The 54078-nt window shown below is 59.7% G+C and carries 64 protein-coding genes (2 of these 64 running past the window's edge); 39 read left to right on the top strand and 25 right to left on the bottom strand.

Annotated features, from left to right (window positions below; translation table 11 throughout):
- The 4 genes from ACR0AZ_RS17750 to smpB form a co-directional block, all read left to right on the top strand.
- A protein-coding gene (locus ACR0AZ_RS17750) for a P1 family peptidase (RefSeq protein ID WP_480667986.1) crosses the window boundary here: on the top strand, positions 1-346 show its 3' end. It extends 668 nt beyond the left edge of the window; only the last 346 of its 1014 coding nucleotides appear in the window; its start codon lies off the left edge, out of view; the stop codon is at positions 344-346.
- A gap of 113 nt (positions 347-459) precedes the next feature.
- Complete coding sequence (locus tag ACR0AZ_RS17745) at positions 460-873, top strand: c-type cytochrome (RefSeq protein ID WP_480471534.1); 414 nt, start codon at positions 460-462, stop codon at positions 871-873.
- 145 nt (positions 874-1018) lie between these two features.
- A complete protein-coding gene (idi, locus tag ACR0AZ_RS17740; protein WP_480471535.1) occupies positions 1019-1561 on the top strand; it encodes an isopentenyl-diphosphate Delta-isomerase in 543 nt (180 codons plus the stop codon).
- 44 nt (positions 1562-1605) lie between these two features.
- Positions 1606-2082, top strand: a complete 477-nt coding sequence (smpB, locus tag ACR0AZ_RS17735) for an SsrA-binding protein SmpB (RefSeq protein WP_480471536.1) — start codon at positions 1606-1608, stop codon at positions 2080-2082.
- On the opposite strand, the gene glpK is transcribed toward smpB, so the two are convergent.
- The 3 genes from glpK to panB form a co-directional block, all read right to left on the bottom strand.
- Complete coding sequence (glpK, locus tag ACR0AZ_RS17730; protein ID WP_480471537.1) at positions 2079-3557, bottom strand: glycerol kinase GlpK; 1479 nt, start codon at positions 3555-3557, stop codon at positions 2079-2081. The genes smpB and glpK overlap by 4 nt on opposite strands.
- 69 nt (positions 3558-3626) lie before the next feature.
- Positions 3627-4478 (bottom strand): pantoate--beta-alanine ligase, encoded by an 852-nt coding sequence (gene panC / locus ACR0AZ_RS17725; RefSeq protein ID WP_480471538.1) that lies wholly within the window; start codon positions 4476-4478, stop codon positions 3627-3629.
- A complete protein-coding gene (panB, locus tag ACR0AZ_RS17720) occupies positions 4475-5314 on the bottom strand; it encodes a 3-methyl-2-oxobutanoate hydroxymethyltransferase (RefSeq protein WP_480471539.1) in 840 nt (279 codons plus the stop codon). Before panB ends, panC begins: the two co-directional genes overlap by 4 nt.
- 176 nt (positions 5315-5490) lie before the next feature.
- Here panB and ACR0AZ_RS17715 point away from each other — a divergent pair, with 176 nt between their 5' ends.
- The 6 genes from ACR0AZ_RS17715 to ACR0AZ_RS17690 are packed head-to-tail and all read left to right on the top strand — an operon-like array spanning position 5491 to position 12897.
- Positions 5491-6972: an ABC transporter substrate-binding protein gene (locus ACR0AZ_RS17715; RefSeq protein WP_480660001.1), complete on the top strand. Its 1482-nt coding sequence runs from the start codon at positions 5491-5493 to the stop codon at positions 6970-6972.
- A 26-nt stretch (positions 6973-6998) separates the two neighbouring features.
- Positions 6999-8018, top strand: coding sequence for a hypothetical protein (locus tag ACR0AZ_RS17710; RefSeq protein WP_480667985.1), 1020 nt, complete (start codon positions 6999-7001; stop codon positions 8016-8018).
- A 40-nt stretch (positions 8019-8058) separates the two neighbouring features.
- Positions 8059-9006 (top strand): ABC transporter permease, encoded by a 948-nt coding sequence (locus ACR0AZ_RS17705; protein ID WP_480667984.1) that lies wholly within the window; start codon positions 8059-8061, stop codon positions 9004-9006.
- Positions 9003-9818, top strand: a complete 816-nt coding sequence (locus ACR0AZ_RS17700; protein ID WP_480471542.1) for an ABC transporter permease — start codon at positions 9003-9005, stop codon at positions 9816-9818. The genes ACR0AZ_RS17705 and ACR0AZ_RS17700 overlap by 4 nt, the downstream gene beginning before the upstream one ends.
- Entirely contained in the window at positions 9815-11413 is a 1599-nt protein-coding gene (locus ACR0AZ_RS17695; protein ID WP_480471543.1) for an ABC transporter ATP-binding protein, read from the top strand. The genes ACR0AZ_RS17700 and ACR0AZ_RS17695 overlap by 4 nt, the downstream gene beginning before the upstream one ends.
- Before the next feature lie 32 nt (positions 11414-11445).
- Positions 11446-12897 (top strand): aldehyde dehydrogenase family protein, encoded by a 1452-nt coding sequence (locus tag ACR0AZ_RS17690; RefSeq protein WP_480667983.1) that lies wholly within the window; start codon positions 11446-11448, stop codon positions 12895-12897.
- On the opposite strand, the gene pncB is transcribed toward ACR0AZ_RS17690, so the two are convergent.
- Positions 12894-14186, bottom strand: coding sequence for a nicotinate phosphoribosyltransferase (pncB, locus tag ACR0AZ_RS17685; RefSeq protein ID WP_480471545.1), 1293 nt, complete (start codon positions 14184-14186; stop codon positions 12894-12896). The two genes, ACR0AZ_RS17690 and pncB, sit on opposite strands and share 4 nt — an antisense overlap.
- Positions 14187-14351: 165 nt before the next feature.
- On the opposite strand from pncB, the gene ACR0AZ_RS17680 reads away from it, so the two are divergent.
- On the top strand, positions 14352-14882 hold the full coding sequence (locus ACR0AZ_RS17680) for a hypothetical protein (RefSeq protein ID WP_480471546.1): 531 nt from the start codon (positions 14352-14354) through the stop codon (positions 14880-14882).
- On the opposite strand, the gene pncA is transcribed toward ACR0AZ_RS17680, so the two are convergent.
- Complete coding sequence (gene pncA, locus ACR0AZ_RS17675; RefSeq protein ID WP_480667982.1) at positions 14879-15472, bottom strand: bifunctional nicotinamidase/pyrazinamidase; 594 nt, start codon at positions 15470-15472, stop codon at positions 14879-14881. The two genes, ACR0AZ_RS17680 and pncA, sit on opposite strands and share 4 nt — an antisense overlap.
- Positions 15473-15568: 96 nt before the next feature.
- On the opposite strand from pncA, the gene trhO reads away from it, so the two are divergent.
- Both trhO and ACR0AZ_RS17665 read left to right on the top strand, forming a co-directional pair.
- The gene (trhO, locus tag ACR0AZ_RS17670; RefSeq protein ID WP_480667981.1) at positions 15569-16474 is read left to right on the top strand and encodes an oxygen-dependent tRNA uridine(34) hydroxylase TrhO; all 906 of its coding nucleotides are present in this window, start codon (positions 15569-15571) and stop codon (positions 16472-16474) included.
- A 64-nt stretch (positions 16475-16538) separates the two neighbouring features.
- On the top strand, positions 16539-17039 hold the full coding sequence (locus ACR0AZ_RS17665; RefSeq protein ID WP_480471549.1) for a potassium channel family protein: 501 nt from the start codon (positions 16539-16541) through the stop codon (positions 17037-17039).
- Between the two features lie 7 nt (positions 17040-17046).
- On the opposite strand, the gene ACR0AZ_RS17660 is transcribed toward ACR0AZ_RS17665, so the two are convergent.
- The gene (locus ACR0AZ_RS17660; RefSeq protein ID WP_480471550.1) at positions 17047-17376 is read right to left on the bottom strand and encodes a hypothetical protein; all 330 of its coding nucleotides are present in this window, start codon (positions 17374-17376) and stop codon (positions 17047-17049) included.
- 381 nt (positions 17377-17757) lie between these two features.
- Between ACR0AZ_RS17660 and ACR0AZ_RS17655 the strand changes: the two genes are divergently transcribed.
- Complete coding sequence (locus ACR0AZ_RS17655; RefSeq protein WP_480471551.1) at positions 17758-17925, top strand: hypothetical protein; 168 nt, start codon at positions 17758-17760, stop codon at positions 17923-17925.
- A 66-nt stretch (positions 17926-17991) separates the two neighbouring features.
- Here the strand turns inward: ACR0AZ_RS17655 and ACR0AZ_RS17650 are convergent, their stop codons facing one another.
- The 5 genes from ACR0AZ_RS17650 to ACR0AZ_RS17630 are packed head-to-tail and all read right to left on the bottom strand — an operon-like array spanning position 17992 to position 22652.
- Positions 17992-20127, bottom strand: a complete 2136-nt coding sequence (locus tag ACR0AZ_RS17650) for a hypothetical protein (RefSeq protein ID WP_480471552.1) — start codon at positions 20125-20127, stop codon at positions 17992-17994.
- Positions 20127-20996, bottom strand: a complete 870-nt coding sequence (gene motA, locus ACR0AZ_RS17645) for a flagellar motor stator protein MotA (RefSeq protein ID WP_480659953.1) — start codon at positions 20994-20996, stop codon at positions 20127-20129. The genes ACR0AZ_RS17650 and motA overlap by 1 nt, the downstream gene beginning before the upstream one ends.
- 40 nt (positions 20997-21036) lie before the next feature.
- Positions 21037-21630, bottom strand: coding sequence for a MotE family protein (locus tag ACR0AZ_RS17640; protein ID WP_480659952.1), 594 nt, complete (start codon positions 21628-21630; stop codon positions 21037-21039).
- Positions 21627-22112, bottom strand: a complete 486-nt coding sequence (locus ACR0AZ_RS17635; RefSeq protein WP_480471555.1) for a hypothetical protein — start codon at positions 22110-22112, stop codon at positions 21627-21629. Before ACR0AZ_RS17635 ends, ACR0AZ_RS17640 begins: the two co-directional genes overlap by 4 nt.
- A 9-nt stretch (positions 22113-22121) precedes the next feature.
- Positions 22122-22652 (bottom strand): flagellar basal body-associated FliL family protein, encoded by a 531-nt coding sequence (locus tag ACR0AZ_RS17630; RefSeq protein WP_480667980.1) that lies wholly within the window; start codon positions 22650-22652, stop codon positions 22122-22124.
- A gap of 86 nt (positions 22653-22738) precedes the next feature.
- On the opposite strand from ACR0AZ_RS17630, the gene fliF reads away from it, so the two are divergent.
- From fliF to fliP, 4 genes are read left to right on the top strand one after another with little or no spacing between them, the layout of a single operon-like run.
- Positions 22739-24331 (top strand): flagellar basal-body MS-ring/collar protein FliF, encoded by a 1593-nt coding sequence (fliF, locus tag ACR0AZ_RS17625; RefSeq protein WP_480471556.1) that lies wholly within the window; start codon positions 22739-22741, stop codon positions 24329-24331.
- Complete coding sequence (locus ACR0AZ_RS17620) at positions 24331-24927, top strand: FliH/SctL family protein (RefSeq protein ID WP_480471557.1); 597 nt, start codon at positions 24331-24333, stop codon at positions 24925-24927. Before fliF ends, ACR0AZ_RS17620 begins: the two co-directional genes overlap by 1 nt.
- A complete protein-coding gene (locus ACR0AZ_RS17615) occupies positions 24920-25207 on the top strand; it encodes a FliM/FliN family flagellar motor switch protein (RefSeq protein ID WP_480471558.1) in 288 nt (95 codons plus the stop codon). Before ACR0AZ_RS17620 ends, ACR0AZ_RS17615 begins: the two co-directional genes overlap by 8 nt.
- Complete coding sequence (gene fliP / locus ACR0AZ_RS17610; RefSeq protein WP_480659950.1) at positions 25207-25929, top strand: flagellar type III secretion system pore protein FliP; 723 nt, start codon at positions 25207-25209, stop codon at positions 25927-25929. The genes ACR0AZ_RS17615 and fliP overlap by 1 nt, the downstream gene beginning before the upstream one ends.
- 2 nt (positions 25930-25931) lie before the next feature.
- Here the strand turns inward: fliP and ACR0AZ_RS17605 are convergent, their stop codons facing one another.
- Positions 25932-27374 (bottom strand): sensor histidine kinase, encoded by a 1443-nt coding sequence (locus tag ACR0AZ_RS17605; RefSeq protein WP_480667979.1) that lies wholly within the window; start codon positions 27372-27374, stop codon positions 25932-25934.
- Positions 27371-28108, bottom strand: a complete 738-nt coding sequence (locus ACR0AZ_RS17600) for a response regulator transcription factor (RefSeq protein ID WP_480659948.1) — start codon at positions 28106-28108, stop codon at positions 27371-27373. The genes ACR0AZ_RS17605 and ACR0AZ_RS17600 overlap by 4 nt, the downstream gene beginning before the upstream one ends.
- 220 nt (positions 28109-28328) lie before the next feature.
- On the opposite strand from ACR0AZ_RS17600, the gene ACR0AZ_RS17595 reads away from it, so the two are divergent.
- From ACR0AZ_RS17595 to ACR0AZ_RS17575, 5 genes are all read left to right on the top strand, one after another.
- Positions 28329-29573, top strand: coding sequence for an ABC transporter substrate-binding protein (locus tag ACR0AZ_RS17595; protein WP_480471562.1), 1245 nt, complete (start codon positions 28329-28331; stop codon positions 29571-29573).
- 57 nt (positions 29574-29630) lie between these two features.
- Complete coding sequence (locus tag ACR0AZ_RS17590) at positions 29631-30503, top strand: carbohydrate ABC transporter permease (RefSeq protein ID WP_170684314.1); 873 nt, start codon at positions 29631-29633, stop codon at positions 30501-30503.
- Entirely contained in the window at positions 30496-31395 is a 900-nt protein-coding gene (locus ACR0AZ_RS17585) for a carbohydrate ABC transporter permease (protein WP_480667978.1), read from the top strand. Before ACR0AZ_RS17590 ends, ACR0AZ_RS17585 begins: the two co-directional genes overlap by 8 nt.
- Positions 31396-31400: 5 nt before the next feature.
- A complete protein-coding gene (locus ACR0AZ_RS17580) occupies positions 31401-32498 on the top strand; it encodes an ABC transporter ATP-binding protein (protein WP_480471565.1) in 1098 nt (365 codons plus the stop codon).
- A gap of 108 nt (positions 32499-32606) precedes the next feature.
- Positions 32607-33416, top strand: coding sequence for a methyltransferase domain-containing protein (locus ACR0AZ_RS17575; protein WP_480471566.1), 810 nt, complete (start codon positions 32607-32609; stop codon positions 33414-33416).
- A 59-nt stretch (positions 33417-33475) separates the two neighbouring features.
- On the opposite strand, the gene ACR0AZ_RS17570 is transcribed toward ACR0AZ_RS17575, so the two are convergent.
- Together ACR0AZ_RS17570 and ACR0AZ_RS17565 are read right to left on the bottom strand one after the other, a co-directional pair.
- Positions 33476-34084 carry an MlaC/ttg2D family ABC transporter substrate-binding protein gene (locus tag ACR0AZ_RS17570; protein ID WP_480471567.1) on the bottom strand — a complete coding sequence of 203 codons (609 nt, stop codon included), beginning with the start codon at positions 34082-34084 and terminating at the stop codon, positions 33476-33478.
- A complete protein-coding gene (locus tag ACR0AZ_RS17565; protein WP_480471568.1) occupies positions 34074-34889 on the bottom strand; it encodes an MlaA family lipoprotein in 816 nt (271 codons plus the stop codon). Before ACR0AZ_RS17565 ends, ACR0AZ_RS17570 begins: the two co-directional genes overlap by 11 nt.
- A 296-nt stretch (positions 34890-35185) precedes the next feature.
- On the opposite strand from ACR0AZ_RS17565, the gene ACR0AZ_RS17560 reads away from it, so the two are divergent.
- Genes ACR0AZ_RS17560 through ACR0AZ_RS17545 form a run of 4 tightly spaced genes read left to right on the top strand, consistent with a single transcriptional unit; the run spans position 35186 to position 37932 of the window.
- Positions 35186-35641, top strand: a complete 456-nt coding sequence (locus ACR0AZ_RS17560) for a RidA family protein (protein ID WP_480659943.1) — start codon at positions 35186-35188, stop codon at positions 35639-35641.
- On the top strand, positions 35638-36408 hold the full coding sequence (locus tag ACR0AZ_RS17555; RefSeq protein WP_480659942.1) for a glycerophosphodiester phosphodiesterase family protein: 771 nt from the start codon (positions 35638-35640) through the stop codon (positions 36406-36408). Before ACR0AZ_RS17560 ends, ACR0AZ_RS17555 begins: the two co-directional genes overlap by 4 nt.
- A 46-nt stretch (positions 36409-36454) precedes the next feature.
- Positions 36455-37642: a GNAT family N-acetyltransferase gene (locus ACR0AZ_RS17550; protein WP_480659941.1), complete on the top strand. Its 1188-nt coding sequence runs from the start codon at positions 36455-36457 to the stop codon at positions 37640-37642.
- A complete protein-coding gene (locus ACR0AZ_RS17545) occupies positions 37639-37932 on the top strand; it encodes a 4a-hydroxytetrahydrobiopterin dehydratase (protein WP_480471572.1) in 294 nt (97 codons plus the stop codon). Before ACR0AZ_RS17550 ends, ACR0AZ_RS17545 begins: the two co-directional genes overlap by 4 nt.
- Positions 37933-37937: 5 nt before the next feature.
- Here ACR0AZ_RS17545 and ACR0AZ_RS17540 read toward each other — a convergent pair whose 3' ends face one another.
- The 4 genes from ACR0AZ_RS17540 to ACR0AZ_RS17525 all read right to left on the bottom strand — a co-directional run bounded on the left by ACR0AZ_RS17540 (position 37938) and on the right by ACR0AZ_RS17525 (position 39473).
- The gene (locus ACR0AZ_RS17540; RefSeq protein WP_480471573.1) at positions 37938-38249 is read right to left on the bottom strand and encodes a hypothetical protein; all 312 of its coding nucleotides are present in this window, start codon (positions 38247-38249) and stop codon (positions 37938-37940) included.
- 30 nt (positions 38250-38279) lie between these two features.
- A complete protein-coding gene (locus tag ACR0AZ_RS17535; RefSeq protein WP_480667977.1) occupies positions 38280-38627 on the bottom strand; it encodes an EF-hand domain-containing protein in 348 nt (115 codons plus the stop codon).
- Positions 38628-38638: 11 nt separating this feature from the next.
- Positions 38639-38884, bottom strand: coding sequence for a glycine zipper 2TM domain-containing protein (locus tag ACR0AZ_RS17530; RefSeq protein WP_480471575.1), 246 nt, complete (start codon positions 38882-38884; stop codon positions 38639-38641).
- Positions 38885-38987: 103 nt separating this feature from the next.
- The gene (locus ACR0AZ_RS17525) at positions 38988-39473 is read right to left on the bottom strand and encodes a redoxin family protein (protein ID WP_480471576.1); all 486 of its coding nucleotides are present in this window, start codon (positions 39471-39473) and stop codon (positions 38988-38990) included.
- A 99-nt stretch (positions 39474-39572) separates the two neighbouring features.
- Between ACR0AZ_RS17525 and ACR0AZ_RS17520 the strand changes: the two genes are divergently transcribed.
- Genes ACR0AZ_RS17520 through ACR0AZ_RS17505 form a run of 4 tightly spaced genes read left to right on the top strand, consistent with a single transcriptional unit; the run spans position 39573 to position 42180 of the window.
- Positions 39573-40784: an NAD(P)/FAD-dependent oxidoreductase gene (locus tag ACR0AZ_RS17520; protein WP_480667998.1), complete on the top strand. Its 1212-nt coding sequence runs from the start codon at positions 39573-39575 to the stop codon at positions 40782-40784.
- Positions 40781-41338, top strand: coding sequence for a 16S rRNA (guanine(966)-N(2))-methyltransferase RsmD (rsmD, locus tag ACR0AZ_RS17515; RefSeq protein ID WP_480659938.1), 558 nt, complete (start codon positions 40781-40783; stop codon positions 41336-41338). Before ACR0AZ_RS17520 ends, rsmD begins: the two co-directional genes overlap by 4 nt.
- 1 nt (position 41339) lies before the next feature.
- Entirely contained in the window at positions 41340-41975 is a 636-nt protein-coding gene (locus tag ACR0AZ_RS17510) for an HAD family hydrolase (RefSeq protein WP_480659937.1), read from the top strand.
- 25 nt (positions 41976-42000) lie between these two features.
- A complete protein-coding gene (locus tag ACR0AZ_RS17505) occupies positions 42001-42180 on the top strand; it encodes a hypothetical protein (RefSeq protein WP_480667976.1) in 180 nt (59 codons plus the stop codon).
- Here ACR0AZ_RS17505 and map read toward each other — a convergent pair.
- A complete protein-coding gene (gene map / locus ACR0AZ_RS17500) occupies positions 42168-42980 on the bottom strand; it encodes a type I methionyl aminopeptidase (RefSeq protein ID WP_480667975.1) in 813 nt (270 codons plus the stop codon). The genes ACR0AZ_RS17505 and map overlap by 13 nt on opposite strands.
- A gap of 180 nt (positions 42981-43160) precedes the next feature.
- On the opposite strand from map, the gene ACR0AZ_RS17495 reads away from it, so the two are divergent.
- Positions 43161-44819 carry a tetratricopeptide repeat-containing sulfotransferase family protein gene (locus ACR0AZ_RS17495; protein ID WP_480667973.1) on the top strand — a complete coding sequence of 553 codons (1659 nt, stop codon included), beginning with the start codon at positions 43161-43163 and terminating at the stop codon, positions 44817-44819.
- A gap of 95 nt (positions 44820-44914) precedes the next feature.
- Here ACR0AZ_RS17495 and sfsA read toward each other — a convergent pair whose 3' ends face one another.
- A complete protein-coding gene (gene sfsA / locus ACR0AZ_RS17490; protein WP_480667972.1) occupies positions 44915-45619 on the bottom strand; it encodes a DNA/RNA nuclease SfsA in 705 nt (234 codons plus the stop codon).
- Positions 45620-45670: 51 nt separating this feature from the next.
- Here sfsA and ACR0AZ_RS17485 point away from each other — a divergent pair, with 51 nt between their 5' ends.
- The 4 genes from ACR0AZ_RS17485 to ACR0AZ_RS17470 are packed head-to-tail and all read left to right on the top strand — an operon-like array spanning position 45671 to position 48582.
- A complete protein-coding gene (locus ACR0AZ_RS17485; RefSeq protein ID WP_480659934.1) occupies positions 45671-46393 on the top strand; it encodes a competence/damage-inducible protein A in 723 nt (240 codons plus the stop codon).
- The gene (locus ACR0AZ_RS17480; RefSeq protein WP_480471584.1) at positions 46390-47100 is read left to right on the top strand and encodes a GNAT family N-acetyltransferase; all 711 of its coding nucleotides are present in this window, start codon (positions 46390-46392) and stop codon (positions 47098-47100) included. Before ACR0AZ_RS17485 ends, ACR0AZ_RS17480 begins: the two co-directional genes overlap by 4 nt.
- 10 nt (positions 47101-47110) lie before the next feature.
- Entirely contained in the window at positions 47111-47683 is a 573-nt protein-coding gene (locus tag ACR0AZ_RS17475; RefSeq protein ID WP_480471585.1) for a peroxidase-related enzyme, read from the top strand.
- On the top strand, positions 47680-48582 hold the full coding sequence (locus ACR0AZ_RS17470) for an OmpA family protein (RefSeq protein WP_480667971.1): 903 nt from the start codon (positions 47680-47682) through the stop codon (positions 48580-48582). Before ACR0AZ_RS17475 ends, ACR0AZ_RS17470 begins: the two co-directional genes overlap by 4 nt.
- Positions 48583-48646: 64 nt before the next feature.
- Here ACR0AZ_RS17470 and ACR0AZ_RS17465 read toward each other — a convergent pair whose 3' ends face one another.
- On the bottom strand, positions 48647-49552 hold the full coding sequence (locus tag ACR0AZ_RS17465; protein WP_480471587.1) for a LysR family transcriptional regulator: 906 nt from the start codon (positions 49550-49552) through the stop codon (positions 48647-48649).
- Positions 49553-49780: 228 nt separating this feature from the next.
- Between ACR0AZ_RS17465 and ACR0AZ_RS17460 the strand changes: the two genes are divergently transcribed.
- Positions 49781-50221: a DUF4399 domain-containing protein gene (locus ACR0AZ_RS17460; protein ID WP_480659930.1), complete on the top strand. Its 441-nt coding sequence runs from the start codon at positions 49781-49783 to the stop codon at positions 50219-50221.
- Between the two features lie 26 nt (positions 50222-50247).
- Here ACR0AZ_RS17460 and ACR0AZ_RS17455 read toward each other — a convergent pair whose 3' ends face one another.
- From ACR0AZ_RS17455 to ACR0AZ_RS17445, 3 genes are all read right to left on the bottom strand, one after another.
- Positions 50248-50640, bottom strand: a complete 393-nt coding sequence (locus ACR0AZ_RS17455; protein WP_480659929.1) for a hypothetical protein — start codon at positions 50638-50640, stop codon at positions 50248-50250.
- Positions 50637-50888: a hypothetical protein gene (locus tag ACR0AZ_RS17450; protein WP_480471590.1), complete on the bottom strand. Its 252-nt coding sequence runs from the start codon at positions 50886-50888 to the stop codon at positions 50637-50639. Before ACR0AZ_RS17450 ends, ACR0AZ_RS17455 begins: the two co-directional genes overlap by 4 nt.
- Before the next feature lie 107 nt (positions 50889-50995).
- Positions 50996-53023, bottom strand: a complete 2028-nt coding sequence (locus ACR0AZ_RS17445; protein WP_480667970.1) for an FAD-dependent oxidoreductase — start codon at positions 53021-53023, stop codon at positions 50996-50998.
- A gap of 138 nt (positions 53024-53161) precedes the next feature.
- Here ACR0AZ_RS17445 and ACR0AZ_RS17440 point away from each other — a divergent pair, with 138 nt between their 5' ends.
- Positions 53162-53647, top strand: coding sequence for an RNA pyrophosphohydrolase (locus ACR0AZ_RS17440; protein ID WP_480471592.1), 486 nt, complete (start codon positions 53162-53164; stop codon positions 53645-53647).
- 77 nt (positions 53648-53724) lie between these two features.
- Positions 53725-54078 carry the start of a radical SAM protein gene (locus ACR0AZ_RS17435; RefSeq protein ID WP_480667969.1) on the top strand. The gene runs 1032 nt beyond the window's last position, so only the first 354 of its 1386 coding nucleotides appear in the window; the start codon lies at positions 53725-53727; its stop codon lies off the right edge, out of view.

Here is a 54078-nt window from a genome sequence, read left to right as displayed (position 1 = left end):
CCGTAAGGCACAGGCGATGCATCCGGCCCCACCGGACGACGCAAATACCACGATAGCCATTGTCGCAACGGATGCGGCCCTGACCAAGCCGCAATGTCAACGGCTGGCGGTTGCGGCCCATGATGGCATCTCACGCGCGATTGTCCCCGCCCATACGCCAGGGGACGGAGATCTGGTATTTGGCCTCAGCACGGGCACTCACGCCGTCGCGCCCGAGGCCATGGCGTTGATTGGTCACGCGGCTTCGATATGCCTTGCGCGAGCGATTGCGCGTGCAATCTATCTGGCCACACCCCGCCCAGGCGATCTGTTGCCCTGTTGGTCACAATTACATGACTTCGGTTAAGGACGACCGGTAACGCCTTGTGACAGGGTGCCCTCGCGCGGCAATCTGCGCGTTGACTCTCTGCTGTGCCAGCGGTCCATTCGGTGCAGCCAATTTGTATCGGAGCAAAAGCTATGAATCGTATCCTTGCCACCGCAATTGCCGGCCTGCTGGCCCTTCCCGTTTATGCGGAAGGCGACGCCGAAGCTGGTAAGAAGACCTTTAACAAATGCAAGTCTTGCCATCAGATCGCTGACCCTGCAGGTGAAGTGATCGTCAAGGGCGGCAAGACCGGCCCGAACCTCTACGGGATCGCGGGCCGTACCGCGGGGACCGTCGAAGGGTTCAAATACGGTGACAGCATCGTTGCCGCTGGTGAAAACGGGCTGGTTTGGGATGAAGAGACTTTTGTCTCCTACGCCCAGGATCCTAAAGCGTTTCTGAAGGACTATCTGGGCGAAACCTCGGCCAAATCGAAGATGACCTTCAAGCTGAAGAAGGGCGCCGAAGATGTTTACGCCTATATCGTGAGCGTATCCGGCGAATAATCCGCCTTTCACAACCCATGAGACGTACAAAAGGCCGCAGCCCCTGCGGCCTTTCGTGCGATTGAACAAATGCCTGTTCAGCGCCACCTTGAACGGATGCCGGTGATGTGTTTCGCGCCGGTGTTGCGACAACAGGAGACGACAGATGGGTATCATGATCCCGGCCTGGGTTGAGGGTGAACTGACTCCCGTCGACAAGCTTGAAGCGCATGAAAAAGGCCTCAAGCACAAGGCTGTGTCAGTCTTTGCCGTCCGTGGAACCGAGATTTTGCTGCAGCGCCGGGCGCTGGAAAAATACCATACGCCGGGTCTGTGGGCGAACACGTGCTGCACCCATCCGGACTGGAACGAAACAGCTTCGGCGTGTGCCGTGCGTCGCCTGCAGGAAGAGCTGGGCATCACCGGGCTTTATCCCGAATACCGGCACCGGCTTGAATATCACGCGGATGTGGGCAACGGGCTGGTCGAGAACGAGGTGGTCGATGTCTTTCTGGCCCATGTGCGCGGACCGTTGAAGATCGAGCCTAATCCCAGCGAAGTAATGGATCTGCGCTGGATCGACTATCACGATCTTCTGGCCGAAGTGCAGCGCCACCCGACCCGCTTTACGCCATGGCTGAAGATTTACCTGCACAATCATGCAGACACGATCTTTGGACCCGATCTAATAATCTCGGCCACTTCGTAAGCCTGCCTTGCAAGGCGCGCGCAAGCGGCATACATCAACGCGTCATGGCCAAGCAGAAGACAGACCCGAATTACAAAGTCATCGCCGAGAACCGGCGTGCCCGCTTCGATTACGCGATCGAGGACGATATCGAGTGCGGTATTGTGCTGGAAGGGTCCGAGGTCAAATCCCTGCGCGCAGGCGGGTCGAACATCGCCGAGAGCTACGCCTCGGTCGATGATGGGGAACTCTGGCTGATCAACAGCTATATCGCACCCTATGAGCAGGCGAAGGTCTTCAAGCATGAAGAGCGTCGCCGCCGCAAGCTGCTGGTGTCACGCAAGGAACTGTCGAACCTGTGGAACGCGACTCAGCGCAAGGGCATGACACTGGTGCCGCTGGTTCTGTATTTCAATCACAAGGGCCGGGCGAAGCTGAAGATCGGTATCGCCAAGGGTAAGAAGCTGCACGACAAGCGCGAAACGCAGGCCAAGCGGGATTGGTCACGTCAGAAGCAGCGCCTGATGAAAGACCACAGCTAGAACGCCATGGTCGCCTGAACGGCCCGCTGCCAGCGTGCATAGGCCGCATCGCGATCCGCTTCGGACATTTTCGGTTCAAACCGGCGGTCCAGATCCCATGTGGTGGCAAACCCGGCCTGATCCGGGTAAACGCCAGCCTTCATCCCGGCCAGCCACGCGGCCCCCAAAGCGGTGGTTTCCTGCATCACCGGGCGATCCACCGGTGCGCCGAGGATGTTTGACAGGCCCTGCATGGTCCAGTCTGAGGCGCTCATGCCGCCGTCGACGCGCAGGATGACATCGGCCTCGCTGCCCCAGTCGCCCTGCATGGCGTGCCACAGGTCGCGGGTCTGGAAAGCGATGCTCTCCAGCGTCGCGCGGGCAAATTCCGCGCGACCCGAGTTGCGGGTCAGGCCAAACATGGCACCGCGGCAATCGGGCTTCCAATAAGGCGCGCCGAGCCCGGTGAAGGCCGGCACAAGCACCACGTGCTGGTTCGGGTCGGCCTGCGCGGCCAGATCGCCGCTTTGGGGTGCTGCCTCCAGAATCTGAAGCGCGTCGCGAAGCCATTGCACAGCAGCCCCTGCAATAAAGATCGAACCTTCGAGCGCATAGGTTTTCTGCCCGTCCAACTGATAGGCGATCGTTGTCAGCAGGCGGTTTTGGGACATCACTGGCTGCGTACCGGTATTGAGCAGCGCGAAACAGCCTGTGCCGTAGGTAGATTTCATCATTCCCGGCTCAAAACAGGCTTGCCCGATGGTGGCAGCCTGCTGGTCGCCTGCGACGCCCAAGATGGGAATGTCACCGCCAAACATCGTGGTCGAGCCGAAGTCCGACGCGCAATCCTGTACGTTGGGCAGCATAGTCGCAGGAACGCCCAGCATATCGCAGATTTCGCCGCTCCATTCGCCTTTGTGGATATCAAACAGCAGGGTGCGCGCGGCGTTTGTGGCGTCTGTGGCGTGGACGCTGCCCCCGGTCAAACGCCAGATCAGGAACGTGTCGATAGTGCCGAACAAAAGCTCTCCGGCCTCGGCCCGATCGCGCGCACCCGGGACGGTGTCCAGTATCCATTTGACCTTGGTGCCCGAGAAATACGGATCCAGCAGCAGGCCGGTTTGAGCGGTCACGTCATCCTCGCAGCCCGCTTGTTTGAAGCGTGCACATATCTCGGCGGTGCGGCGGTCCTGCCAGACGATCGCGTTGTGAATGGGTTTGCCGGTTGCACGGTCCCAGACCACAGTGGTTTCGCGCTGATTGGTGATGCCGATCCCGGCGATCTGATCGGCCGAGATGCCGGTGGTCTCCATCACCTCGCGGCAAACATTCAGGGCGCTGGTCCAGATATCTTCGGGGTCATGTTCCACCCAGCCTTCCTGCGGAAAGTGCTGTGGGAATTCCTGCTGCGCTGTGCCCACGCGCTGCATTTGCGCGTCGAACAGAATGGCTCGTGATGATGTCGTGCCCTGATCGATTGCCAGAATATAGGTCATGCCTGCGCCCCTCCCGCTTTGGTTTTGCGGGACTTTAGCGCAAACAACGGGAAAACTGCCAGAGTGGAATTACGCCTTTGAGACCGGCAGATTGTCGATCAGCCGCACCCCATCTGCCCAAGCCGCCGCGAACAGACGGGCGGGACGGTCGGCGTGCGTCAATGGTTCCAGCGTGTCAGCGCAGCGCAACTGCACATATTCCACATCCGTAAACCCCGCCGACAGCAGATCCGTTTGCGCCTGTGCGGCAAGCGTATCGAAAGGGACGCCCTTTCCCAAAGCCTCGGCCAGTGCGTGCATGATGCGATGTTTTTCGGCCGCAACCCGCAGCCCTTCAGCCGACAGTCTTTGATTGCGCGATGACATGGCCAGACCTGATGCCTCACGCACTGTCGGGCAGCCGACCACCTCGATGGGGATATCCAGATCGCGGGCCATGCGCCGTACGACCATCAGCTGTTGATAGTCTTTTTCACCGAAATAGGCTCGATCGGCCTGTGTCTGCAGGAACAGTTTGGCGACAACCGTGGCCACGCCGTCAAAGTGGCCGGGGCGGAATTCGCCTTCCATCACATCGGTCAGCCCCGCGACCGAAACGGTGGTGGCAAAGCCCTTCGGATAGATCTCATCCGGATCGGGAACGTAGATCGCATCAACCTGAAACGGGGACAGCTTTTCGGCGTCTTCATGTTCAGTGCGCGGATAGTTCGCCAGATCTTCGGGATTGTTGAACTGCTTGGGATTCACGAAGATCGTAACGATGACCCGATCCGTGCCCGCCTTTGCCGCCTCGACCAGCGACAGGTGACCCTGATGCAACGCACCCATCGTCGGGACAACACCGATGGTCTCTCCATCATTGCGCCACATCGTGGTCAGCGCGCGCAGATCCGCAAGCTTGCGAAGAATGGGCGCGGTCATGATTTATTGCCTTTTGCAGGGGCTTGGTCTGCAAAGACGTGTTCGTCTGCAGGGAAACTGCGTGCGCGGACCTCGGCGGCATATTCGGCGATGGCAGCTTCGGCCTGCGGGCCAAGATCGGCATAGCGTTTGACGAATTTCGGTTTGAAGGCAGTGAAAAAGCCGAGCATGTCGTCAACCACAAGAATCTGTCCGTCGCACCCGGCCGAGGCGCCGATACCGATGGTCGGGATCGGGATTTCGCGGGTGATCCGGTCTGCCAGACCTTGTGGAACCTTCTCTAACACGACCGAAAACGCACCTGCCTCGGCTACCGCTTGGGCATCGGCCAGCACCGCCTCAGCCTGTTCATCGCGGCCCTGCACCTTGTAGCCACCCAAGGTGTTGATCGATTGCGGCGTCAGGCCGATATGGGCCATCACCGGGACACCGCGCTTGACCAGAAAGCGGATGGTCTCGGCCATTTCCACGCCGCCTTCCAGCTTCACCGCCCCGGCACCGGTTTCCGACATCAGCCTGGCGGCGTTGCGAAACGCCTGTGCAGGCTCGTGCTCGTAACTGGCAAAGGGCATGTCGATGACCATCATCGCCCTGTCCAGCCCGCGTGCAACGGCCTGACCATGCAAGATCATCATCTCCATCGTCACGCCAAGGGTCGAAGTCAGCCCGTGCAACACCATGCCGACGCTGTCGCCCACCAGAACAAAATCGCAATGGGCATCCATCAGACGCGCCATAGGTGTCGTGTAGGCGGTCAGCGAAACCAGAGGATCGGTGCCTTTCCGGGCGCGGATATCCTCGGCATTCGGGGCTGTCTTGCGGGCGGTGGCGCTCATGCTCGCTCCTCGCAGGGTTTATGTTGCAGCGCGGCATAGCAGATCGGACCGGGACCATGAAACCCCGGTTGCGCGAACATTTCCTTGATTGACCTGAGGTTTAAAGGGAAATTGGTCTCAGAACGATCCGCAATCGGCGGACCAACCTGACACAGTGGGGAGTGAATTTCATGGGAATGCAATCGGTTCGGACCTTGGCCTCGGCCCTTGCGCTGGGCGCGTCTTTGCTGGCGTCGCAGGCGTTGGCGAAATCGGACATCACCATCGCGATGCAGCTGGAACCGCCGCATCTGGACCCGACCAGTGCTGCCGCGCAGGCGATTGATTCGGTGGTTTACACCAATATTTTTGAAGGCCTGACCCGGTTCATGGGTGACGGATCCGTCGTGCCGGGGCTGGCTGAAAGCTGGGAGATTTCCGAGGACGGTACCGTTTATACCTTCAAGCTGCATGACGGTGTAACCTTCCATGACGGCACCACGATGGATGCCGAAGACGTCAAGTTCAGTCTGGACCGAGCCCGCGCCGATGACAGTGCCAATGCGCAGAAGGCGCTGTTTGCAGGGATCGAGAATGTCGAGGTTGTCGATCCGTTGACCGTAAAGATCACTCTGTCCGAACCCAATGGCAATTTCCTATTCAACCTTGCCTGGGGTGATGCGGTGATCGTGGCCTCAGAAAGCATCGAAGACATCAAGACAAACCCGGTCGGGACAGGGGCCTTCACCTTTGGCGACTGGGTGCAGGGCGATAGTATCACACTGAATCGCAACCCCAACTATTGGGGCGATCAGCCCGCATTAGAGACGGCTACGTTCAAGTTCATCTCTGATCCGACCGCCGCCTTTGCCGCCATGATGGCCGAGGATGTGGACGTGTTCGACAATTTCCCGGCACCCGAAAACCTGCCTCAGTTCGAGGCTGATCCGCGCTTTCAGGTGCTTGTCGGCTCGACCGAAGGGGAAACGATCCTGTCCACCAACAACAAGCAGGCACCGTTTGACGATATCCTCGTCCGGCAGGCTCTGGCCCACGCGATCGACCGGCAGGCCATCATCGATGGCGCGATGTTCGGCTATGGTACGCCCATCGGCACCCATTTCGCACCGCATAACCCTGCTTATGTCGATCTGACCGGCAATTCAGCCTATGACCCGGAAAAGGCCAAGGCACTTCTGGCCGAGGCCGGATACCCAGATGGGTTCGAAACCACGCTGCACCTGCCGCCGCCCTCCTATGCCCGCCGTGGTGGTGAGATCATCGCCGCGCAACTGGCTGAAGTTGGCATCACCGCCGAAATCATCAATGTCGAATGGGCGCAATGGCTGGAATCCGTGTTTAAAGGCAAGGAATTCGGCCTCACCATCGTCAGCCATACAGAGCCGATGGATATCGGCATCTACGCCCGGCCTGACTATTACTTCCAGTATGAGAGCACCGATTTTCAGGCTCTGATGGATACGCTGAACGCGACCACTGACCCGGATGAGCGGACCCGTCTGCTGGGCGAAGCGCAGCGGTTGATCTCAAGCGATTATGTCAATGGCTACCTGTTCCAACTGGCTAAGCTGGGCATCGCCAAGGCGGGTGTGCAGGGCCTGTGGGAGAACGCCCCAACCGCTGCCATCGACCTGACCGCGATCAGTTGGGACGAATGACCGCCCCAGAGGTAGGAGGCCCATAGATGGTCAATTCTCTCTTCGCCACGCTTGCGATTGCGATGCTGGCGATCACTGTGCCCACAGCGCGCGCCGATACATCACTGGAGCGCGCCGTGGCGTTGTGGCTCGACGGTGACGATGCGCAGGCGTTGCCCATGCTGGCCGAACTGGCGGTGGACGGCGATGCTGATGCGCGTCTGCTGCTTGGTCGGATCGAGACTGCGGATCTTGGGCCTTCGCCTTTCCGGCAGTCGTTGGAGCCCGCGCAATCGCGCGCATTGTTCCGCCAGAAGGATTGGAACGCATTCGGCCGCTCTTGGCTGACGGCAGAGGCTGAGGGCGGCAATCCGCTGGCTCAGGCCCTGTTGGCGGCCAAGCGCCCAAACCCCGACCTGGACCTGATCGACCGGCTGAACGCGTTGGGAGAGCATCAGGCCACCGATTACCCCACGCGCATCGTTGCGCTTTATGGAGACCCCGAGATGCGAGCCGGACTGCTGGCGAATCCGCGTCTGATGCAGGATCTCAAGCCCTACCTGATCTATCTGTCGATAGAACCTGAGCCGCGCGGCGACGGTCTGGCCGCGTTACGTCATATTCAGCCCGAGCCGGTTGATGCGGGCTCCGATACGGCTCTGGGCATGGCGGGCCTGCTGGCGCTGGGGCTGGGATACGGCGATCTGTCGCCCGAGAATCCGTGGCGTCCGGCGGTTGAAAACTGGTTGATGACGTCCGAAGCGACACGCCCCATCGCGCAGCTCTGCTCTGAACGTTGTGGTGATGACGCTCCGGCCTGTGCCTTTGCCTTTCTGGCCCTGTTCGGAGGATATTTCGAAGTCATCCGCATCGACAGCCCGCTGGAATCCGTCATCCCGCAAGATCAGTTTCTGGACAGCCCGCGCGCGCGCCTGATGGCCTTGCGCCGCGTGGCACTTGCCCGGACTGAAACCAATCTCGAATGGTTGGCCGACAGTGCGCCTGCCAATCAGCTTTCAGCTTGCGCCATCGACTTGATCCGGATGGAGCGGCAGACCTACAACTAGCTGTTGCGCCCGCGCGGTTCAGACACTTAACCTGTTACCAATGCTTCGTTATGCCCTCAAACGCCTGCTTTCCCTGATCCTGAGTCTGGCCGTGGCCTCGGTCGTCATCTTCTCTGTGATCGAGATTGCGCCGGGTGATCCGGCGTCATTCATGCTGGGCGTCAATGCGCAAGAGGATACGCTGGCCGCGCTGCGGGCTGAACTGGGCCTCGACGTGTCAAAGGTCGAGCGGTATTTCAACTGGGTCGGCGGCATGCTGGTTGGGGATTTCGGCACCTCCTACACCTATCGCACGCCGGTGTCGCAGATGATCGGGGATCGTCTTTGGGTGTCGTTGCCGCTTGCGCTTTACGCACTGACGCTTTCGACCCTGATCGCCTTTCCGGCCGGGATCTATGCCGCCGCGCGGCGCGGCAAGCCGGGTGATGTGGCCGTGATGGGGGCGACCCAGTTGGGCATCGCCGTGCCAAATTTCTGGTTCGCAATGATGCTGGTGCTGGTCTTTGCCATCAATCTGCGCTGGTTCAATGCCGGAGGGTTCGCCGGATGGCAGGACGGGGTCTGGACCGGCCTGCATTCCCTGACCCTGCCTGCCATTGCCTTGGCCCTGCCGCAGGCGGCGATCCTTGCACGCGTCATGCGCTCGGCGCTTCTGGATATTCTGGGCGAGGATTTCATGCGCACCGCCCGCGCCAAGGGCCTGTCACGCCGCCAGACGCTGTGGCGGCACGGGGTGCGCAATGCTCTGATCCCGGTTCTGACCATCATCGGGCTGCAGTTTTCCTTCCTGCTGGCGGGCTCGATCATCATCGAGCAGGTGTTCTATCTGCCCGGTCTCGGGCGGCTGGTGTTTCAGGCGATCTCAGCCCGCGATCTGATTGTGGTGGAATCCGTGGTCATGCTGCTGGTCTTTGCTGTGATCACCGTGAATTTCCTTGTCGACCTCGCCTATGCCGCCGTGGATCCAAGGCTGAGGAGCAGGACATGAGCCGCAATCTGATCCTTGGCGCGGCGCTGTCGTCGCTGGTGGTATTGGCGGCGCTGATATCGTTTGTCTGGACGCCTTACGACTACGCGGCGTTGAATATCCCCGACAAGCTGCAAACGCCAAGCACCCGGCATTGGTTCGGCACGGATCATTTCGGGCGCGATATGTTCTCGATGATCATGGTCGGCGCGCGCACCTCGATCGCCGTGGCCTTGGTGGCGGTCGGAATCGGTATGGCGCTGGGAGTGCCTTTGGGTCTGACGGCTGCGGCACGCAAGGGCTCGTGGCTGGATGAGGTCATAATGCGCGGCAACGACTTGGTCTTTGCCTTCCCCTCACTGGTCATCGCCATTCTGATCACCGCCGTCTTCGGGGCCGGCGCGATCAATGCGATCATCGCCATCGGTATCTTCAACATACCCGTTTTTGCCCGCATCACCCGAGGCGCGGCGTTGTCACTGTGGGAACGGGAATTCATCCTCGCCGCCCGCGTGTCGGGCAAAGGGGCCGCGCGGATATCGGTTGAGCATATCCTGCCCAACGTGGCGAACTTGCTGATCGTGCAGGGCACGATCCAATTCAGCCTTGGCATTCTGGCCGAGGCCGGGTTGTCCTATGTCGGTCTGGGCGCGCAACCCCCCACGCCCAGCTGGGGGCGCATGCTGGCCGATGCTCAGACGATGGTCAGTTTTGCCCCGCATTTGGCTCTGATTCCGGGTCTTGCGATCATCGTAACTGTGCTGGGTCTGAACCTGCTGGGCGACGGGCTGCGCGACTGGCTGGACCCAAGAATCAGGGTGGCCCGGGCATGAGTTTGCTGCGTATCCATAACCTCTCGGTGTCGATCCACGGACTGCAGATTCTGAAAGATGTCAGCCTGTCCATAGATCCCGGCCAGATTGTGGCTGTCACGGGTGAGAGCGGCTCGGGCAAGTCCATGACCGCGATGGCGGTGATGCAATTGCTGCCGAACGGGGCCGAGGCTGAGGGTAAGCTGGAACTGGAGGGGCAGGATCTCTTGAACCGACCCGAGTCCGAGATGTGTGCCCTGCGCGGCGCTGCAATCGGCATGGTGTTTCAGGAGCCGATGACAGCACTCAATCCGGTGAAAACCATCGGGGATCAGGTGATGGAGACGATCTTGATTCACAAGGCCATGCCCCCGGCCCAGGCCCGAACCCGTGCAGAAAAGGTCCTGGCCCGCGTGGGCCTGCCCTCCGAGCGTTTCCCGCTTAGCCGCTATCCGCATGAGCTGTCAGGCGGGCAACGCCAGCGTGTGGTCATCGCGATGGCCATCGCGCTGCGCCCTAGGCTGCTGATCGCGGATGAACCGACCACCGCGCTGGACGTGACCACGCAGGCCCGGATCCTTGACCTGCTGAAAGGCTTGGTGCGCGAGTTTGATATGGGTCTGCTGATGATCACCCATGATCTGGCCGTGGTGGCCGACATGGCGGACCAGATTACCGTCATGCGCCACGGAGAAGTGGTGGAAAGCGGTACGACCCAACACCTGCTGCACAACATGCAGCACCCCTATACCCGCATGTTGTTCGAGGCGTCGGGCCATCAGGTCAATCTGCCTGAACCCGCAAGCCCTCAGCCGCTGCTTGAGGTGGCTCAGGTCGTTCGGGACTATCGGTTGCCACGCAAAGGTCTGTTCGAAACGCCCCGCCATCACCGCGCGGTGGATAGTGTCAGCTTTACTCTTAACCGAGGGGAGCGGTTAGGGCTTGTTGGGGAGTCCGGATGCGGAAAATCGACCCTAACACGGGCGATCTTAGGCCTTGAGGAGGTGCAGTCCGGTCATATCCACTTGGATGGGCAGCCTGTCTTCGCGGGCCACAAACCCAACCTTGCCGTGCGTCGAAAGATGCAGGTGGTGTTCCAGGACCCTTATGGCAGTTTCAATCCAAGGCACCGTGTCGCACGTCTGATCACCGAGCCGTTTCACCTGCTAGACACGCAACCTACTGGGACCGAACGTCAGGATCGCATTGCCGAAATGCTGACCGCCGTGGGACTCAGCCCCGATGACTCCAGTAAATACATTCACGAATTCTCAGGCGGTCAGCGACAACGCATCGCCATTGCACGGGCACTGATCATCCGGCCTGAGCTGATCCTGTTTGACGAGGCGGTCTCGGCCCTTGATGTCTCAGTACGCGCGCAGATCCTTGATTTGTTGGCCGAGCTCTGTGCCGCATATGATCTGACCTATCTGTTTATCAGCCATGACCTGAGCGTCGTGCGCACCATCACGGACCGCGTTCTGGTGATGCAATCCGGCAGGATTGTCGAGCAGGGCGAAACGGAACAGGTCTTCTCGGATCCTCAGCACGCCTACACCAAAACGCTGATCGCCGCCGCACCCCAATTGCCCGATATCGGATTGGGAGTCGCGTAAATGCCCTTGTTAGAGACTAAATGGAGGTCAAAATGAGTCAACAGCCATGGTTCGACCCCACGCTATGCTTGATCGGGGGGCAATGGGTCCCGGCGGTTTCGGGTGAAACCCTGCCCCTGATCAATCCCTCGGATTGCAGCGAGATTTGTCGGATCGCGCGCGGCGCGGCCCCTGACGTCGATGCTGCGGTCACCGCAGCCCAATCCGCGATGCAGGGCGATTGGGGTCGTATGACTGCGCTGGAGCGCGGTCGCATCCTGACGCGCCTCGGCCAATTGGTGCTGGATCGGGTCGAGGATCTGGCGGCGTTGGAGGCCATGGATGTCGGCAAACCTCTCACTCAGGCCCGCGCCGACGCGGTGGCACTTGCACGCTATTGCGAATTCTATGGTGGGGCGGCGGACAAGGTGATGGGGGAGACGATCCCCTATCTGGATGGCTACACCGTCTATACCCTGCGTGAACCGCATGGAGTCACAGGCCATATAGTGCCGTGGAATTACCCGATGCAGATCATTGGCCGCTCGGTCGGAGCGGCGCTTGCGATGGGCAATGCCTGCGTGCTGAAACCCGCGGAAGAAGCCTGCCTGACTGCACTCGCCTTCGCGCATCTGGCCGTTGAGGCCGGATTGACCGCAGGTGCTTTGAACGTCGTGCCGGGATTGGGGGCCGAGGCTGGTGCGGCATTGTCCGGGCATCCAGGGGTAAACCATATCTCCTTCACCGGGTCGGTCGCTACGGGCGCATTGGTGCAGCAGGCAGCCGGATGCAACGTGGTGCCGGTGACGCTGGAACTGGGTGGAAAATCCCCGCAACTGGTCTTTGATGACGCTGATCTGGATGCGGCCCTGCCGTTTCTGGTGAACGCGGGTATTCAGAATGCAGGCCAAACCTGTTCGGCCTCGTCCCGCATTCTGGTGCAGCGTGGTGTCTATGAGCAGGTCAAATCCCGCATGGCTGAGGCGTATGGGCAGCTGACTGTTGGCCCCGCGATGCAGGACTTACGTGTCGGACCCTTGATCTCGGATCGGCAGAAACAGATTGTCAGCGGCTTTCTTGATAAGGGGGTGGATCTGACCATCGCCGGTCAGGGACAGATCGTTGATGGCGCACCCGAGGCCGGAGCCTATGTCCAACCCACGCTCTTCGCCGATGTGCCTCCGGACCATGTGCTTGCTCGGGATGAGATCTTTGGCCCGGTGCAGGTTCTGATCCCGTTTGACACCGAAGAACAGGCTCTAACCATAGCCAATTCTACCGAATACGGTCTTGTCGCAAGTATCTGGACAAGGGACGGCGCGCGCCAGATGCGGCTGGCCAGGGGGCTGCAGTCGGGGCAGGTCTTCATCAACAACTACGGTGCCGGAGGCGGAGTTGAGCTTCCGTTCGGCGGCGTCGGCAAATCCGGGCATGGCCGCGAAAAAGGTTTCGAGGCGCTCTATGGTTTTTCACAACTGAAAACAGTCGCCGCCTATCACGGCTAAACGATGACTTCGATCGCCTCTTGGGCACCGACGCCAAACACACGTTTGTAACGTTCGATCTGATCCGCCGGCCCCATGGCCTTTTCCGGGTTGTCCGACAGTTTCACGGTCGGGCGCCCATTGGCCGATACCGCTTTGCACACCAGCGAGAATGGGGCCAACGCGTCATCCGCCACCAATCCACGGAAATCGTTGGTCAACAGTGTGCCCCAGCCGAAAGAAACATTGGTGCGATCGGCGAACTGCGCGTGTAGCTCACGGATTTTGTCCACGTCCAGGCCGTCCGAGAAGATGATCCGTTTCTTTGTTGGGTCCTCACCGCGTGATTTCCACCAGTTGATGGCGATATTGGCCGCCGTCGCGGGATCCCCGCTGTCGATGCGAATGCCGGTCCAGCCCGCCAGCCAGTCGGGTGCGCGATCCAGAAAGCCTTGCGTACCGTAGGTGTCGGGCAGGATGATGCGCAGATTGCCATCATGCTCTTCATGCCAATCGCTGAGAACATCATAGGGGGCCTGCGCCAGCTCATCATCAGTGTCGGCCAGCGCGGAATAGACCATGGGCAGCTCATGCGCATTGGTGCCTATGGCCTCGACCTCGCGCCGCATGGCGATCAGGCAGTTCGAGGTGCCGGTAAAGGCCGGACCCAACCCTTCGATCATCGCCTGCACGCACCAGTCCTGCCACAGGAACGAGTGCCGCCGACGCGTGCCGAAATCGGCGATGCCCAATCCATCGATTTGGCGCAGCTGCTGGATTTTCTCCCACACGCGTGTCATGGCGCGGGCATAAAGGACCTGCAGCTCGAACCGGCGCATGCCATTCAGAACCGCGCGCGAGCGCAGTTCCATGAGCACGGCGAGCGCCGGGATTTCCCACAGCATAACCTCATGCCACTTGCCCTCGAAGGTCAGCTCATACTGATCGCCTATGCGCTCCAGGTGATAGGGGGGCAGGCGCAGATTCTCGAACCATTCCATGAAATCCGGGCGAAACATCTGCCGTTTGCCATAAAATGTATTGCCCCGCAGCCAAGTGCTTTCCCCCCGGCTGAGCCGGAGCGAGCGGATGTGATCCAGCTGCTCGCGCAGCTCGCCTTCATCGATCAAACGGGCCAGAGGAACGTGATTCGATCGGTTGATCAGCGAAAAAACCACGTCTGTTTGGGGCTTATTGCGAAACACTGACTGACACATCAGCAGTTTGTAGAAGTCTGTATCGATCAATGACCGCACAATTGGGTCGATCTTCCATTTATGATTGTAGACCCGCGTCGCGATGTCGACCATGGGGACCTCCTGCGATTTCCGTTGTTAGATCAATCGGAGCGCCGAATGGCAAGAGTCGCCGGATTGGTAACAATGCCCATGACAAAACACATTGCGGGCATATTATGAGTATCCTTCACGCTTTAGTGAGGGGGTGGGGATGGAATAGAAGGTTGAGTTTAGTGAATGGGTCTCGAGTACGATTTTGACATAGTGGCGATTGGACCGGACGAAGTTGATCCGGAACACGGTCACACATCGGTAACAGGACGGCCTCCGGTACGAGCGCGGTTTCGGGATGTGAAGACTGCGGACGCCTTGCGGGCCGCATCGCCGAAGATACGTAGGATTTTTCTGGAATCCGGGTTCAGTCTGGACACGCGGGATGGGGAAACCGCGCGCGGGTATTATGCACCCGAGGATATTATGGATCGCCAGCGGATTCTGAAACGGCTCTTTGCGAATATTCGCAACATGGGGGTGCAGGGTGAATACAGTGGTGAGTTTGATTTCCACCAGTTTCTGCATCACGTCAGATCTGCGAAGCCGGGTACAGCACCACCCGAGGAGCAACCGCGGCCATTGCAGCCGCCACGCCCCGCGCCAGAGCCGCCCGCGCGCCGTACGGTTCCAGGGCGCATCGGATTTGCGCTGGGCTTGGCCGTGATCCTGTTTGTGATCCTGAAATACCTGGCTGAGCGTGGGGCAACACCCTAGACGAGTTTGACACCCGCAGCGCGCATGGCCTCTTCTGCGGCACCAAGCGACCCGTCCATGTCGATGGCGCGGCAAAGATTGGTACGGACCGTGACGTCAAAGCCAAGACGCGCGGCATCCACGGCCGAGAAGTGCACGCAGAAATCCGTGGCCAGCCCGACCAACGTCAGTTGGCTGATCCCGCGTGTTTCAAGGTAGCCCTTCAAACCGGTCGGAGTGGTTTGGTCATTTTCGAAGAAAGCCGAATAGCTGTCGATGGCACTACGAAAGCCCTTGCGGATGATCAGATCGCCATCGGTGCGCAAATCGGGATGAAATGCCGCGCCTTCGCTACCCTGAACACAATGATCGGGCCACAGAACCTGCGGACCATAAGGCATCTCGGTCATCTCAAAAGGCGCTTTGCCCGTATGTGCACTGGCGAATGAGGAATGGCCTGCCGGGTGCCAGTCCTGTGTTAGGATCACCGCGTCGAAATCGTCCATCAGCGCGTTGATCGGAGCGACGATCTGGTCCCCCTCGGGCACTGCCAACGCACCGCCTGGGCAGAAATCATTCTGGACGTCGATGACGAGCAGGGCGTGGGACATGGGGGCCTCCTTTAGCTGCCCTATCGGTATGGTTTGGGGCAGGGGTCGTCAATGCGCTCTCTTGCGTGTTTTTGTCGGGGGCATTAGATCGCGGCCATGTATACGATCGCTGCCCTCTATCACTTTACCCGTTTCTCTGACCCCGAAGCGTTGCGTCCCGCGCTGCTGGAACTCTGCCGTGCGCAATCCGTCAAAGGTACTCTGCTGCTGGCGCAGGAAGGGATCAATGGAACCATCGCAGGCCCCCGCGCCGGGATAGAAGCCGTGCTGGCGCATATCCGCGCTTTGCCGGGGTGCAGCGATCTGGACTGGAAAGAGGCAACTTCGGACCATCCGCCGTTTGGCAAGATGAAGGTGCGTCTGAAGAAAGAGATCGTAACGATGGGCCAGCCCGACGTCGATCCACGTGCCAGCGTCGGGAACTATGTTGAACCTGAGGACTGGAACGAGTTGATCCGTTCGGACGATGTCGTGGTGATTGACACGCGAAATGACTACGAGGTGGCGATTGGCACATTTGAGGGCGCAGTAGACCCTAATACTGCCAGTTTCCGCGATTTCCCGGCGTGGTGGGAAGAGAACAAAGATCGGTTCCACAACAAGCGCGTTGCGATGTTCTGTACCGGAGGCATCCGGTGTGAGAAATCCACCAATTATCTGCTGGGTCAGGGCGTCGAGGATGTCTACCACCTGAAAGGTGGCATCCTGCGTTATCTTGAAGAAATGCCGCCCGAGGACAGCGCCTGGCAGGGGGAGTGTTTCGTCTTTGACAACCGTGTGTCGGTTGGCCACGGGTTGGTCGAGGGGCCGCATAAGCTCTGCCATGGTTGCCGTCGTCCGATCCTGCCCGAGGACGTGAAGCGCCCGGAATACGAACATGGCGTCTCGTGTCATCAATGCATCAATGAGACCTCGGACGCCGACAAAATGCGGTTCCGAGAGCGCCAGAAACAGATTCAACTGGCCCGCGCGCGCGGTGCGGAGCATCTGGGCTCAGACTGAATAACGCTTGCAGGCCGCGCCGGAATTCGGATGATCACGCACAGGCCAGCCCGACGGAGCGCAAATGATCCACGAACCCCGAACTCTGGAAGAATGGAAATCCACCCTGCTGGCCGCGCTCGGGCTTGTTCTGGCCAGTTTTCTTGCCTGGTTCGGTTTGTCGCGTCTGAGTGAGGCAACCGCCGGCGACACGATCGGTACGGTGGCATCCGTCGGTTTGCTGATCTGGATCGCCTCGCAGTCGTGGTACTACATGACTCAGGTGAAATCTCCGCGTCGGCTTCTGTTCCTGATGGGGGTGTCCTTCATTCAGGTCGTCCCGTTCCTGTTCGCTGCCGTGTACGGCGCGTTTGGATATAACGACAATTGCGTCATCGGCGCGGAAGGACCGGCGGATATTCTGTATTTCTCCTACGTCACCTTCACCACGGTCGGCTACGGGGATATGTCCCCAACCGGCCTCTGCCGTGGGTTGGCTGTGGCCGAAGCGGTGACAGGATACATCCTGTTGGGGCTCTTCGTCGCCGCAGCAGTCGCGCTTTATGCGCGCAATCATGGCAAGTGATGCGACCCTATTTGTTCTGATCGATCCAGCGCGACATCATCTGTTTGTCGCGAAAGCACTCTGACGGGATCGGACGGCGCTTGCTGCGCGAGATCCGTTCGGCAAAGGCGACCTGTTTGCCGGTGGGATAGTTGGCAAAAGGTGATGGATCATGCGGCTTATGTGCCGAGATCCAGTTCGACAGCGATCGCCGATCCCGTTGCGCTTCAACCGGGATCTCCAGGGCGGATTGCTCAGCAATCGCACGGGCATAGCGCATTTGCCGGTCAGTGACAGGCAACATGTGATAATCGTTGCTGGGCGCGTCGTACCAGCTTTGACGGGCAGCGTTGGTCATAGCTCGAATACCTCCGTTCCGCGTCAGACATCTCTGCAGAACAAATATAGAACATTTTAGGAACTTTTTCAAGATTTCTGCTGATTCAAGCGATTTTCACCGCTTTCCAAACCAACCTGTCCCGTCGTGTTTCGACCAATTCGGCACGTTTTTCCGTGCTTCAACAGTAATCAAAGAATCAGCGCGTCTCATTTCAATACACAGATGCTCACGACATCGCGCGTATCGCGTGCAGAGGCGGCGATCCGCCGATTCAGCGCTTGATCTTGCCGCTCCAAGGGTTGTTACCGGCGCTTCTTATCGAGGCTGGAATGGCAAACGAGGGGTCGATTGTAGATGATGAACCAGTATCGGAACTGGTGATGGATAACTGGCCGCGGATTGAGAACACGCCTTGCATCTTTAGATGGCCAAGGCGCGGACATTCGTCCTGAAGAAATTTATACCATCCCAAAAATTGCGTGGCGCGATCCTTTGGCGCCTTTCGCCAAGGTGCGCCATGTCGTGTTCGAACCTGATATCGGCCAAGGCAGGATCAATGCCCTCTGACTGATCATGCGGCTTCAAGACCATTCAGCTAGGCAACCCCTTCAGATCCGGTCTAGGTGCCTGCACCTATTCGTCACCGGTTTGGCGCTGTACCTGAACACGTTCGAGCAGTTCTGCGATCCGCCCCCTCGCGGTTGCGCTGTCCTTCAGCAAACCCGCAGCATCGGCCAGCGGTTTGTCCGGCTGCCGGTCCACCGTTTGTGTCAATCGCGCGCTGATCTGTCGGATTTCTCCGAAGGCCGAGGGTGTTTCCGCACCAATATCTGGGTCCCCGGTCAACCAGGCGTACCGGTCCGCTGCGTCTCCGTCACCAATTGCGCGGAGCAACCGCGCAGCTTCTGCGTAATCGTCAGTTTGTGAGATTGCCCGCGCGCGCAACTGTTCCGCCTCATCTGACTCATCCCCGGCAATTTCCAGCAAAGCTTGACGCGGCTTGTTCTGCAGCAACGCGGCGCGCGCTCTGAGCTGCGCCCGATCAAATCGCCGCTTCCGATCCTGAGGTCGGGCGGCCAGTGCATAGGCGGGGGCGGCGAAGCGCAGATCGGCCAACCGCGTTGCAAGCGAAACAGCGGTGTCTACCGAGATTGCGCTTCGCGTCTGATCTGGCATTCCGACCGTGTGTCGTAGAAAGGTGATGTCGTCCGCTCGTTCCGCCAAAAGCTGCAGCACCTGATCTTGTGCGCGCTGCCACTCTGATGTGTCAGGCGCGGCTCTGATTTGATTCAGCGCGGCATCGAATTCCTGCGACAAAGCCAATGCCAGAACGTGAGCTCGGGCCATCATCGGACCCAGATCGGACCTCCGCAATTGCCGCGCATAACTTGCCGCAAGATCAAGATCGGCCGGAGAGACTGCGCCCCGATCCGCCCACCGCTTTTCAACCAGGCGCGCCAATGCCAGCGGCGCCTCGGCGGTTGCGGCGGCGGACGACACGACATCGGACAGCAGCTTTTCGGCGACGATATTCTCCCCTGCAGCAGCGGCTGTCTCAGCTTTGGCCAAGTCCACATCTGCCGAAGCTTCGTTCAGAACACGCGCGACCGATCGCAATACCCGACGCGAGGCTTCCAGCTCGCCTGCATTGACCAGTATTTCAGATAGTTTCGCCCCCAGATGTCGGCGCAGATGACGAGGCAGGCGGCCAAAATATTGCTCAATCGCATCCAGGTTGGCATCCGGATCAAGCGTACGCTCTGTCATCACGGCCCAAAACGCTGGCCCCCCAACGCATTGCTGCTGCCCCGCAAAAGGATTTGGCAATGGTACCGAAAGATCGTCCATCACAAAGGCAATTGCCGAAAGCTGTTCTTGCTGGGTCGAATTGTCGGGCAACAGATTCAGAGCCTGCAAAGCCTCGGCACCAAATCCATGATAGGTATAAAGACGCGCCAGTTTCAACGCATGTGTTTCGTCCACCCGGTCGAATTCCTGAAATAGCCCGACCCGAAGCCCGGCCACCTGCACGGCAAAGGGCGTTTCATTTGACCAATTGTCGAATCCCAGTTCGCTGTCGGTGATACATTCCGTACGGGGTTCAAGCTGTGGCACTTCCAATGCCTCCAGCCCCTCAATCTCATCCAGAACCGAACGTAGTTTCAGATTTGATGACAATGCGCGGTCCATGCGCAAAGGCCCGTAGGCGGTAGACGATCTGCGCCCGACATCCGCCAGATTGAGGTCCACAACCTCGCGGTCGGCCCCTTGAATGATGCGTGATATCAACTGGTCTTCAAAACGTCCCCGGTCCAATTGCAGGAGAGGCAGCGCAAGCTCGGTTGCGGGGATTTCGGCAGGCGGTGTGACCCGCTCTCTCGCTGACAATGGCAGGTCGGGTAGCGTTGCGGTTGCGTTTGACCCCGGAGAAATGTCGATCACCACCATGGAATCGCGGTGTAGAAACGCATTCGCAACGCATTCGCAGCCGAACTCCAGATCAAGGGGGCCACCTGCTTTGGCTTGGCTCAGCGATTGCAACCTGCTGGCAGACAGACGGTCAAAAACAGCACGGGTGTCGAAAGTCACGCCATCGATCCCGACAGTCAGCCGCGCCCCATTCGTGTGCTGAGTCAGGTTCCAGCCGGTTCCGGCAGGCACCTGAACGACGATGCGCGTATATCCATCATGTTCGCCTGAGCGTACACGCAAGGCCTGCGCTGTCGCGTCCGATCCCCAGACAAGCAACATCAGGAGCAAAACGCGCATCATGCGGCGGCCTGCTTAAGCTCTTTCAGCGCGTCCTCAAGCTCGGAAAAGCCGGGACGATTATGGGTCGGTGTGTTCTGGCGCCCAACCTCGATACACATCGCGGCATTGTGGTTGTGCAGATTGGCAACCAACACCTCCTTGATCAGCTGGTAGAAGTGATTGTCTTCCTCGACCACCGCCTTGAGTTTGCCAGCGAATGGCCCGACCAGACCGTAAGCGAGAAAGACCCCCAGAAATGTGCCAACAAGAGCACCGCCGATCAGTTTCCCCAACACTTCGGGTGGTTGATCAATCGACCCCATCGTCTTGATCACCCCCAGAACCGCCGCCACGATGCCCAGCGCAGGAAGGCCATCCGCAACCGTCTGCAGCGCATGGCTGGAATGCATGGCGTGGTGGAAATTGGCTTCCATCCGCTTTTCGAGCACCTCTTCAACCTGGTGCGGATCGTCATAGTTCATCGAGGCGGAACGCATGGTGTCGCAGATCAGGTCCACGGCTTCCTTGTCTGCCTGAATCTTGGGATAGGCCGAGAACAGAGACGAATTTTCAGGCTCTTCGATATGCTGCTCAACCTCGACCGGGTTGGCGCGCGCGATCCGGATCAGGGAAAACAGCAGACAAAGCAGGTCGCGATAGTCTTCGGGTTTCCACTTCGGGCCTTTGAAGACCTTGGCCATGTCCTTGGCCGTATGTTTGACACCGCCCATGTCATTGCTGATCAGAAATGCACCGATTGCGGCACCGCCGATCATCATCATCTCAAACGGAAGGGATTTCAGAATGATGGTCATTTTGCCACCTGCGGCCAGGTATCCGCCGAATACCATGACAAAGATGACGACAATTCCGATGAGTCCGATCATGTGTGGCCTCCGAAGTTAAGGGGTGTCGTGGGCATGAGGGCTACTCCTGCGGGGCGCGTGCATTGCGACCGGCAATGACCACGCTGATCGTATAGGCGGTTTCCGGGCTGAGTCCGGCCATCACATTCGCGGCGGCATCGGGTGGCATGCGCGACAAGAACCCCGCGGCAAAAACGGCGTCCATGGTTTCGAACAGAGCAGCCGCATCCTTGGGTTTCATGCTCTGATACACATCGGTCAGCTGGGTCAGGTCATTCTCGGCGGCTTTCTCGGCAAACGTCACCGTTTCACGAAGGGAGTCTTCAGCCTCCTCCAGAAGCGTCAGCCGGGTTTCGATGGCCTGATCCGCGATTTTCAGTGCGTATTCGCGATCTTTGATGGCAGCTTCGCGCCGGTTCAGTTCATCCTCGCGGCGCAGCAATTCTGTCAAAATTAGCTGTAAATCCGCGGCGTCCGGGTCGGTATTGGTGGTCTTTTCCTGTGGGTTTGGCGCAGGTTCGTTGCCGCGGGCCAGCGCAGGCCCGGCCTCCAGCCCAATACGGATGATGGCGGACCCAATCATCAGCAACGAGATCACGGTTAGAACACCGCTACGCCCCCGCCGATCAACCGGTTTTGCCGGGCGTCGCCTCATGATCCGGCCCCATCCTGCACACGGGCGTGCCGGAAGAACATCAACCCTTCCGGTTTCTTGATGGGCTCCTCTAACGCTTCGAGCTTCGGATCGCTGTCCTCTGAATGCGCCTCTGCGTGTTCTTCAGGCTGCTCAGGCGCATCATGGCTTTCGACCGAGGGCTCTGTCGCGGGGTTTTCAGCTTCCACGGGGCTTTCCGGCGCGACGTCATGCATCGAGGCCATCATCAATTCGAGTCGCTTTGCCACGGTTTCAGCCCGCTCGGTCAGATCCCGTAGCGCGACGCCCGATTCATCCGATGCTTCTCGGGCTGTATCCAGAGATTTCCGCAGCTCATCGGCCTGTGTCGACAGCACCGAAACGGCACCGCCCACGCCTTTTTCCAGATCGGTAAAACGCCTCAGCCGCCGCGAAAGGACAAAGCAGTACAGCCCGGCCCCAATCGCACCTGCGACCAACAGAATATCGGCAATCAGCTCCAACTTCGCCTCCTAGTTCAACACAAATTCCATCACCAGAACGTCCCGCACCCGGCCTTCGCCGGTGACGATCCCGATGCGCCGCAGCAGGTGGCCCCGGATGCGCATCAGAGCCAGAGAATCCTCGAGATCGGACAACTCCACCGCCCGCAGATAGCCGTTCAGCACATCCATGATTCGAGGCTGCATCTTTTCCACGTCAGCGGCGTAGTCTGCGTTCACCTCAAGCTGAGCGTGAAATTTCAGATGCCGCGAATCGCCTGCATTGACCGAAACGATCACCGGTGGAAGATCGACGAATGCAACGTCAGGCAATGCCTTCACCGATGCGTCAATGTCTTTCATTTCCACCTGTTTCGCCTTCTCGTCACCACCGATGGGCAGCAGGCCGGACGCGGTTGAGAAATACCCTCCGGCCCCGCCCGCGACGGTCAGAATCATCCCAAGCACCAAACCCTTTTTCCCTGACTTCTTAGGGGCTTCCGCCTCATCTACAGCTGCGTCGGTCATTCCGTCCTCATCCATCCGTTCGGTCAGTGTCATAACCCGTCAGGGACTAACCGATTGTTAAGGGCAATCGTCCAAACAGGGGCTGAGCCGAACAGAATGTCGGTGAGTCGGAGGTGAGCGTGCAGCAGATCGGAACTGTCTGGGCAAGTTTGGACAGGCGCAAACAAATCATCGTGGCCGGCGCCGTTGCGCTGGTGTTTCTGGGCGTGCTGGCGATGTCGCGGATCGTGACTGCTCCGTCGATGACCCTGCTTTATGCGGGGCTCGAAAGCGGGGCCGCGGGGGATATTATACGCACGCTGGATCAGCGTGGCGTTGCATATGAGATCCGTGGCGGTTCGATTTACGTACCAGGTTCGCAGCGGGATGAGCTGCGCATGACTCTGGCCAGTGAAGGCCTGCCTGCGAACGGCAATCGCGGCTATGAGCTGCTGGATTCCCTCAGCGGGTTCGGCACCACGTCGCAGATGTTCGACGCCGCCTATTGGCGTGCAAAAGAGGGTGAGCTGGCCCGCACCATCGTCGGCAGCCCGCATGTCAGTCAGGCGCGCGTACATATTGCCAACGGCTCGACCAATCCGTTTCAGCGCAGTGTCGAGCCGACCGCCTCGGTCTATCTGGTGCCGTCTGGTGCGCAGATCACCGGCGATCAGGCCAAGGCGATCCGGTTTCTGGTGGCCTCGGCAGTCAGCGGTCTGATGCCCGAGAACGTCACGGTGATCGATTCAAACGGGGCCGTGATCGGGGCGCAGGAAACGGCTGTTGCCGCTGATACCGCAGATGACAAGGCGCGTGAGCTGCGCGACCGGGTCATGCGGCTGGTTGAGGCCCGTGTGGGTGCGGGCAATGCGGTGGTCGAGGTCAGCGTGGATACGGTGACCGAAACCGAATCGATCCGGGAGCGTCGCTTTGATCCGAAAGGTCGCGTTGCGATCAGCACGGATATCGAAGAACGCTCGGACAGTGCGCGCAACCAATCCGCAGATGTGACCGTCGCGTCGAACCTGCCGGACGGCGATGGCGGCGGCGGTGACAAATCGAATTCGAACGCAACCCAGACCCGCGAGCGCGTGAATTACGAAGTGTCCGAGACCGAGCTTGAGGTGCATCGCGCACCGGGAGCGATAAAACGTCTGACCGTTGCCGTTCTGGTCAACGGCGCGCGCGAGGTCGGCACCGATGGCGCAGAGATATTTGTGCCGATGCCGCAGGCCGAACTGGACGCGCTGGAGGAACTGGTGGCCTCGGCCGTGGGTTTCGATCCCGAACGCGGCGATGTGATTACGTTGAAATCGCTCGATTTGCCGGTTGTTGAACCGCAAGGCACGCTGGTGTCGGCTTCAGTCTGGCAGAAGATCCATCTGGACGCGATGTCGCTGATCCAGATGGCGGTTCTGGCGTTGGTTTCGCTTGTCCTAGGTCTGTTCGTCATCCGGCCTATCCTGACGAAACCTGCAACTGCGGCGGCGCTATTGCCCGCGACTTCGACCTCCGAGGCTGACCCGGCATCTTACCTCACCGGAGAAATCGCCGACGGAAACACGCAGGAATTTGCACCTCTTGCCGATCCGGTGCAATCGCGTGTTCCCGCCATTGCCAACGGTCCGACTGAAGACCCGGTTGACCGGCTGCGCGCGATGATCGGCGACAAGCAGGAAGAAACGGTCGAGATCCTGCGCAGCTGGCTTGAGGAAAGCGAGGAGAAGGTGTGATGTCGATTGCCCATCTTCTTGAGGATTTCACCCTGCAAGCCGGTGGTGGTGCGGTGCATCTGCTGGATGAAGAAGCGCTCGAAGAACAGCGGCTTGCCGCATTCGAAAAAGGCTATGGCGCGGGATGGGAAGATGCTGTTCAGGCGCAGGAACGGGGTCGCGATCAGTTGAGTGCCGATCTGGCCTCCACCCTGTCTGATCTGTCCTTCACCTATCACGAGGCGCTGACACGCATGACGCTTTCACTGGAGCCGATGTTTCAAAGCCTTGTCGAAACCGTTTTGCCCGAGACGATCAAGCAGGGTTTCGCTCCGCGCCTTGCCGAACAACTGTCCGGAATGGCGCGGGAGCAGATCGGGCAGCCGATACTGCTGCGCGTGCCCGACGGAACCTTGGCCCAGATCGAAGCGGCATTGCCACAGGATCTGACCCCAGCACCGCAAGTTATCGAAGACCCCGCTCTGGAACCCGGCCAGGCCTATCTGCAAGTGGGCATCGCCCGGCAGCAGCTAGACTGCAGCGCCATGCTTGAGGCCATTGCCGAGGCGTTCGATGCATATCTGTTTGAAGCAAAAGAGGCTTTGTCAAATGAGTGATCCCCACCCCGCAAAAACCGAAAAAGCCAACCCGTTCGAGGCGGTGCCGATCGAAGTGACAGTCTCGGTCGGTCGCGCGCGTCCGTTGATCCGGGATTTGCTGAATATGGGTGAAAATGCAGTGCTGACGCTGGACAAACGGATCGAAGATCCGGTGGATCTCTATGTCGGGGACCAACTGGTCGCGCGCGGGCTACTGGAAGAGATGGAGGGCGAACAGGCCGGGCAATTGGCTGTGCGGTTGACCGAGATTTCGGATCTGCAGAACGGGATCGGGTAATGCGCCTGTCCATCTGGCTGGTGGTTCTGCTTTTGCCTACGGTGGCCGGTGCGCAGGAACTTTCCCTGTCACTGGGGGAGGGCGGGTCGATTTCTGCCCGAACCATCCAGTTGATCCTGTTGATCACGGTGCTGAGCCTCGCGCCGGGACTCGCGATCATGATCACCTGTTTTCCGTTTCTGATCACTGTGCTGGCGATCCTGCGGCAAGGGATCGGGTTGCAGCAATCGCCGCCCAATATGCTGATCGTCAGCCTCGCATTGTTTTTGACCTATTTCATCATGGAACCGGTTTTCACCGAAGCCTGGACCACCGGAATCCAGCCCATGGTGAACGAAACGCTGGATGTCGAACCGGCGCTTGAGCGTGCGTTGATCCCGTTTCGCAGTTTCATGGCAGCACGCCTTGATGCAGAGACGTTTCAGGCCATGGCCGCTTTGCGTCCCGAAGGTGCTACGATGCAATTGTCACCTGAAGCGCCGCTCTCGGTTCTGATGCCTTCATTCATGTTATCGGAGATCGCGAGGGCATTTCAAATCGGATTTCTGATTTTCCTGCCCTTCCTGATCATCGATCTGGTGGTTGCGGCGGTTCTGATGTCGATGGGGATGATGATGGTGCCACCCGCGACGGTTTCGCTCCCATTCAAACTGGCTTTTTTTGTGATTGCAGATGGCTGGGCCCTGATCGCCAGTGCTCTGGTGCGCAGTTATTTACCTTGATGTCAGTGTCGGGTGATCTGAAGTCGTGCGCGCAGCCCGTGATCCCCGGCTTCAAAGCCGAGCGTGCCTCCATGCTGCTCGGCCACGGTGCTGGCAATGGTCAGGCCCAGCCCGAACCCGTCCGATGACCCCGTGTTCGAGCCGCGTTGAAAGGGGGCCAACAGCGCCTCGATATCGGCGACGGACAAATCGGCTCCTTTGTCTTCGACGATGATCGTGGCGGTTTGTGCATCGGTTTCCAGCGTAACCTCGGCACGACGTCCGTATTTCAAGGCGTTGTCGATCAGATTGGTCAGTGCTCGTTTCAGCGAGATTGGTCGCCCCGTCACCAGAATCCGCCGTGTCTCAGGCAAGGAACCAAAGCCCCGGCGCGACATGAACACAGATGGCGCCCCTTCCAGCGCGACCGGATCAACGGTTTTGAGCGTGACCGGCAGGTTCATGTCCTGATAATCGGCCACCAAAGCCTCAACCAGCGAAGTCAGAGAGAGCTGGCGCGGTTCTTCAACGCTCAGCTCGGACCGCGTATAGGTCAGGACGCTTTCGATCATTCCCGTCATTTGATCCACGTCGGCTTCGAGCTTTTCGCGCAGTTCCACATCCGGGATCAGTGCCGCGCGCAGGCGCACGCGTGTGGCGGGTGTGCCCAGATCGTGACTGACACCCGACAGCACAATGGCGCGCTTTTCAAGCTGCGCGCGCTCGGCGTCGAGATGATCGTTTACAGCGGCAACGATATCACGCAGTTCATCCGGCCCATCCGCATCATAGCTCTGCGGCCCCCCACGGCGTTTCCGGTCGCGCAGGGCCTGGGCAAAACGCGTGAAACTGTCCGAGACGTTCCCGACCGAGGTCAGCAGCACCCCAAGCGCCACGATACCAAACAGAATGGCAGGCAGCCGCAGATCTGTGGGCGCTGCCCCGCAGCCCCAGATCTCGGTTCCGTCGACCTGCTGCCACGGCCCCCGTCCAAACTGGGCAATGAGTATGGGTTCGCTGCAGTAAGTGGCCAGCAGGCGGGTCAGGTTGCCCATCTTTTCGGGCCCTGTCTGATCGCTGCCCGAAACGATATCCGACACCGGATAGATCAGCCGATCCGACATCACCGCCAGCGTGAGTTCGCGCCCGCTCAGCGGGGCGGAGCTGTCGGTCAGGATGGACAGATTAGTGATAAAGCGGCGGCCAGCGGCAGCGGGCAGTTGCTGAAATTCGCCACGTTCGGCCAGTTCGGCCTCTTCAACGTCCAGCGGTGTGATCTTCAGCCCGGGGGGCGGGGCCACACCCGTACGAAGCTCTTCGTAAGCGGCGAACCCTGCCACAAAGGATTGGGTCAAGTAGCGGTTCCAGGCCTGGGCAGACGCAAACCACAGCCCTGCCGAGATCAGCCCGGCGGCAAAAGCCGACAAGGTCCAAATCCAACCGAGACTGCGCAGGCGCAGGGTCATGCGCTTTCATCCACCAAAACTTCGGCGGCAAAAACATACCCAACGCCCCGTTCGGTTCGCAGCATCTGCGGATCCTTCGGGTTCGCCTCGATCTTCGAGCGTAACCGTCCGACCAGCATATCGATGGCGCGGCCCTGCGCCTCGGGCTTGTCTGTTTCGCCAGTGACATCCAGCGCGGCAGCGATCTCATCCCGGGTCAGGGGGATATGCGGGTTGGCCAGCAGCACCTTCAAAAGTGCGGATTCCCGTTGCGAAAGCGCGACCTGAAACCCTTCGGGCGAGTGCACCTCGTCCCGTTTTCCATCATAAAGCCAGCCGTTGAACCGAAAGCTTTTGGTCCGGCGGCGATACACCAGTGACGGAGTACGCCGGGCACGCTGCATCACCGCGCGGACGCGGGCCAGCAGCAGCTGTGGGTTGAACGGTTTGGCGATATAATCATCGGCCCCGACCTCATACCCCGCCATCCGCTGATGATCTGCTGACAGGGCTGAAACCAGAATGATCGGCACATCCTGCTCAGCCCTCAGGCGGGCGCAGATTTCGACTCCGTTCTCATCGCCCAACATCACATCCAGCAAGATCAGGTCGATCCGACCCGCAGCCAGATGCGACCGGATTTCGTTTTCCGAACTAGCGGGCAGGGCGATGAACCCGTTCTGTTGCAGGAACTGGGTCATCATCGACCGCATCTCAGGGTCGTCATCCACCACCAAAAGTCGCGGAATGCTCACGCGGTTTCTCCTCCCAATTTCTGCTCCTCCGACATCATGCATTGTAACGAACGGAAACAGATTCAATGTCAACGTAACACGCTGTAACAAAAGCGGTGAAAATCTGGATCATGGCTGAGTTTTAGCACGGATTCCGCGTTGCCAGGTTCCAATCCGTTAGCGCTATATCGTGCATCGCTGCTTTTCGCAGTTACAAAGTTCTCTAGGGAGGAGACACAAAATGAAACGTTTTGCATTTGCCACCGTTTCGACACTGGCCGTTGCGGCCGCGTCGTCCGTTGTGGCCGAGCCGCAGGCCGAAGTTCTGCATTGGTGGACATCGGGTGGTGAGGCCAAATCGGTGGCCGTATTGCAGGAAGAGTTCGCCTCGAACGGCGGGACATGGACCGATATGCCGGTTGCTGGCGGCGGCGGTGATGCTGCGATGACCGCGCTGCGCGCGCGGGTTCTGGCGGGCAACGCGCCGACCGCTGTTCAGCTGAAAGGCCCTGCCATTCAGGAATGGTATGAAGAGGGCGTTCTGGCCGACATCTCGTCAGTGGCCGAGGCCGAGGGCTGGGCGGATGTGCTGCCCGCGTCGATTGCCGGTCACATGCAGTGCGAAGGCACTTGGTGCGCCGCTCCGGTAAACGTACACCGCGTCGACTGGATCTGGGCCAATGCCGATGTTCTGGCCGCCAATGGCATCGAAATGCCGACCACATGGGATGAATTCAACGCCGCCGCTGACAAGCTACAGGCCGCTGGGGTGATCCCGCTGGCTCATGGTGGTCAGGCATGGCAGGACGCGACTGTGTTCGAAACAGTGGTTCTGGGCATTGGTGGGCCTGAGTTCTTCCAGAAAGCACTGGTTGATCTGGACCCCGACGCGCTGACTTCGGACACCATGGTTCAGGTCTTTGATCAGATGCGCACAATGCGCGGATATGTGGACGAGAACTTCTCGGGCCGCGACTGGAACCTTGCAACCGCCATGGTCATGAACGGCGAAGCGGCGTTCCAGATCATGGGTGACTGGGCCAAGGGTGAATTCCTGGCAGCCGGCAAGAAGCCGGGTGAGGACTTCCTGTGCGCCTCGACCCCCGGTGACGGCTATCTGTATAACGTTGACAGCTTTGCCATGTTCGACGTGGACGGAGACGACAAGAAAGCCGGTCAGGACCTGCTGGCTAAGCTGATCGTTGCGCCGAACTTCCAGAAAGTGTTCAACCTGAACAAGGGCTCGATCCCCGCACGCACCGACGTGGCGCTGGATGACTTCGACATCTGCGCCAACCTGTCGGCCGAAGATATGGGCTCGACCTCGGACGCGGGTTCGCTGCTGCCGTCCTATGCCCATGGCATGGCGCTGCGCGGGTCGCAGTCCGGTGCGATCACGGATGTTGTGACCGCGCATTTCAACTCGGATATGTCGTCGGCTGACGCGGTTCAGCAACTGGCGGCCGCAGTGGCCAACAGCTACTGATCCAAATCGCTCTGCCCCCTATAGTGAGGGGCAGAGCACCTTTCCCCGGAGGAAAAAATGTCCGAATGGCTGGAAAACCACCTGCCCAAGGTGGTGCTGGCACCGTCGTTCATCGCCGTATTGATCTTTGTCTACGGCTTTATCGGATGGACCGCATGGGTGTCGCTAACCCGATCGAAACTACTGCCGAAATACGAGATCAAGGGCTTCATCCAATACGAACGCCTGTTCGAGTCCCCGCGCTGGGATACGGCAATCAACAATCTGTATATCTTTGGCGCGTTGTTCATCGTGATCGCGATGGTGCTGGGTCTGCTGCTGGCCATCTTGCTGGATCAGAAGATCCGCGTCGAAGGGGCGATCCGCACGATCTACCTTTACCCGATGGCGCTGTCGATGATCGTCACCGGCACCGCGTGGAAGTGGATCCTGAATCCGGGTCTGGGCATTGAATCCATGGTGCAGGGCTGGGGCTTCACAAATTTCGAATTCGATTGGCTGGTGAACCCCGATTACGCCATCTACACCATCGTGATGGCCGCGATCTGGCAAAGCTCGGGCTTTGTCATGGCGCTGTTTCTAGCCGGTTTGAGGTCAGTGGATGGTGAGATTATCAAGGCAGCGCAGGTCGATGGTATCCCCACATGGCGCATTTATACGGCGATTATCATCCCGTCGATGGCCCCGATCTTCCTGTCAGCCTTCATCGTGCTGGCGCACCTCGCGATCAAAAGCTTTGACCTTGTCATCGCCCTGACAGGTGGTGGTCCGGGTTACGCGACCGATCTGCCAGCCACCTACATGTACGCCATGGCGTTTTCGCGCGGCGATATCGGTCAGGCGGCTTCATCCGCGATGATCATGATGCTGGTCGTCTTTGCCATCGTGGTTCCCTATCTTTACTCAGAGCTGAGGGCGAAAAATGACTGATCTGTCGATGCCCCAAACCGAAACCCGCACCCAGAGCGCCACTGGCAAGATTGCCCTGCGTTGGCTGCTTTATGTCCTGCTGGGCCTGTTCGCGCTGTATTACCTGATGCCGCTCTTCGTGATGTTGACCACATCGCTGAAGAGCCTTGAGGAAATCCGCACAGGATCGCTGATCTCACTGCCACGCGAAGTCAGCTTTGACGCCTGGAAAACCGCATGGTCCGGAGCCTGTACCGGTATCCAGTGTGAAGGCCTGCGTCCTTACTTCTGGAACTCAGTCCTGATCGCGGTGCCTGCCGTGGCGATCTCCACCCTTTTGGGCGCGCTGAATGGCTACGTCGTGGCGCAGTGGCGGTTCAAGGGTGCCAACATCATCTTCTCGCTGATGCTGTTTGGTTGCTTCATCCCGTTTCAGGTGGTTCTGCTGCCCATGGCGCGCCTTTTAGGCATCATGGGAATCGCAGGAACCATTCCGGGTCTGATCTTTGTCCACGTGATCTACGGGTTGGGCTTCACCACGCTGTTCTTCCGCAACTACTATGTCACCATTCCGGCCGAGCTGACCAAGGCGGCGCGTGTCGATGGGGCCGGGTTCATGCGGATTTTCTGGTCGATCTTCCTGCCTCTGTCGCTGCCGATCATCGTGGTGACCGTGATCTGGCAATTCACGCAGATCTGGAATGACTTCCTGTTCGGCGTGTCGTTCAGCCAGGCGGGCACGCAACCCGTGACCGTGGCGCTCAACAACATCGTAAACTCCACCACCGGCGTCAAAGAATACAACGTCGACATGGCCGCCGCGATCATCGCGGGGCTGCCGACGCTGCTCGTCTATGTCGTTGCCGGTAAGTATTTCATCCGCGGTCTGACCGCTGGCTCAGTGAAGGGATAAGACCCATGGCTCCCATCCTTGATATCAACAAACTCTACAAGAACTACGGTGCGACCGAGATTCTGAAGGACATCAACATCTCGATCGATCCGGGCGATTTCCTGGTGCTGGTCGGCCCCTCGGGCTGCGGTAAATCCACCCTGCTGAACTGTATCGCAGGGCTGGAGGAGATCACCGGCGGGACGCTCTCCATCGGCGGCAACGACATGACCCATGTCAGCCCCAAGGACCGCGACATTGCGATGGTGTTCCAGTCCTATGCGCTCTACCCGACGATGACCGTGGCCAAGAACATCACCTTCGGTATGAAGGTGCGCGGGGTCGATCAGGCCACGCAGGAGGCCAAGCTCAAAGAGGTTGCCTCGCTGCTGCAGATCGAGCCGCTGCTCAACCGCCGCCCCAGCCAGCTTTCGGGCGGGCAGCGTCAGCGGGTGGCCATGGGCCGGGCGCTGGTGCGTGACCCCAAGCTGTTCCTGTTCGATGAGCCGCTTTCGAACCTCGACGCCAAGCTGCGGGTCGAGATGCGGACCGAGATCAAGAAACTGCACCAGACGCTGGATGCCTCCATCGTTTACGTCACCCACGACCAGATCGAGGCGATGACACTGGCGACCAAGATTGTGGTTCTGAAAGGCGGTGTCGTGCAGCAGATCGGCACCCCGGCCGAGATCTACAACAACCCGGCCAACCTGTTTGTGGCCGATTTCATGGGCTCGCCCGCGATGAACCTGATCCCGGCGCAAGCATCGAATACCGGCGCGGGGACGCAAATCGCCATTGCGTGCCCATCGGGTGAGACACTGGTGCTCAACGACGCGCGCGAACTGTCCCTGCCGCAAGACGTCATCCTCGGCCTGCGTCCTGAGGACATCGCTGAGGCCGGCTTCCGCGCCGGGGCGGGCGTGCAAGAGGCGGCCTGCATGGTCGATATGGTCGAACCTGCGGGTGCGGATACCTATGTGGTCTCGGAGCTGGGAGGCAAACAGGTCACCGCGCGCCTGCACGCCGAAACCAGCGCTCAGGCCGGGCATATGCTGAACCTCGCGTTCGACATGAGCAAGGTTTCGTACTTCGCCAAAGAAACGGGCGAGCGATTGAACTGAGAACGGGCAGGTCCGCAGCGTGATTGCTGCGGGCCACGCCTGAATGACAGATTCTGGCTGTAAGAGAGGGATCATGCTAGGGTGTGCGCTCACCAAGGGAGGCGCACAATGTCCGACCCCTATTCCGATCTGGCAGCGCAAGATATCTCTGTTCAGGAACGTATCGCCGAGGCGATGGAGGCCCGGTGTCTCGAACCTGCGCAAAAAGAGATCAGAGGCACTTATCTGAGCGATCTGTGTGTCCCAGCTGGCGGTTTTGCGGTCGAGCTGGGCTCCGGAACTGGCCACGTCACGCATGAACTGCTGTTGGTGCCGGGAGTTGAGCGCGCGCTTGGGCTCGAACCTTCGCCGGTTATGGTGGAGCGTGCGCGGAACAGCTTTTCCAGCGAAAGCCGCCTTGTTTTTGAAACTGGCGACGCCAAAGCAACTGGCCTTGAGGACAATTCAGTAGACCTTGTTCTGGCGCACACTTTGCTGTGCCACGTGCCTGGCCCCGAGGATGTCATTTCGGAAGCATTTCGCATTTTGAAGCCCGGCGGCATATTTGCGATTTGCGATGGGGATTATGACACTGCAACTGCCCAGATCGCCGATTATGATCCGCTGGATCAGCTTGTCCGCTTCATGATCAATCAGAACGTGACCAGTCTTTGGATCATGCGCCAGATCGGTGGGTTGCTGACGCAAGCCGGGTTTGAACTGGGCCGCCGCCGAGGGCATGGCTATGTGGCGGAAGGCGAAGCGACATATTTTCTGACGGTCATTGACCGCGGCGCAGACCGCATGGCGGAAACCGGGTTGCTACAACCTGAAACAGCGCAGGCGTTGAAGTCCGAAGCAAAGGCGCGCGTCGATGCGAGCCGTTTTTTCGGCTACATGTCCTATGTCAGCCAGATCGCGCGCAAACCCGCTGCCTGAACATGAAAGCCGCCGCACGAACGGGTCGGGCGGCGGCCTGCGCAGAATAGCTACGCTTATCAGCTGGTCTTGTTCAAATCCTTGATCAGACGATTCAAATCACCGCCGCGCGCGTCCAACATGGCTCCGATCTCGGTGCGTTCGGTCAGTAGCAGGTTCACGCCTTCGATGAACATGTTGAAGAACTTGCCGCTGCCGGACTTGTCCGACACCAGGAAGGTTACCTCAAACGGAGAAGAGCCGCGCAGCTTGACCGAGGTGCGCACCTCGTAGCCTGCCTTGATCTTGCGGGCGTTGCGAACGGTGACCTCTCCGCCGATGAATTCGCGGAACCGGCGGCCGTATTTGCGCGAGATATAGCCCTGAAACGCGCGGGTGAACTGGCGCAGCTGGGCGGGCGAGGCGCTGCGGGCTTCGACACCCAGCGCATAGCGCGCCATGATTGGCACATCGCCATACTGAACAAAGATCTTCTCGAAATCGCGCAACATGGCGTTTTCGGATTTGCCCGAGGCGATCACCCGGTTGATGTCGGCGACCACCGAATTGACCAGTTGTGTGGCGCCCGCTTCGGTCAGCGCAAAGGCGGGCAGGGGCAGGGTCATCACCGTCAGCCCGGTCAGGGCAGTGGCGACAAACTGGCGTCGGTTCATCAGATTATTCGGCATAGGGGTCCTCGTAGGGGTCTAGGAAGGGGTCCCTGACAGGGTCGGTCCCGGTGTTTGCATAGGGATCGTCATACAGCCCGAGATAGGCGTCCTCATCGTCTCGTGCCAGTTCAAAACGACGATTTTGAAGATAGATTGTGCGGGCCTGCGCGTAACTGTCTGCACTTTCATAGAGAATCGAGTCGACCGTATCCGAGAAACGTCCACGATCCCCCATGCGCCGCACGACCTCGGCATAGACGCCCAGATTGTCCGCCGGGCGGGTGGGGCTGAAATTGATCGGGTTCGAGAACAGATTCACAATCACACCCACCGCATCGCGGGTGGTAGACGGGCCGTAGAAGGGCAGTTCGACATAGGCACCCTCGCCGAAGCCCCAGACATGCAGCGTCTCGCCGAAATCGGTATCGACGGGTGGCAGGTTCAGCTCATCCGCCGGGGCCGACAGGCCAAATCCGCCCACGGTCATGTTGATCACAAATCGCAGCAAAGCGTTGCCCATCTGTTTGGGGTTGCCCTGCAGAAGATAGTCAACTGCTTGACCCGGAAGGGAAATATTCTCGGCAAAGGTGCTGAAGCTTGTGACCATCGGGTCGGGCACGATCTTCACATACCCTTTCGAGGCCGGGCGAAACAGGAACCGGTCCACGCCCAGGTTGAACTTGTGAATGCCGCGGTTGGCGTTTTCGTAAGGGTCGAAAATCTCACCCCGGGCGGCGGCGTCCTGTGGCTGCGATGCGCAGGCGGACAAAGCCGTCAGGACGGCCAGAATGATCAGGTGCTTCAGGCGAATAGGGCTCGGCACGGTCTTCGTTACTCCAAAAATTGCCCGGTGGTGCTGCCGGGCCTTCAATCAATACGGCCTTTGCGGTCTCGGTGGTGCAATTGGTCTCACATAGACCTTTCGCAGGGAATTTGAAACAACAACTCGCGTTTACCCCAGCCGATAGGTCGGGGTAAAGTGACACGATATCAACACATCCTGAATAAGTGGAGAGGTGCCCAGATCGCGGGCAATCGGAAAAAAGCCGCTTTCCCGCTTTCCGAAGATGCGTTTCCCGGTTAGCGTCCGCCCGAGTCAAAATCTTGGAGACCCAATTCATGAGCATCGCAGCAAAACTGGACAGCCTTGGCATCACCCTGCCTGACGCACCCGCCCCGGCAGCCAATTACGTGCCTTTCGTGCGGATCGGCAACATTGTCTATATCTCGGGTCAGATCTCGAAAAATGAGGGTCTGATCACCGGCAAGCTGGGCGATGACATGGATGTCGAAGCGGGCGCAGCTGCCGCCAAGGTCTGCGCCATCAACCTGCTGGCTCAGGTCAAGGCGGCCTGCGGCGGGAATATCGACAAACTGGTGCGTGTGATCAAGCTGACCGGTTTCGTGAACTCCACCGCCGATTTCACCGCGCAGCCGCAGGTCATCAACGGTGCCTCTGATTTCCTGGTCGAGGCGTTGGGAGAGGCGGGCCGCCACTCGCGTTCCGCTGTCAGCGCGGCTTCGCTGCCGCTTGGCGTAGCGGTCGAAATCGAAGGCATCTTCGAGGTTCAATGACCCCACCTCTGCCCTCGGAATTCCTGCGACGCCCGATCGCGCATCGGGCGTTGCACGATGTTTCGGATCAGCGGCCCGAAAACAGCCGGGCCGCGATTCGTGCAGCGATTGAGGCCGGATACGGGATCGAGATTGATCTGCAGTTGACCTCGGATGGTCGCGCGATGGTGTTTCATGATTACGACCTGAAACGCCTGACCGGCCAGTCCGGCCCGATTCAGCAGATCACCGCCGCGCGGGCGCAGGCTCTGCCTCTGCTGCACTCGGATGGCGAAGGCATTCCGACCTTGGACGAAGTGCTTGATCTGGTCGCAGGCCGCGTGCCCCTGCTGATTGAGCTCAAAGATCAGGATGGTGCGATGGGCACGAATATAGGCGCGCTCGAAACGGATGCGGTGCGCGCGATGGAAGGCTACGACGGCCCAGTGGCGCTGATGTCGTTCAACCCCAACTCGGTCGCCGAGCTGGCGCAGATTGCGCCCGAATTGCCACGCGGCATCGTCACCTGTTCCTATGACCCGAAGGTCGAGCTGCTGCCCGCCAAGGTCTGTGATCATCTGCGCACGATCCCGGATTTCGACCGGGTCAAGGCCAGTTTCATCAGCCATGAAGCCGACGACCTGAACCGCCCCCGTGTCGCTGAGATCAAGGCGCAGGGCGTGCCGATCCTGTGCTGGACCGTCCGCTCGCACGATCAAGAGGCAGAGACCCGCAAGGTTGCCGATAATGTGACCTTCGAGGGATATTTGGCCGCGCATCCGGGTTGAACCGCGACCCGTCCGTCACAGATAAAGATCTAGGCGCGGAGGGCACATGGATCAGGCACAGATCGAGGTTCGGGTTCTGACATCGCTCTCGCAGATTGCCGCGAGCGACTGGGACAGTTGCGCCTGCCCCGAGACGGCCGAGGGGGGGCGACCCCTTGATCCGTTCACCACGCACCGGTTTCTTTTGGCCCTGGAAGAAAGCGGCTCGATCGGGCGCGGCTCGGGCTGGCAGCCGCAATTCCTGACCGCCTATCTGGATGGGATGCTGATTGGCGCAGCGCCTATGTACGCAAAGTCGCATTCTCAGGGCGAATACATCTTCGATCATAGCTGGGCCCATGCTTATGAGAGTGCGGGCGGGCAGTATTACCCGAAACTGCAGATCGCCGTGCCGTTCACGCCTGCAACGGGCCGACGCTTTCTGGTCCGGCCCGGTTATGACGCCATCGGCATGTCGGCGCTGGTACAGGGGGCTGTGCAGCTGGCCGCCGAAAACCGCATCTCTTCCCTGCATGCCACCTTCTGTACCGAGGCAGAGGCTCTGGCTGGTGAACAAATGGGCCTCATGGTCCGGCATTCGCAGCAGTTTCACTGGCTCAACGACAATTATGCAGATTTCGACGGCTTTCTGGCCGCGCTGTCGTCGCGCAAGCGCAAGAATATCCGCAAGGAACGCGCGCAGGCCTGCGATTTCGGGGGCCAGATTCGCACGATCTCAGGGGATGATCTGCGCCCCGAGCATTGGGACGCGTTCTGGCGGTTTTATCAGGATACCGGAGCCCGCAAATGGGGTGCGCCGTATCTGACACGGCAATTCTTTGATATCGCTCAGGAAACCATGGCCGACGATATGGCCTTGGTGCTGGCTGAACGCAATGGTTACCCTGTCGCCGGCGCGTTGAACTTCATCGGACGGGAAACGCTCTATGGCCGCTATTGGGGATGTGTCGAGCATCACCCCTGCCTGCATTTCGAACTGTGCTATTATAGGGCGATCGACTTCGCCATTGCTGAAGGGCTGGCCCGGGTCGAAGCCGGGGCGCAGGGCGAGCACAAGTTGGCACGCGGTTATCTGCCAACCCGCACGCATAGCTTGCATTGGGTCGGTGATCCGGGCTTTGCTGATGCCGTACAGAAATATCTGGACGCCGAGGCCCACGCAGTGGGAGAAGAGATCGAGATTCTGACGGATTACGGCCCGTTCAGGAAATCGAACCCGGAGGAACAGCAATGACCGAACTTCTGTCTACCGAGACCCGCGGCCCGCTGCTGGACCCGCTGTTCAGGAATGGCTGGACCATGGTCGAGGACCGCGATGCAATCACCAAGACGTTTATCTTCGAAGATTTCGTGCACGCATTTGGCTGGATGACCCAGGTCGCGATCTTTGCCGAGAAGTGGAACCATCATCCGGAATGGTCCAATGTCTACCGCACGGTCGAGGTGACCTTGTCCACCCATGACGTGGGTGGCCTTTCGGCGCTGGACGCCAAGCTGGCGCGAAAAATGGACAGCCTGATCTAAGCGCCTCAGCCCCGGTCGGACTGCGACCCTGTGCCCCCGGCCAGCAAGGCGGCGGTGCCGAGTTCTCTGAACTCGGAAACCGTCACTGTGCCATCGGTGACATCGATATTACCGGGAATGCGGATCGTGCGACTGCCGATTGACCGGACGCTGCGGGCCGCCGGATTGATATCCAGACAGCGCGTTTCATAACAGGTCAGACCGCTGGTATTGATCTGGATGCGCGCCTGCCCGTCAGGGCCGGTGACAACCGGAGATTGTGGCACATCACAGGCCGCCAGAACCGCCATCGCCCCGATACCGACCCAAATACGCATGACACTCTCCCGCTTTTTCAAAGCCGGGTGTCAGTCCAACCGGCCATTGCCATCCTGATCCGCCGCCTCGAAATCGCGCTGCATTTGCGTGGCGTACTCAGCTTTGGAAATAAGGCTGTCGCCGTCGCGGTCAACCGCCTGAAACTGTTTGAGATCCAGAAACGGTTTGGCTTCACTCAGACCCAGAGTGCCGTTCTTGTCTTCGTCCATCGCCTGAAAGGCATAGTCCGAGAAGGCGTTGAACTCGTCCTGCGACAGGAAGCCGTCATTGTTGGTGTCGATGTTCTTCAACTCGGCCTCATTCAGTTCCGAGACGCTCTGAGCCCCTGCAGTCTCGGCCAGGGTCAGAGCAGTGATTACAATCAATATATGTTTCATCTTGGACCCTCTCAGCATGCATAGCGCTGGCCGGAAACGCCGCCAGCAGCGGCACCTGCCGCGGTCAGGATGGCTTTGCCCGACCCGCCGCCGAACTGATTGCCAATCGCACCACCAATCAGCGCGCCGCCCAGCGTGCCGCTGAGACACGCAATCTCATGCTGCCGGGCTGCCTGTTGCTGTGGGGTGGGGGCCGGGCCGCAGGCGGCAAGCGCGCCCGTTCCGGCAAGAAGTAGGGTGAGTAATTTCAAACGCATCAATCAACTCCCAAGCTATATGCGCCAAGTATTGGCGCATCGAAGCGTTGCATCAAGTTAATTGCGCTTTATGTGGCCCCGGCCGGACCGGGGCCTTGATGGGTCAGATCACCTCAAGCAGGCCTTCGCCTGCCGAGATTTCGCAAGTGCCGGGGCTTTCTTCCAGGTTGAGGGCGACGACTTTGCCGTCCTCAACCAGCATTGCATAACGTTTTGATCGCGCGATCAGGCCCACAGGCGGGGCGTCGAAATCCATGCCGATGGCCTTGGTGAACTCGGACGCCGCGTCTGCCAGCATGGTCAACCCGGCCGCTGTTGCGCCGGTGCTTTCTCCCCAGGCGCCCATTACGAATGGGTCGTTGACCGAGATGCAGATGATTTCCTCCACACCTTTGGCATCGAACTGGTCTTTGGTCCGCATGAAGCTTGGTACGTGCGCGGTTGTGCAGGTTCCGGTAAACGCACCGGGTACAGCAAAGATCACAACCTTGCGCCCTTTGGTCTTATCTGAAATCCGAACCTCTTCAGGGCCTTCGGCACCCATCTGGATCAGCGTGGCCTCGGGCAGCATGTCACCTGTTGCAATCATTTTTACGCTCCTGTCATTTGGATTTGCAGAGTCGGGCTTTGCCGCAATATAGGTGGTCGAAAGAAAGAGACCATGGATATTCTGCAGGGTGGGCACAACATGAGCCATATCGTCGTGATCGGGGCAGGGCAGGCCGGTGCTTCTTTGGTAGCACGGCTGCGCAAGGACGGATTTGAGGGCGACATCACCCTGATCGGAGCCGAGCCGCATCTGCCCTATCAGCGCCCACCTCTGTCCAAGGCGTATCTGCTGGGCGAGATGGAACTGGAACGCCTGTTCCTGCGGCCCGAGAGCTTCTATGCCGACAACAACATAACCCTGCGTCTGGGTCAGCGCGTCACGGCGATTGATCCGCAGGCCAAGACTGTAACGGTTGGCGATGAAGTCATCGCATATGACGAACTGGCGCTGACCACCGGGTCCGATCCACGCCGCCTGCCTGCGGCCATCGGTGGCGACCTTCAGGGCGTCCACGTGGTGCGCGACCTGGCCCATATCGACGAGATGGAGCCTCGCGTGACCGAAGGCGCACGCGCGCTGATCGTCGGAGGCGGTTATATCGGGCTTGAGGCCGCAGCGGTTTGCGCCAAGCGCGGGGTCAAGGTGACTCTGGTCGAGATGGCCGAACGCATCCTGCAGCGCGTCGCTGCGAAAGAGACCAGCGATTATTTCCGCGCGTTGCACAGCGAATACGGTGCCGACATTCGTGAGGGCGTCGGGTTGGATCGTCTGGTTGGTGAAAACGGCAAGGTGACGGGTGCTATTCTGACCGACGGCACCGAATTGCAGGTGGATTTCGTCGTGGTTGGCGTCGGCATTGCGCCGTCAACGCAACTAGCTGAACTGGCGGGGCTGGAATTGGACAATGGCATCAAGACCGACGCCCATGGCCGCACCTCGGATCCGTCGATCTGGGCGGCGGGCGATTGCGCCTCGTTCCCGCATGGCGAAGGTCGTATCCGTCTGGAAAGCGTGCCCAACGCCATTGATCAGGCTGAGATTGTGGCCCAGAACATGCTGGGCGCGGCTAAGGATTACACCGCAACGCCGTGGTTCTGGTCGGATCAGTATGACGTCAAGCTGCAGATCGCCGGGCTGAACACGGGCTACGACCGCGTTGTGACTCGCAAGGGTGAAGGCGCGACGGTGTCCTTCTGGTATTACAACGGTGATCAGCTGATTGCGGTGGACGCGATGAACGACCCACGCGCCTATATGGTTGGCAAACGCCTGATCGATGCGGGCAAGACCGCTGATCCGGCGGTTGTGGCTGACCCGGATGCGGACCTGAAACCGTTGCTCAAAGCGTGAGGATCATCGCCGGAGATTTCCGGGGCCGGGCGCTTGCTTCGGTCGGCAAAGGCGATGCGGGCGCGCATCTGCGCCCCACCACCGACCGGGTGCGGGAAAGCCTGTTCAACGTCCTGACCCATCAGATCGACTTTGAGGGTTTGCATGTGCTCGACCTGTTTGCAGGAACCGGAGCGCTGGGGCTGGAAGCATTGTCGCGCGGTGCGGCCCATGTCACCTTCGTCGATGACGGGCGGGTCGCGCAGGGTCTGATCCGAAAGAATATCGACCTGACCGGAAGCCCAGGCCAGACCACGCTGATCCGCCGCGATGCGACCCGACTTGGTGAAAATCCGGGCACGGCCTGCGATCTGGTCTTCCTCGATCCACCCTATGGCAAATCTCTGGGCCAAAAGGCGCTGGCCACAGCCCTGCAAGGCGGCTGGCTGGCCGATGACGCCCTGATCGTGTGGGAGGAAAACGCCCCCATGACTGCGCCCGAGGGCTTCTCGCTGCACGATACGCGGAAATATGGCGACACGCATATTTCATTGATGTGGCGCATAGGGGGCTGAGATGCACGATCTGGTCATCTTCGATTGCGACGGCGTTCTGGTGGATAGCGAAGTCCGGTCCAATCAGGTCATCGTCGATAATCTCGCAGGGTATGACCTGCATCTGTCCCTCGCCGAATGCATGTCCCTGTTTGTTGGCGGCACCATGACCGGTGTGCGTGATAAGGCGCGCAACCTCGGCGCGGATTTGCCGGATGACTGGGTCGATCAGATCTATGCTGAAACCTATGAGGCGCTGCGAGCAGGTACGCCGCTGGTCACAGGCATTCCGGAGCTGCTGGCGCAACTGGATGCGCAGGGCCTTCCATATTGTGTCGCCTCGAATGGCAGCCCCGACAAAATGCAGATCACATTGGGTCAGAACGGGCTATGGGAGCGGTTCAGCAAGGTCAGTTTCTCGGCCCACGTGCTGGGAACCGGCAAACCGGATCCGACGCTGTTCCTGACCGCTGCGCAGCATTTCAATGCCAAATCCCCGGTTGTCATCGAAGACAGCGAAAACGGTGTCAACGCAGCCATCCGGGCCAATATGCGTTGCCTTGCCTATGCAGCCCACGATGACGGTGCGCGGTTGGCTGCACTTGGGGCCGAGGTTTTTACGGACATGTCACAAGTGCCGGGGCTTTTGGGACTCTGACGCAAATACGTGCTATGGTCGCGCCATGGACCGCGCCATCACACCTCCGTTCTGGGCTTTCTCGACAGACAGCGACACCACGACTGGACCGCCGCCCAAGCCGATGCGCGCGCCGGTATTCATCCACGACGCGGTCATCCCCTGGCGGGATGAAACCTTGCTGCTGAAGCTGCTACGCGATCAGACCGAAGATCAGGACGAATAAGTCGGGTGGTATTTCCCGCCCGGTGACAGGGTAAAAATCTCAACCCCGTCTGCGGTCACACCCACCGAATGCTCGAACTGCGCCGACAGCGATTTATCGCGGGTCACGGCAGTCCAGTCATCGGACAGAGTCTTGGTTTCGGGGCGTCCTAGATTGACCATCGGCTCGATGGTAAAGAACATGCCCTCTTCCAGAACCGCGCCGGTGCCCGGACGGCCATAATGCAGAACATTCGGCGGCGCGTGGAACACCCGGCCCAGCCCGTGGCCGCAGAAATCGCGGACAACGCTCATCCGGTGCGCCTCGACATAGGCCTGAATGGCGTGGCCGATATCACCGAACGTATTGCCCGGCTTGACCATCCCGATGCCCTTGAACAGCGCGTCATGGGTCACCTGGATCAGACGTTCCGCCTTGCGCGGCAGTTTCCCGGCCACATACATGCGCGAGGTGTCGCCGAACCAGCCATCGACGATGACGGTGACGTCGATATTCAGGATATCGCCATCTTTCAGCTTTTTCTCGCCCGGGATGCCGTGGCAAACCACATGATTCACGCTGATGCAGCTGGCATGCTGATAGCCCTTGTAGCCGATCGTCGCCGAGGTCGCGCCTGCGTCCTCGACCATCTGGGTGATTAGCCCATCAATTGCGCCTGTGGTCTGACCCACAAACACATGCTCTGCGATGTCATCCAAAATCCGCGCAGCCAAGGCCCCTGCCGCGTGCATCCCGGCAAAGTCCCCCTGTTCATAGATGCGGATACCGTCTTTGGTCAGACGGCCACGATGCTCTTTCATCGACGCCAAGCTCCAAATATCTCGCGCAGCACTCTATTTACGATGCTTGTGCAGAAAGTTCCAGAGGGCTCAGCGTCACATGATTGACGCGCCGGGCGTGATCATATGTGGACCCCCCCGCATCTATGATCTAGCACAGGGTGAACCAGAACATATGTGAAATGACGGAAGGGCAGGCAAATGCCGAAAGTGGACCAGCTGCGGGCTGAGATTGCCAGCATAACCGACCTGCTCAAGAAAGGTCGGCCCGACCGGGCTTTGAAACGGGCAACCAAGGCGGCCAAAAAGTGGCCAAAGGTGGCGGCGCTTCCCCGGTTGGCGGGTCTTTGCGCGGTTCAGCAGCAAAACCCGAAAATGGCCCAGACCTATTTCCAGCGCGCCTGGCGGATGGACCCCGGTAATGCTGACCTGATTCAGAACTACGGGCTGAGCCTGATTCAGGCGGGCGATTCAGCGGATGCGGTGCGGTTCATCGACAAGATCGCGGCGCGGGCACCTCTGACGCCGCAACAGCAGTTTCTGCGGGCCATGGCATTGCTGCGCGAACATCAGGGTGAACAGGCGCTGATCGCGATTGACGAGGTTATCGCGGGGCAACCCAACCATCTCGAGGCGCACTGCCTCAAGGCGGATATCATGGATGAGCTTCACCGGTGGGAAGACGCCATCGGCGCGCTCACCACCCTGACCGACGAACACCCGAAGTTCCACTTTGGCCATTTGCGCCTGACCCGATCGCTGGTCGGTGTCGGGCGACTGGACGAGGCGCTGGAGCGCGCGCGCATTGCCTTCAAGCTGACCCCATCAGATCGTGAAACGCTCGAATTGATGACCACGCTGCCGGGGTTGACGGCGGATGATCTGTCCTCGCTCAAGGTGCAGATTTCGCTGCTGCTCAAGCAGCAGCCCACGGCAAATCCGCAGGGTGACGCAATGGTGCAGTTTGCGGCTGCGACGCTGGCCCGTAAGGACAAAGACCAAGCGTCTGAGCTGCAGCATTTGGATCAGGCCCACCGCCTGCTGAGCGAAGATTTCCAAGGATGGGAGGAGCGTAGCGCGCAGGCTTTCCATAAGCGTCTCGCTGCGCCTCTGCCTGCCGCTGCCCCCGGCCCGCGCCCCGATATACCACGTCCGATTTTCGTGGTCGGTCTTCCGCGGTCTGGCACAACGCTGTTTGAGCGGATCTTGTCCGCGCATTCCGGCGTTCAGGGGTTGGGCGAACTTGCAAGCGTTGATAACTGGGCCAGAAAATCCAGCCCGTCAGACTTGAAAAAGGCCGATACCCTTGCACAGTTCTACGTCGACCATTTGCCTGAGTTGAGCGTGGGTCTGACGGCTTTTGTGGACAAGGCGCCCGGGAACTATGCCTATCTCGGGGCCATCGCGCAGGCCTTTCCGGATGCGCTAATCCTGAATGTCGCCCGTGACCCCCGGGACATTGCCCTGTCGATGTGGCGTGCCCATTTCGGGGCTGGTGGATTGTATTTCACGCATGATTTCAAATGGATGGCAGCCGAGGCCAACCGATATCGCCGCTATATCGACCACTGGCAGAACCTGTTGCCGGGGCGCGTCCACACCATCCGCTACGAGACGCTTGTCAGCGATCTGGAGGCCTCTGTTTCCGAGCTTGCGGCGCTTTGCGATCTGCCGTTCGAAGAGGCGATGTTGTCACCGCAAAGCTCGACAGATGCCGTCAGAACCGCAAGCGAACTGCAGGTCAGGCGAGCAGTCACGACATCTTCGGTTGGACGTTGGAGAACGGTCGGAGACCATTTTGCCCCCTTCACAAACGCACTCGATGCCGAGCTATGGCCCGAGCTTGCGACCGATCCCTGATCAAGTCTCATGAATTGCGGCCGCCGACATGGGGCACAGAAATGTGACGACGCTCGGGTACGCAAACGCCCCGAGGTCGCGGTCAAACGGTTCACCTATGCCGGAACGGCCAGATTCTGCGCGGGATCAACCCAGACCCCTTCCGGCGTGATCCGGGTGCCGACGATCAGACGCTCAACGCCTGTTGCGGCATCGAACGCGGCGGCATAGGCCGGGTCGATATCCGCAGCCAGCGAAAACCGATCGCAATCGGTGCGTTGCACCAGATACAGCATGATTGCCCGGTGCCCCTGCGCGGCCATCGCCGCCAGTTCGCCCAGATGTTTGGTGCCCCGGGCGGTGATGCTGTCGGGGAATTCGGCCAGTCCGGGCTGGCGCGACAGGGTGACGCTTTTGACCTCGACATAAGCGTCCGGCAGGCCCGGCTGGGTCAGCAGGAAATCGATGCGGCTGTTTTCGCCGTATTTCACCTCGGGACAAACGGTTTCATAAGCGGCCAGTTCCGGGATATCGCGTGCCTCAAGCGCGGCGCGCAGCGCCTTGTTCGGGACCGAAGTGTCAACGCCGGTGAAATGTCCGTTCTCATGATCGACCAGCCGCCAGCCGTATTTCAGCTTTTTCTTTGGATCATCATTGGGTTCCAGCCAGATTTTCTCACCCGGTTCCGCCAGACCCATCATTGATCCGGGATTGGCGCAATGGGCAGTGACCTCTCGCCCGTCCTCCAACGTGCAATCAGCGAGAAAGCGTTTGTAGCGGCGGATCAGGCGGGCGGGGACAAGGTGGGTTTCAAATCGCATGGCCAAGGGCCTATACCTGCCCTAAGGGCCGATCAAGAGGGAGGGCGCGCCATGGCCAATCCAACCGCTGCAATGCTTGTGATCGGGGATGAGATCCTGTCGGGCCGCACCCGCGACGCCAACATGCATTACCTGGCCGGGGAACTGACCAAACAGGGCATCGACCTGAAAGAGGTACGGATCGTCAGCGACGACGCCCCGGCGATCGAGGCCGCGGTTAAGGCTCTGTCCGAAACCTATGACAATGTCTTTACCAGCGGCGGCATCGGCCCGACCCATGACGATATTACTGCCGATTGCATCGCGCGCGCCTTTGGGGCGCATATCGATATCCGCGCCGATGCCCGCGCATTGCTTGAGGCGCATTACGACAAATCGGGGTTGGAACTGAACGCGGCCCGGCTGCGGATGGCGCGTATCCCCGATGGCGCTGCCTTGATCGACAACCCGGTTTCGACCGCGCCGGGGTTCACGCTTGGAAATGTGCATGTGATGGCCGGGGTCCCATCGGTCTTTCGCGCCATGGTCGCCAGCGTGCTGCCTGCGCTGACCGGCGGCAGCCCGCTCTTATCCCAGACCCTGCGCGTGGATCGCGGCGAGGGTGACATCGCGGCAACGTTGGCCGTGCTGGCCGAGGATTTCGACGATCTCTCGATCGGCTGCTATCCGTTTCAGATCAACGGCGTCTTTGGGGCCAATGTCGTGGTGCGCGGCATCGAAGGCGGGCGCATCGACGCCGCCATCACCCGTCTCGCAAAAGAGCTTGAGCTTTGAGCGTCAACTGGTCTGAAGTCGTTGACGGCACATGGCCCGCCGCCGGGTTTGAAACGCTGGGGCCGTTCAGATTGCGCAAGGGGCAGGGTGGCGGCTCACGCGTGTCCGCGGCCAGCCTTGTCGGCGATATGACGGACGCAGATATCGACGCCGCCGAGGCCGCGATGCAGGCCATGGGCCAGAAACGGATCTTTTGCCTCCGGCCGGGGGATGAGGCGCTGGACGCACAGCTTGCCGCGCGTGGCTACGATATCCTCGACCCGGTCAACATCTATACCTGCCCGGCAGAACAGCTGACCGCTACTCCGATCCCACGCGTGACCGTGTTCAACATCTGGGAACCACTGGCGATCATGCGCGAGATCTGGGCGCAGGGCGGGATCGGGCCAGAGCGTCTGGCCATCATGCACCGGGCGCCGGGGCCGAAGACGGGCCTCTTGATGCGCCACAGCGATCAGCCTGCGGGGACCGGCTTTGTTGCGATCCATGAAGGCGTCGCCATGGTGCACGCGCTGGAAATCCTGCCGGACCATCGCCGTCAGGGCATGGGGGGATGGGCCATGCGTGCTGCGGCTTTCTGGGCGCTGGACAATGGCGCCGAGACCCTTAGCGTGATTTGCACAAAGGCGAATGCGGGGGCCAACGGGCTCTACCACGCGCTGGGGATGGAGATCGCCGGAGAATATCACTACCGGCATTACGTTTGAGGAGAGTGAAGTGACCACGCAGGACCTGCCCACCGCCCTGAATCTGGCTCAGATGGACCCTCTGCCACCAGAGACGCAGAAGTATTTTGATATCTGTGTCGAAAAGCTGGGCATGGTGCCCAATGTGTTGCGGGCCTATGCGTTCGACGTCGAAAAGCTGAGTGCATTCACGGCGATGTATAACGATCTGATGCTGGCCGAGAGTGGCTTGTCCAAATTGGAGCGTGAGATGATCGCGGTTGTCGTCTCGTCCATCAACAAATGTTTCTATTGCCTCGTGGCCCATGGCGCGGCGGTGCGACAGCTTTCCGGCGATCCACAATTGGGTGAGATGCTGGTGATGAACTACCGCGTCGCACCATTGGATGACCGCCAGCGCGCGATGCTCGATTTCGCCGCCAAAATGACCTCGGCCAGCACTACGATCGAAGAACCCGATCGCCAGCGTCTGCGCGATGCAGGGTTCAGCGACCGGGATATCTGGGACATCGCCAATGTGGCCGGTTTCTTCAACATGACCAACCGCGTGGCCAGCGCCACCGCGATGGTCCCGAACCCCGAGTATCACGCCCAGTTCCGATGATCCGCTGCCTCTCTCTATTCTTTGTCCTTCTGGCGGGAACCGCCTTCGCGCAGGAGCTTGTCCTGCCCAGCAGCGCCCGTCAAATCAGTGAACGGATCAGCTCGCTCGACAGCTATGATCTGCCCACTGGCGTGTTTGCCGATGGCGCGGTGCCCGTGCAAACGGTCGAGGGGCGGGTGGAGCGCCTGACATGGCGCTTGCAGGCCGGGTCCAGCACGACGCTACAGATCCTCGCCCCGCTGCGCGATCAGCTGCAGGCGCAGGGCTATGACATCACCTTCGAATGCGAGGCGCGCAATTGCGGCGGCTTCGATTTTCGCTTTGGCACCGAGGTCGTGCCGACCCCTGACATGTATGTGGCGATCCACGATTATCGTTTTCTTTCCGCCACCAAGGGTGACGACGCGCTGAGCCTGTTGGTCAGCCGTAATGAGCCCGACGGCTATGTGCAGATGATCCGCGTGACGCCTGTCGGAACCCAGCCTGCGCCACCTTTGGTGATCGAGGAAGCTGCCGACAGTACGACCGGTCTGTTGAGTGAGCTCAGCCAGAACGGTCACGTGATCCTTGACGATCTGCATTTCCGGACCGGCGAGGTTGCATTGGGCGAGGGGCCTTTTACCTCGCTGAGCCTGCTTGCGGACTATCTGACCGACAATCCGCAGGTCCGTCTGGCGTTGGTCGGGCACACCGATGATACCGGCGCGCTGCAGGCCAATATTACGGTCAGCATGAAGCGCGCCGATGCGGTTCGGTCTCGCCTGATCGAGGCGCACGGCATCGCCCCCGACAGGATCGAGGCAGAGGGCGCAGGTTATCTCGCCCCCATCACCTCGAACGCGACACCCGAGGGGCGCGACATCAACCGCCGGGTCGAGGCCGTATTGCTGATCAACTGATCCCTGAAACAAAAAAAGACCCGCGCTTTTCAGCACGGGCCACCGAGGTACTTCAGGGAGAATTCTACCAGTCCATCGCGCCTTTCTCAGCATAGGCGTCGACAAGAAAATCAATGAATGCCCGAACCTTGGGCTGGGTGAAGCGGCCTGGCGGGTAAACGGCATAGATGCCCTGAACCTCATCCGGCAGTGACGGCATGGCGTCCACAACCTCACCCGATTTCAGCGCGTCGGCATAGAGATAGCTGGGCAGATGTGCGATCCCCAGCCCCGAAATGGCGGCATTCAGCAGCGATTGCCCGTCATTCACGCTCAGCCAGCCAGCTGTGCGCACTTGACGCTTTTCACCCGACGGCGCGGTCAGTTTCCAGACACTGCCCGAAGACTGGCTGGAATAATGCAGCAGCTTGTGTTCGTTCAGATCGTCGATCTTTTGCGGGCGGCCGAACTGTTCGATATATTTCGGCGATGCGACCAGACGTTTGACCGTCTCGGTCAGTTTACGGGCGCGCAGGGTGCTGTCTTCCAGTTCTCCGATACGCACGGCCACATCAAACCCTTCCGAAATCAGTTCCACATAGCGGTTGTTGAGCACCATATTCACAGTGATCTCGGGATAGGCAGACAGGAAATCCGACAGTACCGGCGACAGATGATTGACGCCGAAATCCGTTGCCACACTGATCCGCAGTAGACCAGAGGGCGCCGATTGCATCGAGGTCACCAGCGCATCCGCTTCGCCCGCATCATTCAGAACGCGACGGGCGCGGTCATAATAGGCCAGTCCAATCTCGGTCGGTGATACACGGCGTGTGGTGCGGTTCAGCAGCCTCGCACCCAGCCGCGCCTCAAGGCTCGACACGTGTTTGGAAACGGCCGATTTGGAGATGCCCATTTTTTTGGCCGCGTCGGTGAAACCCCCTTGGTCCACCACGTTGGAAAAGGCCTCCATTTCGGTCAGTCGATCCATTCTCGTTCCCCAGGTCTTCTGTTCGTTGTCTCTTTATTGCGATCAATCTGGGCGAGAACTGGGCAGACATGGGATAATATCAGGGTTTTGAATCGGATCGTTTGCGACTGGGAAACGCCGAAATGGGCAGGAGCCAACCTGTGGGTTTCTGCGCAAATCCCCGATTTCTGGACTTTTTCCCAATCGTGCTATGATCAGGATGGCATTTTTGTGACCAAGGAGGAGAGTATGAAAGCCTATTTCACAGCCGCCATCCTGAGTCTTGCAGCAACCCTTTCCTGGGCCGCGGGAGAGACGCCGGCGAACCCCGATGCGAAGGTCTATTTCGTCAACCTGTCTGACGGGGACACGGTGCAATCACCCGTCACGATTGTATTCGGCCTCAGCGGTATGGGCGTCGCGCCAGCCGGAACCGAGGCTGAAAACACCGGCCACCACCACCTTTTGATCGATCGTCCGCCGCTGGGGCAGGGCGAGGACGGTGCGGATGAGCTGGCTTATGGCCTGCCCGCCGATGACAACCACATGCATTTCGGCGGCGGTCAGACCGAGGTGACATTGGACATGGAGCCCGGCGCACACACGCTGCAGCTGGTTCTGGGCGATGCGGGTCATGTGCCTCACGCAACGCCAATCATGTCCGAAGTGATCACGATCAACGTCGAGTAGGCGTCTCGCGCTCTGCCCGATGCAGGTTATGCGGCGACGGGCAGCAGGAACACGCCACGGGCAAGGTCGGAGTCCAGACGGTCGTTCGAATACCATTGCTTTAGAACGGATTTGGACATCAGATCCGGGTTGGCCGATACAAAATCCTCAAAACCGGTGGCCTGAGTGCCGGCCATACGCTCGGCAATCAGGCTCATGAACGCGTATGTGATCGTCAGATTGAATTTCATCGGGGCACCAGCCTTGGCGGCCAGCGTCCGAATGCCTTTGGCGTATGTCGCCGCCGCATCTATGAAGTCATATTTGCGCAACAGATCATAGGCCACCCGTACATGGTCAGCATGACCGAAGGTACTGTTGTCGATGGAGTGTGCTTCAAATGCGCAGGTGATGTCGGCGCATTGGCCTGAGTCATTCATTCTGTATCCTCCTTGAAGTTGTGGCTGTCCTCGGCGGTCCATTCCAGTTCGTAAACGCTTTTCAGCTGTTTGATTTTCTCAAGCGTTTCTTCGGAAAACGGTGGTTTGTTTTCAAAACTGTGCAGGGCAATGCCCTCAACCAGATCACCAAGAGACATGTCCAGCGACTCCGCCAGCCCTTTGAGAACTTTCAGCAGCCGCTTTTCGATTCGAATTCCAGTCTGGGTGCGTTCAATCTTTTTACTCATATGGTACATATGTACATATATAACATTAGAGTCAACTGCGCAGTCAAAAAAGGCCGCTTCCTGAGAAGCGACCCCTGAGAGCGAAGCGTTCTGATGCTGCCTTTACATCAAAACGTCGCCGCCAGCCGCGTGCCCTGATTGATCGCGCGTTTCGCGTCCAGTTCGGCGGCCACATCCGCGCCGCCGATCACGTGACAGGCGATCCCGCGTTCGCTCAGTTCATCGGCCAGCGACCGGTCCGAGACCTGTCCGGCGCAGAGCACTATCGTATCTGCCGCAATCACCGTCGGATCGTCGCGGGTTTCGCCAAAGCTGACATGCAGGCCGTCCTCATCGATGCGTTCGTAATTCACGCCGCCCACGAAATTGACGTCCTTCATCTTGAGCGTCGCCCGGTGAATCCAGCCCGTCGTCTTGCCCAGCCCTTTGCCGTGCCGCTGTGCCTTGCGCTGCAACAACGTGACCTGGCGGGCCGGGGCCGCAGGTTGCGGTCCCTCCGGTGCCAGGCCCGAACGGTGTGCCTCGGGGTCGGTCACGCCCCATTCCCTCATCCACAGCGGCAGGTCGGTGGCGGGGCTGTGCCCGTCCTCCAGCAGGAACTCGGACACGTCAAAACCAATCCCGCCCGCGCCGATCACGGCGACGGATTTGCCAACCTCGGCCTTGCCGCGCAGCACGTCGATATAGCTGAGGACTGAGTCGCGCTCCTGCCCTGGAATCTGCGGATCGCGTGGGGTGACACCGGTGGCGATGACCACTTCGTCAAAGCCGGTCAGATCATCGGCACCGACCTCGCGGTTCAGTTCAACGGTCACACCCAGATCGTCCATCATGGTGCGATACCAGTCGACCAGTCCCCAGAACTCCTCTTTCCCCGGCACCTGCTTGGCCATGTTCAACTGGCCGCCAATCTCAGCGGCGCGGTCGAACAGGGTGACAGCATGGCCGCGCTGGGCCGCTGTCATCGCAGTGGACAGACCAGCCGGACCGGCACCGACAATGGCCACGGTCTTGGGCGCCTCGGCCTTGCCGATCACCAGCTCCGTCTCATGACAGGCGCGCGGGTTCACCAGACACGAGGTCAGTTTGCCCCCGAACGTATGATCCAGACAGGCCTGATTGCAGGCAATGCAAGGCGCGATCTTCGCGGCCTCGCCCGCAATCGCCTTGTTGACGAAATCCGCATCCGCCAGCATGGGCCGCGCCAGAGAAACCATATCGGCGCATCCGGTCGATAGAACTTCTTCGGCCACTTCCGGCGTGTTGATCCGGTTCGAGGTGATCACCGGGATCGAAACCTTGCCCATCAGTTTCTTGGTCACCCATGCGAACGCCGCACGCGGGACGCTGGTGGCGATGGTCGGTATCCGCGCCTCGTGCCAGCCGATGCCGGTGTTGATGATCGTCGCGCCGGCCTGCTCGATCCGCTGCGCCAGCTCCACCACTTCCTCATGGGTTGAGCCATTGGGCACCAGATCGATCATCGACAGGCGATAGATGATGATGAAATCGGTGCCCACGGCTTCGCGTGTACGTCGCACAACTTCAATCGGCAGGCGCATGCGGTTCTCGTAAGACCCGCCCCAGCGATCCTCACGCTTGTTGGTATGGGTCACCAGGAACTGGTTCAGGAAGTACCCCTCGGACCCCATGATCTCGACCCCGTCATAGCCCGCTCGCTGCGCCAGAACAGCGGCGTTGACGATGTCGGCGATCTGCTTCTCGATCCCGTCCTCGTCCAGCTCATGCGGCGGGAAGGGCGAGATCGGGGATTTTACCGGGCTCGGCGCCACGCATTTCGGCCCATAGGCATAACGCCCCGCATGCAGGATCTGCATCGCGATCTTGCCACCTGCCTCATGCACACGGTCGGTCACGATGGAATGGTTCGCTACATCCTTCTCGGTGGTCATCATTGACGCCCCCGGCAGCACCGAGCCCTCAAGGTTCGGACCAATCCCGCCCGTCACCATCAGCGCCACCCCACCGCGCGCCCGGTCGGCATAGAACTCGGCCACCCGGTTCCAGTCGCCGGTCTCTTCCAGCCCGGTATGCATCGACCCCATCAGCACCCGGTTTTTCAGAGTGGTAAAGCCCAGATCCAGCGGGGCCAGCATGTTTGGGTACGCGGTCATGGCGAAACTCTCCCTCCCGATTTCGAGGGCTAGATTGACCTCCGCGTCATCTTTGTCACGCGAAACCTAACGTCATTCCCTTTGCCTTCGGCGCGCCAGTTGCTAGAGACGCTGCAAAGCTTGTTCACGAGGCCGCACATGACCCCTGATGAGATCGCCAAACTGCCCTATCGCCCTTGTGTCGGGCTGATGCTGATGAATGCCGAAGGCAAGATCTTTGTCGGCCAGCGCAATGACCGTCACAAAGACGCATGGCAGATGCCACAGGGTGGTGTAGACAAGGGTGAAGACCCGCGCGACGCGGCCCTGCGTGAGCTTTGGGAAGAAACTGGCGTGACCGCCGATCTGATCGAAATCATCGCCGAGACCGACGGCTGGCTGCCCTATGATCTGCCCCACGATATCGTGCCGAAAATCTGGAAAGGCCGCTTTCGCGGGCAAGAGCAGAAATGGTACCTGATGCGCTTCAAGGGCCGTGACGATCAGATCAACATCGCCACCGATCACCCCGAGTTCACCCAATGGAAATGGCAGGACCCCGCGCGCCTGACCGCCGAAATCGTGCCCTTCAAGCGCGAGGTCTATGAACAGGTGGTCGCGGCATTTGCAGAACACCTGCGCTGATCACCTTAACCTCATGACCTGACAACTTGCCGTGAGTGGCGTAGCGCTGGGCCACATGCCTCCCTAGCCTCTGAGGCATGAAGGACAGCGCAGATCACCAAATTTCAAACGCCATCGGAACAGCCCCGGCAGGTCGCCGATTTCATGGGGCTGACCGCCGCGCGCCGCTGCGAGACGGGCTCTGGTCCGCTGGCGAATATGGCCCCGGTCAGACGGCGGGGCGGTTTTATCCCATCGCCTGCGTCGCGCTTGAGGTGACTCAGCGCTGCAACCTCGATTGCACGCTCTGTTACCTCTCGGACCGGGCCGAGATGACCTATGACCCCCCGCTCTCGGTCTTGTTCGCGCGGCTGGCGATGATCCACAGCCACTATGGCCCCGGTGTTTCGGTCCAGCTGACGGGTGGCGACCCGACTTTGCGCAAGATCGAA

Source organism: Ruegeria sp. BE3 (assembly GCF_056538865.1).
Note: the sequence above shows the minus strand (reverse complement) of the source record. Positions and strands in the feature narration are given on the sequence as shown.

Bases quoted from the DNA above. Each gene is read 5' to 3' on its own strand.
- ACR0AZ_RS17570 (WP_480471567.1), bottom strand. From the start codon at position 34,084: ATGCCGAATAATCTGATGAACCGACGCCAGTTTGTCGCCACTGCCCTG.
- ACR0AZ_RS17575 (WP_480471566.1), top strand. From the start codon at position 32,607: ATGTCCGACCCCTATTCCGATCTGGCAGCGCAAGATATCTCTGTTCAG.
- motA (WP_480659953.1), bottom strand. From the start codon at position 20,996: ATGATCGGACTCATCGGAATTGTCGTCATCTTTGTCATGGTATTCGGC.
- ACR0AZ_RS17650 (WP_480471552.1), bottom strand. From the start codon at position 20,127: ATGCGCGTTTTGCTCCTGATGTTGCTTGTCTGGGGATCGGACGCGACA.
- ACR0AZ_RS17690 (WP_480667983.1), top strand. From the start codon at position 11,446: ATGAGTCAACAGCCATGGTTCGACCCCACGCTATGCTTGATCGGGGGG.
- ACR0AZ_RS17550 (WP_480659941.1), top strand. From the start codon at position 36,455: ATGGATCAGGCACAGATCGAGGTTCGGGTTCTGACATCGCTCTCGCAG.
- smpB (WP_480471536.1), top strand. From the start codon at position 1,606: ATGGCCAAGCAGAAGACAGACCCGAATTACAAAGTCATCGCCGAGAAC.
- ACR0AZ_RS17595 (WP_480471562.1), top strand. From the start codon at position 28,329: ATGAAACGTTTTGCATTTGCCACCGTTTCGACACTGGCCGTTGCGGCC.
- ACR0AZ_RS17700 (WP_480471542.1), top strand. From the start codon at position 9,003: ATGAGCCGCAATCTGATCCTTGGCGCGGCGCTGTCGTCGCTGGTGGTA.
- ACR0AZ_RS17630 (WP_480667980.1), bottom strand. From the start codon at position 22,652: ATGACACTGACCGAACGGATGGATGAGGACGGAATGACCGACGCAGCT.
- ACR0AZ_RS17450 (WP_480471590.1), bottom strand. From the start codon at position 50,888: ATGAGTAAAAAGATTGAACGCACCCAGACTGGAATTCGAATCGAAAAG.
- ACR0AZ_RS17585 (WP_480667978.1), top strand. From the start codon at position 30,496: ATGACTGATCTGTCGATGCCCCAAACCGAAACCCGCACCCAGAGCGCC.
- ACR0AZ_RS17660 (WP_480471550.1), bottom strand. From the start codon at position 17,376: ATGACCAACGCTGCCCGTCAAAGCTGGTACGACGCGCCCAGCAACGAT.
- ACR0AZ_RS17580 (WP_480471565.1), top strand. From the start codon at position 31,401: ATGGCTCCCATCCTTGATATCAACAAACTCTACAAGAACTACGGTGCG.
- ACR0AZ_RS17665 (WP_480471549.1), top strand. From the start codon at position 16,539: ATGATCCACGAACCCCGAACTCTGGAAGAATGGAAATCCACCCTGCTG.
- panC (WP_480471538.1), bottom strand. From the start codon at position 4,478: ATGACCGCGCCCATTCTTCGCAAGCTTGCGGATCTGCGCGCGCTGACC.
- ACR0AZ_RS17495 (WP_480667973.1), top strand. From the start codon at position 43,161: ATGCCGAAAGTGGACCAGCTGCGGGCTGAGATTGCCAGCATAACCGAC.
- ACR0AZ_RS17640 (WP_480659952.1), bottom strand. From the start codon at position 21,630: ATGAGGCGACGCCCGGCAAAACCGGTTGATCGGCGGGGGCGTAGCGGT.
- ACR0AZ_RS17705 (WP_480667984.1), top strand. From the start codon at position 8,059: ATGCTTCGTTATGCCCTCAAACGCCTGCTTTCCCTGATCCTGAGTCTG.
- panB (WP_480471539.1), bottom strand. From the start codon at position 5,314: ATGAGCGCCACCGCCCGCAAGACAGCCCCGAATGCCGAGGATATCCGC.
- ACR0AZ_RS17555 (WP_480659942.1), top strand. From the start codon at position 35,638: ATGACCCCACCTCTGCCCTCGGAATTCCTGCGACGCCCGATCGCGCAT.
- ACR0AZ_RS17530 (WP_480471575.1), bottom strand. From the start codon at position 38,884: ATGCGTTTGAAATTACTCACCCTACTTCTTGCCGGAACGGGCGCGCTT.
- ACR0AZ_RS17715 (WP_480660001.1), top strand. From the start codon at position 5,491: ATGCAATCGGTTCGGACCTTGGCCTCGGCCCTTGCGCTGGGCGCGTCT.
- ACR0AZ_RS17520 (WP_480667998.1), top strand. From the start codon at position 39,573: ATGAGCCATATCGTCGTGATCGGGGCAGGGCAGGCCGGTGCTTCTTTG.
- ACR0AZ_RS17525 (WP_480471576.1), bottom strand. From the start codon at position 39,473: ATGATTGCAACAGGTGACATGCTGCCCGAGGCCACGCTGATCCAGATG.
- ACR0AZ_RS17680 (WP_480471546.1), top strand. From the start codon at position 14,352: ATGGGTCTCGAGTACGATTTTGACATAGTGGCGATTGGACCGGACGAA.
- ACR0AZ_RS17465 (WP_480471587.1), bottom strand. From the start codon at position 49,552: ATGGATCGACTGACCGAAATGGAGGCCTTTTCCAACGTGGTGGACCAA.
- ACR0AZ_RS17590 (WP_170684314.1), top strand. From the start codon at position 29,631: ATGTCCGAATGGCTGGAAAACCACCTGCCCAAGGTGGTGCTGGCACCG.
- ACR0AZ_RS17535 (WP_480667977.1), bottom strand. From the start codon at position 38,627: ATGAAACATATATTGATTGTAATCACTGCTCTGACCCTGGCCGAGACT.
- ACR0AZ_RS17710 (WP_480667985.1), top strand. From the start codon at position 6,999: ATGGTCAATTCTCTCTTCGCCACGCTTGCGATTGCGATGCTGGCGATC.
- ACR0AZ_RS17545 (WP_480471572.1), top strand. From the start codon at position 37,639: ATGACCGAACTTCTGTCTACCGAGACCCGCGGCCCGCTGCTGGACCCG.
- ACR0AZ_RS17470 (WP_480667971.1), top strand. From the start codon at position 47,680: ATGATCCGCTGCCTCTCTCTATTCTTTGTCCTTCTGGCGGGAACCGCC.
- ACR0AZ_RS17540 (WP_480471573.1), bottom strand. From the start codon at position 38,249: ATGCGTATTTGGGTCGGTATCGGGGCGATGGCGGTTCTGGCGGCCTGT.
- pncA (WP_480667982.1), bottom strand. From the start codon at position 15,472: ATGTCCCACGCCCTGCTCGTCATCGACGTCCAGAATGATTTCTGCCCA.
- ACR0AZ_RS17460 (WP_480659930.1), top strand. From the start codon at position 49,781: ATGAAAGCCTATTTCACAGCCGCCATCCTGAGTCTTGCAGCAACCCTT.
- ACR0AZ_RS17745 (WP_480471534.1), top strand. From the start codon at position 460: ATGAATCGTATCCTTGCCACCGCAATTGCCGGCCTGCTGGCCCTTCCC.
- map (WP_480667975.1), bottom strand. From the start codon at position 42,980: ATGAAAGAGCATCGTGGCCGTCTGACCAAAGACGGTATCCGCATCTAT.
- ACR0AZ_RS17605 (WP_480667979.1), bottom strand. From the start codon at position 27,374: ATGACCCTGCGCCTGCGCAGTCTCGGTTGGATTTGGACCTTGTCGGCT.
- trhO (WP_480667981.1), top strand. From the start codon at position 15,569: ATGTATACGATCGCTGCCCTCTATCACTTTACCCGTTTCTCTGACCCC.
- ACR0AZ_RS17615 (WP_480471558.1), top strand. From the start codon at position 24,920: ATGAGTGATCCCCACCCCGCAAAAACCGAAAAAGCCAACCCGTTCGAG.
- ACR0AZ_RS17510 (WP_480659937.1), top strand. From the start codon at position 41,340: ATGCACGATCTGGTCATCTTCGATTGCGACGGCGTTCTGGTGGATAGC.
- ACR0AZ_RS17505 (WP_480667976.1), top strand. From the start codon at position 42,001: ATGGACCGCGCCATCACACCTCCGTTCTGGGCTTTCTCGACAGACAGC.
- ACR0AZ_RS17560 (WP_480659943.1), top strand. From the start codon at position 35,186: ATGAGCATCGCAGCAAAACTGGACAGCCTTGGCATCACCCTGCCTGAC.
- ACR0AZ_RS17440 (WP_480471592.1), top strand. From the start codon at position 53,162: ATGACCCCTGATGAGATCGCCAAACTGCCCTATCGCCCTTGTGTCGGG.
- ACR0AZ_RS17445 (WP_480667970.1), bottom strand. From the start codon at position 53,023: ATGACCGCGTACCCAAACATGCTGGCCCCGCTGGATCTGGGCTTTACC.
- ACR0AZ_RS17455 (WP_480659929.1), bottom strand. From the start codon at position 50,640: ATGAATGACTCAGGCCAATGCGCCGACATCACCTGCGCATTTGAAGCA.
- pncB (WP_480471545.1), bottom strand. From the start codon at position 14,186: ATGGTCGACATCGCGACGCGGGTCTACAATCATAAATGGAAGATCGAC.
- ACR0AZ_RS17485 (WP_480659934.1), top strand. From the start codon at position 45,671: ATGGCCAATCCAACCGCTGCAATGCTTGTGATCGGGGATGAGATCCTG.
- fliP (WP_480659950.1), top strand. From the start codon at position 25,207: ATGCGCCTGTCCATCTGGCTGGTGGTTCTGCTTTTGCCTACGGTGGCC.
- ACR0AZ_RS17695 (WP_480471543.1), top strand. From the start codon at position 9,815: ATGAGTTTGCTGCGTATCCATAACCTCTCGGTGTCGATCCACGGACTG.
- idi (WP_480471535.1), top strand. From the start codon at position 1,019: ATGGGTATCATGATCCCGGCCTGGGTTGAGGGTGAACTGACTCCCGTC.
- sfsA (WP_480667972.1), bottom strand. From the start codon at position 45,619: ATGCGATTTGAAACCCACCTTGTCCCCGCCCGCCTGATCCGCCGCTAC.
- ACR0AZ_RS17620 (WP_480471557.1), top strand. From the start codon at position 24,331: ATGTCGATTGCCCATCTTCTTGAGGATTTCACCCTGCAAGCCGGTGGT.
- glpK (WP_480471537.1), bottom strand. From the start codon at position 3,557: ATGACCTATATTCTGGCAATCGATCAGGGCACGACATCATCACGAGCC.